At 66.7% G+C, this 55,709-nt stretch carries 50 protein-coding genes, 2 tRNA genes, 1 other RNA gene and 1 pseudogene (1 of these 54 running past the window's edge); 31 read left to right on the forward strand and 23 right to left on the reverse strand.

Annotated features, from left to right (window positions below; translation table 11 throughout):
• Positions 1 to 61: 61 nt before the first annotated feature.
• The 4 genes and pseudogenes from EJO71_RS20860 (at position 62) to EJO71_RS34785 (ending at position 3,366) form a co-directional block, all read left to right on the forward strand.
• A complete protein-coding gene (locus tag EJO71_RS20860; protein WP_125950594.1) occupies positions 62 to 496 on the forward strand; it encodes a hypothetical protein in 435 nt (144 codons plus the stop codon).
• A gap of 81 nt (positions 497 to 577) precedes the next feature.
• Entirely contained in the window at positions 578 to 2,128 is a 1,551-nt protein-coding gene (locus EJO71_RS20865) for a sensor domain-containing diguanylate cyclase (protein WP_240651468.1), read from the forward strand.
• 147 nt (positions 2,129 to 2,275) lie between these two features.
• Positions 2,276 to 2,890, forward strand: a pseudogene (locus EJO71_RS20870) (LLM class flavin-dependent oxidoreductase); the annotation flags it as partial.
• Positions 2,809 to 3,366 carry a carboxymuconolactone decarboxylase family protein gene (locus EJO71_RS34785; RefSeq protein ID WP_240651488.1) on the forward strand — a complete coding sequence of 186 codons (558 nt, stop codon included), beginning with the start codon at positions 2,809 to 2,811 and terminating at the stop codon, positions 3,364 to 3,366. The pseudogene EJO71_RS20870 and the gene EJO71_RS34785, both read left to right, overlap by 82 nt.
• On the opposite strand, the gene EJO71_RS20880 is transcribed toward EJO71_RS34785, so the two are convergent.
• From EJO71_RS20880 to EJO71_RS20910, 7 genes are all read right to left on the reverse strand, one after another.
• On the reverse strand, positions 3,287 to 3,631 hold the full coding sequence (locus tag EJO71_RS20880) for an RcnB family protein (protein WP_125950595.1): 345 nt from the start codon (positions 3,629 to 3,631) through the stop codon (positions 3,287 to 3,289). The two genes, EJO71_RS34785 and EJO71_RS20880, sit on opposite strands and share 80 nt — an antisense overlap.
• A gap of 124 nt (positions 3,632 to 3,755) precedes the next feature.
• Positions 3,756 to 4,262: a hypothetical protein gene (locus EJO71_RS20885; protein ID WP_125950596.1), complete on the reverse strand. Its 507-nt coding sequence runs from the start codon at positions 4,260 to 4,262 to the stop codon at positions 3,756 to 3,758.
• An 84-nt stretch (positions 4,263 to 4,346) separates the two neighbouring features.
• A tRNA-Arg gene (locus tag EJO71_RS20890) sits at positions 4,347 to 4,423 on the reverse strand.
• Between the two features lie 186 nt (positions 4,424 to 4,609).
• Positions 4,610 to 4,686 (reverse strand) — tRNA-Pro (locus EJO71_RS20895).
• A gap of 32 nt (positions 4,687 to 4,718) precedes the next feature.
• Positions 4,719 to 5,423, reverse strand: a complete 705-nt coding sequence (locus tag EJO71_RS20900; RefSeq protein WP_125950597.1) for a glutathione binding-like protein — start codon at positions 5,421 to 5,423, stop codon at positions 4,719 to 4,721.
• A 109-nt stretch (positions 5,424 to 5,532) separates the two neighbouring features.
• Positions 5,533 to 5,766: a UBP-type zinc finger domain-containing protein gene (locus tag EJO71_RS20905; RefSeq protein WP_206169044.1), complete on the reverse strand. Its 234-nt coding sequence runs from the start codon at positions 5,764 to 5,766 to the stop codon at positions 5,533 to 5,535.
• 96 nt (positions 5,767 to 5,862) lie between these two features.
• Positions 5,863 to 7,545, reverse strand: a complete 1,683-nt coding sequence (locus tag EJO71_RS20910; RefSeq protein WP_125950599.1) for an FAD-dependent oxidoreductase — start codon at positions 7,543 to 7,545, stop codon at positions 5,863 to 5,865.
• A 164-nt stretch (positions 7,546 to 7,709) separates the two neighbouring features.
• On the opposite strand from EJO71_RS20910, the gene EJO71_RS20915 reads away from it, so the two are divergent.
• The 3 genes from EJO71_RS20915 (at position 7,710) to EJO71_RS20925 (ending at position 11,390) form a co-directional block, all read left to right on the forward strand.
• Complete coding sequence (locus EJO71_RS20915; protein ID WP_125950600.1) at positions 7,710 to 8,591, forward strand: GNAT family N-acyltransferase; 882 nt, start codon at positions 7,710 to 7,712, stop codon at positions 8,589 to 8,591.
• 179 nt (positions 8,592 to 8,770) lie between these two features.
• Positions 8,771 to 10,909, forward strand: a complete 2,139-nt coding sequence (gene ppk1 / locus EJO71_RS20920) for a polyphosphate kinase 1 (protein WP_240651469.1) — start codon at positions 8,771 to 8,773, stop codon at positions 10,907 to 10,909.
• Positions 10,910 to 10,928: 19 nt separating this feature from the next.
• The gene (locus tag EJO71_RS20925) at positions 10,929 to 11,390 is read left to right on the forward strand and encodes a histidine phosphatase family protein (protein ID WP_171022539.1); all 462 of its coding nucleotides are present in this window, start codon (positions 10,929 to 10,931) and stop codon (positions 11,388 to 11,390) included.
• Between the two features lie 35 nt (positions 11,391 to 11,425).
• On the opposite strand, the gene EJO71_RS20930 is transcribed toward EJO71_RS20925, so the two are convergent.
• On the reverse strand, positions 11,426 to 12,946 hold the full coding sequence (locus EJO71_RS20930; protein ID WP_125950603.1) for a Ppx/GppA phosphatase family protein: 1,521 nt from the start codon (positions 12,944 to 12,946) through the stop codon (positions 11,426 to 11,428).
• A 263-nt stretch (positions 12,947 to 13,209) separates the two neighbouring features.
• On the opposite strand from EJO71_RS20930, the gene pstS reads away from it, so the two are divergent.
• Genes pstS through phoR form a run of 7 tightly spaced genes read left to right on the forward strand, consistent with a single transcriptional unit; the run spans position 13,210 to position 19,858 of the window.
• A complete protein-coding gene (pstS, locus tag EJO71_RS20935) occupies positions 13,210 to 14,244 on the forward strand; it encodes a phosphate ABC transporter substrate-binding protein PstS (protein ID WP_125950604.1) in 1,035 nt (344 codons plus the stop codon).
• 30 nt (positions 14,245 to 14,274) lie between these two features.
• The gene (gene pstC / locus EJO71_RS20940; RefSeq protein ID WP_125950605.1) at positions 14,275 to 15,357 is read left to right on the forward strand and encodes a phosphate ABC transporter permease subunit PstC; all 1,083 of its coding nucleotides are present in this window, start codon (positions 14,275 to 14,277) and stop codon (positions 15,355 to 15,357) included.
• Positions 15,354 to 16,238 carry a phosphate ABC transporter permease PstA gene (gene pstA / locus EJO71_RS20945; RefSeq protein WP_125950606.1) on the forward strand — a complete coding sequence of 295 codons (885 nt, stop codon included), beginning with the start codon at positions 15,354 to 15,356 and terminating at the stop codon, positions 16,236 to 16,238. Before pstC ends, pstA begins: the two co-directional genes overlap by 4 nt.
• Positions 16,239 to 16,255: 17 nt before the next feature.
• Positions 16,256 to 17,038, forward strand: coding sequence for a phosphate ABC transporter ATP-binding protein PstB (gene pstB / locus EJO71_RS20950; RefSeq protein ID WP_007836650.1), 783 nt, complete (start codon positions 16,256 to 16,258; stop codon positions 17,036 to 17,038).
• A gap of 16 nt (positions 17,039 to 17,054) precedes the next feature.
• A complete protein-coding gene (gene phoU, locus EJO71_RS20955) occupies positions 17,055 to 17,756 on the forward strand; it encodes a phosphate signaling complex protein PhoU (RefSeq protein WP_125950607.1) in 702 nt (233 codons plus the stop codon).
• A 27-nt stretch (positions 17,757 to 17,783) separates the two neighbouring features.
• Positions 17,784 to 18,476 (forward strand): phosphate regulon transcriptional regulator PhoB, encoded by a 693-nt coding sequence (gene phoB, locus EJO71_RS20960; protein WP_062473140.1) that lies wholly within the window; start codon positions 17,784 to 17,786, stop codon positions 18,474 to 18,476.
• A gap of 44 nt (positions 18,477 to 18,520) precedes the next feature.
• Positions 18,521 to 19,858, forward strand: a complete 1,338-nt coding sequence (phoR, locus tag EJO71_RS20965; protein ID WP_125950608.1) for a phosphate regulon sensor histidine kinase PhoR — start codon at positions 18,521 to 18,523, stop codon at positions 19,856 to 19,858.
• 22 nt (positions 19,859 to 19,880) lie between these two features.
• On the opposite strand, the gene EJO71_RS20970 is transcribed toward phoR, so the two are convergent.
• From EJO71_RS20970 to EJO71_RS20980, 3 genes are all read right to left on the reverse strand, one after another.
• A complete protein-coding gene (locus EJO71_RS20970; RefSeq protein ID WP_125950609.1) occupies positions 19,881 to 21,224 on the reverse strand; it encodes an MATE family efflux transporter in 1,344 nt (447 codons plus the stop codon).
• A complete protein-coding gene (locus tag EJO71_RS20975; RefSeq protein WP_125950610.1) occupies positions 21,221 to 22,957 on the reverse strand; it encodes a hypothetical protein in 1,737 nt (578 codons plus the stop codon). Before EJO71_RS20975 ends, EJO71_RS20970 begins: the two co-directional genes overlap by 4 nt.
• A 79-nt stretch (positions 22,958 to 23,036) precedes the next feature.
• On the reverse strand, positions 23,037 to 23,306 hold the full coding sequence (locus tag EJO71_RS20980) for a type B 50S ribosomal protein L31 (protein ID WP_019653042.1): 270 nt from the start codon (positions 23,304 to 23,306) through the stop codon (positions 23,037 to 23,039).
• 182 nt (positions 23,307 to 23,488) lie between these two features.
• On the opposite strand from EJO71_RS20980, the gene EJO71_RS20985 reads away from it, so the two are divergent.
• Positions 23,489 to 24,547, forward strand: coding sequence for an oxidoreductase (locus EJO71_RS20985; RefSeq protein WP_125950611.1), 1,059 nt, complete (start codon positions 23,489 to 23,491; stop codon positions 24,545 to 24,547).
• Positions 24,548 to 24,679: 132 nt separating this feature from the next.
• Here the strand turns inward: EJO71_RS20985 and rho are convergent, their stop codons facing one another.
• Entirely contained in the window at positions 24,680 to 25,945 is a 1,266-nt protein-coding gene (gene rho / locus EJO71_RS20990) for a transcription termination factor Rho (RefSeq protein ID WP_007836663.1), read from the reverse strand.
• 185 nt (positions 25,946 to 26,130) lie between these two features.
• Entirely contained in the window at positions 26,131 to 26,463 is a 333-nt protein-coding gene (trxA, locus tag EJO71_RS20995; RefSeq protein ID WP_042578306.1) for a thioredoxin TrxA, read from the reverse strand.
• A 157-nt stretch (positions 26,464 to 26,620) separates the two neighbouring features.
• On the opposite strand from trxA, the gene EJO71_RS21000 reads away from it, so the two are divergent.
• Genes EJO71_RS21000 through EJO71_RS21010 form a run of 3 tightly spaced genes read left to right on the forward strand, consistent with a single transcriptional unit; the run spans position 26,621 to position 33,722 of the window.
• Entirely contained in the window at positions 26,621 to 29,227 is a 2,607-nt protein-coding gene (locus EJO71_RS21000; protein WP_125950612.1) for a PD-(D/E)XK nuclease family protein, read from the forward strand.
• Complete coding sequence (locus EJO71_RS21005; RefSeq protein WP_125950613.1) at positions 29,224 to 32,487, forward strand: UvrD-helicase domain-containing protein; 3,264 nt, start codon at positions 29,224 to 29,226, stop codon at positions 32,485 to 32,487. The genes EJO71_RS21000 and EJO71_RS21005 overlap by 4 nt, the downstream gene beginning before the upstream one ends.
• Complete coding sequence (locus EJO71_RS21010; protein WP_125950614.1) at positions 32,484 to 33,722, forward strand: TIGR03862 family flavoprotein; 1,239 nt, start codon at positions 32,484 to 32,486, stop codon at positions 33,720 to 33,722. The genes EJO71_RS21005 and EJO71_RS21010 overlap by 4 nt, the downstream gene beginning before the upstream one ends.
• Before the next feature lie 88 nt (positions 33,723 to 33,810).
• On the opposite strand, the gene ffs is transcribed toward EJO71_RS21010, so the two are convergent.
• Positions 33,811 to 33,907, reverse strand: an RNA gene (gene ffs, locus EJO71_RS21015) — signal recognition particle sRNA small type.
• Between the two features lie 164 nt (positions 33,908 to 34,071).
• On the opposite strand from ffs, the gene dnaX reads away from it, so the two are divergent.
• The 8 genes from dnaX to EJO71_RS21055 all read left to right on the forward strand — a co-directional run bounded on the left by dnaX (position 34,072) and on the right by EJO71_RS21055 (position 41,557).
• Positions 34,072 to 35,937, forward strand: a complete 1,866-nt coding sequence (dnaX, locus tag EJO71_RS21020; protein ID WP_125950615.1) for a DNA polymerase III subunit gamma/tau — start codon at positions 34,072 to 34,074, stop codon at positions 35,935 to 35,937.
• A 53-nt stretch (positions 35,938 to 35,990) separates the two neighbouring features.
• Positions 35,991 to 36,323, forward strand: coding sequence for a YbaB/EbfC family nucleoid-associated protein (locus EJO71_RS21025; protein ID WP_012747441.1), 333 nt, complete (start codon positions 35,991 to 35,993; stop codon positions 36,321 to 36,323).
• Positions 36,324 to 36,438: 115 nt separating this feature from the next.
• On the forward strand, positions 36,439 to 37,029 hold the full coding sequence (recR, locus tag EJO71_RS21030; protein ID WP_125950616.1) for a recombination mediator RecR: 591 nt from the start codon (positions 36,439 to 36,441) through the stop codon (positions 37,027 to 37,029).
• Between the two features lie 4 nt (positions 37,030 to 37,033).
• Complete coding sequence (locus EJO71_RS21035) at positions 37,034 to 37,426, forward strand: MAPEG family protein (protein WP_125950617.1); 393 nt, start codon at positions 37,034 to 37,036, stop codon at positions 37,424 to 37,426.
• Between the two features lie 138 nt (positions 37,427 to 37,564).
• Entirely contained in the window at positions 37,565 to 38,605 is a 1,041-nt protein-coding gene (locus EJO71_RS21040; protein ID WP_125950618.1) for an ABC transporter substrate-binding protein, read from the forward strand.
• A gap of 44 nt (positions 38,606 to 38,649) precedes the next feature.
• On the forward strand, positions 38,650 to 39,465 hold the full coding sequence (locus EJO71_RS21045; RefSeq protein WP_125950619.1) for an ABC transporter ATP-binding protein: 816 nt from the start codon (positions 38,650 to 38,652) through the stop codon (positions 39,463 to 39,465).
• Positions 39,465 to 40,301, forward strand: coding sequence for an ABC transporter permease (locus EJO71_RS21050; RefSeq protein ID WP_125950620.1), 837 nt, complete (start codon positions 39,465 to 39,467; stop codon positions 40,299 to 40,301). Before EJO71_RS21045 ends, EJO71_RS21050 begins: the two co-directional genes overlap by 1 nt.
• A 68-nt stretch (positions 40,302 to 40,369) precedes the next feature.
• The gene (locus EJO71_RS21055) at positions 40,370 to 41,557 is read left to right on the forward strand and encodes a low temperature requirement protein A (RefSeq protein WP_125950621.1); all 1,188 of its coding nucleotides are present in this window, start codon (positions 40,370 to 40,372) and stop codon (positions 41,555 to 41,557) included.
• Positions 41,558 to 41,561: 4 nt separating this feature from the next.
• Here the strand turns inward: EJO71_RS21055 and EJO71_RS21060 are convergent, their stop codons facing one another.
• Entirely contained in the window at positions 41,562 to 43,184 is a 1,623-nt protein-coding gene (locus EJO71_RS21060; RefSeq protein ID WP_125950622.1) for a transglycosylase SLT domain-containing protein, read from the reverse strand.
• The gene (gloB, locus tag EJO71_RS21065) at positions 43,181 to 43,969 is read right to left on the reverse strand and encodes a hydroxyacylglutathione hydrolase (RefSeq protein ID WP_125950623.1); all 789 of its coding nucleotides are present in this window, start codon (positions 43,967 to 43,969) and stop codon (positions 43,181 to 43,183) included. Before gloB ends, EJO71_RS21060 begins: the two co-directional genes overlap by 4 nt.
• On the opposite strand from gloB, the gene EJO71_RS21070 reads away from it, so the two are divergent.
• On the forward strand, positions 43,968 to 44,741 hold the full coding sequence (locus EJO71_RS21070) for a class I SAM-dependent methyltransferase (protein WP_240651470.1): 774 nt from the start codon (positions 43,968 to 43,970) through the stop codon (positions 44,739 to 44,741). The two genes, gloB and EJO71_RS21070, sit on opposite strands and share 2 nt — an antisense overlap.
• A gap of 40 nt (positions 44,742 to 44,781) precedes the next feature.
• A complete protein-coding gene (rnhA, locus tag EJO71_RS21075; RefSeq protein ID WP_125950624.1) occupies positions 44,782 to 45,231 on the forward strand; it encodes a ribonuclease HI in 450 nt (149 codons plus the stop codon).
• A gap of 23 nt (positions 45,232 to 45,254) precedes the next feature.
• On the opposite strand, the gene glp is transcribed toward rnhA, so the two are convergent.
• The 5 genes from glp to EJO71_RS21100 form a co-directional block, all read right to left on the reverse strand.
• The gene (gene glp, locus EJO71_RS21080; RefSeq protein WP_125950625.1) at positions 45,255 to 46,565 is read right to left on the reverse strand and encodes a gephyrin-like molybdotransferase Glp; all 1,311 of its coding nucleotides are present in this window, start codon (positions 46,563 to 46,565) and stop codon (positions 45,255 to 45,257) included.
• The gene (mobA, locus tag EJO71_RS21085) at positions 46,562 to 47,197 is read right to left on the reverse strand and encodes a molybdenum cofactor guanylyltransferase MobA (protein ID WP_125950626.1); all 636 of its coding nucleotides are present in this window, start codon (positions 47,195 to 47,197) and stop codon (positions 46,562 to 46,564) included. Before mobA ends, glp begins: the two co-directional genes overlap by 4 nt.
• A gap of 14 nt (positions 47,198 to 47,211) precedes the next feature.
• Positions 47,212 to 48,360, reverse strand: a complete 1,149-nt coding sequence (moaA, locus tag EJO71_RS21090; RefSeq protein ID WP_125950627.1) for a GTP 3',8-cyclase MoaA — start codon at positions 48,358 to 48,360, stop codon at positions 47,212 to 47,214.
• 60 nt (positions 48,361 to 48,420) lie between these two features.
• Complete coding sequence (locus EJO71_RS21095) at positions 48,421 to 49,716, reverse strand: serine hydrolase domain-containing protein (protein ID WP_125950628.1); 1,296 nt, start codon at positions 49,714 to 49,716, stop codon at positions 48,421 to 48,423.
• An 87-nt stretch (positions 49,717 to 49,803) separates the two neighbouring features.
• Entirely contained in the window at positions 49,804 to 50,493 is a 690-nt protein-coding gene (locus tag EJO71_RS21100) for a hypothetical protein (RefSeq protein WP_125950629.1), read from the reverse strand.
• A 195-nt stretch (positions 50,494 to 50,688) separates the two neighbouring features.
• On the opposite strand from EJO71_RS21100, the gene EJO71_RS21105 reads away from it, so the two are divergent.
• Together EJO71_RS21105 and EJO71_RS21110 are read left to right on the forward strand one after the other, a co-directional pair.
• Positions 50,689 to 51,324, forward strand: coding sequence for a superoxide dismutase (locus EJO71_RS21105; RefSeq protein WP_125950630.1), 636 nt, complete (start codon positions 50,689 to 50,691; stop codon positions 51,322 to 51,324).
• An 11-nt stretch (positions 51,325 to 51,335) separates the two neighbouring features.
• Positions 51,336 to 52,256 (forward strand): ZIP family metal transporter, encoded by a 921-nt coding sequence (locus EJO71_RS21110; protein ID WP_125950631.1) that lies wholly within the window; start codon positions 51,336 to 51,338, stop codon positions 52,254 to 52,256.
• Positions 52,257 to 52,280: 24 nt separating this feature from the next.
• Here EJO71_RS21110 and EJO71_RS21115 read toward each other — a convergent pair whose 3' ends face one another.
• Together EJO71_RS21115 and EJO71_RS21120 are read right to left on the reverse strand one after the other, a co-directional pair.
• Positions 52,281 to 53,714 (reverse strand): aldehyde dehydrogenase family protein, encoded by a 1,434-nt coding sequence (locus EJO71_RS21115; RefSeq protein ID WP_125950632.1) that lies wholly within the window; start codon positions 53,712 to 53,714, stop codon positions 52,281 to 52,283.
• A 61-nt stretch (positions 53,715 to 53,775) separates the two neighbouring features.
• Positions 53,776 to 54,294, reverse strand: a complete 519-nt coding sequence (locus EJO71_RS21120) for a peroxiredoxin (protein ID WP_171022541.1) — start codon at positions 54,292 to 54,294, stop codon at positions 53,776 to 53,778.
• 186 nt (positions 54,295 to 54,480) lie between these two features.
• On the opposite strand from EJO71_RS21120, the gene EJO71_RS21125 reads away from it, so the two are divergent.
• Positions 54,481 to 55,709, forward strand: the 5' portion of a protein-coding gene (locus EJO71_RS21125) for a phospholipase D family protein (protein ID WP_125950634.1). Its footprint extends 349 nt past the window's final position; the window shows 1,229 of its 1,578 coding nt (coding positions 1-1,229); its start codon is at positions 54,481 to 54,483; its stop codon lies beyond the right edge, outside the window.

Here is a 55,709-nt window from a genome sequence, read left to right on the forward strand (position 1 = left end):
TATTCGTACAGTCTTTGGCCGCAAGCCCGGATCGGCGCCGCACGCGCCGGGGCGATGAACCATGAACCAATTTGAGCTTTTCTTCCCGCGAGTGGCGGTGGCAACGTTGCTGCCTCAGCAGGATCTGCCGGCGCCGCCGCCGGAGTCGTCATTTCCAGAGGCGGAGCGCGACGAACCGTTCCTGTTCGAAGACGTCGAAGTCGAAGCGCGCGTCTCCTACACCGTCCGGCTCGCGGACTATTCGCACCCAGCCGCCGACGCGGTGAAAGTCGCCGAGCAGCGCTTCCGGCGAGAGATCGACCGGCAACTGGGCGACGACGTCGTCGAGGCGTTGCGCGCATTCCAGAACGCGAGCGAGTCGAGCGAAAGCGATCTGTCGAAGGCGGAGATCGCAATGGCCAGGCGGTGGGCCAAGGCCTACGACGCGGCGCGCACCGCGGGTTTTCGCGACCTGGGTGAAACCGACGAGGCTTTCTTCGACGTGCGGCCTGTCTGAGCCGTGTAGCTGACGGCCGCGCCGGGTTGCTGCGAATCCGGCCTGAGATGTGTCAAAGTCCGCAAGGCACTCCAGACATCAATGCTCCGAAAGCAGACAGTGTTTCGTCGACCATCCATCACCTTCCGGACAACGGCCTTCGTCGCCGTCGTCTGCCTCGCCCTCGTGGCGCTCGACTTCCTGAACAGCTGGCATTCCCGCGGTGTCCAGCTCAAGCAGATGAGCGTTGCCACGTCGAATCTCGCGCGCGCGATGTCGCAGCAGGCGGACGACACGATCAAGCAGGCCGATACCGCGCTGATCGGCATCGTCGAGCGCATCCAGCACGACGGTACGGGGCCGGCGGCTCTTGGGCGGCTTCACAAGCTGATGGCGGTGCGGGTGGAGGAACTCCCCCAGCTTGACGCGCTTCACGTCTACGACAAGGACGGAAACTGGGTCGTCAACTCCCGGCAGGAACCACCGCAGAACCTGAACAACGCGCAGCGCGAGTACTTCGTCTTCCATCGCGAGCACACGGAGCGCGGCCCGCATATTGGCGTGCCGGTGAAGAGCCGGGTCAACGGCAAGCTGCTCATTCCCGTCTCGCGGCGCATCGACAACCCGGACGGCAGCTTCGCCGGGGTGGCGCTCGCGACGATCGACGTCGACTTCTTCGCCAAGTTCTACGACAGCCTCGACATAGGCGAAGCCGGTGCGGTGGCGCTGATCCTCGAGAACGGGACGATGATGACCCGCCGGCCCTTCAGCGTCGAGATGGTCGGGCGGAACATGCGCGAAACCGGGCTCTTCCGGGCATACACGGACCAGAGGCCGGTCGGCACGGCCGAGATCCTGTCGGCGCAGGACGGCGTCACGCGCCTGAACAGCTTCCAGCGCCTTGCCAACTATCCGTTGTTCGCAACGGCAGCTCTTTCCAAGGACGAGATCCTCTCCGCGTGGTGGCGCGAAACGCTCTGGCATACCGGGGGCGTGATTCTCCTGACTTCGATCGTCGCTTTTGTCGGCTGGCGGCTGGTCAGGCAGATGGAGCTGCAGAACAAGACGGAGGCCGAACTGCGGCGGGCGCGCGACGCGCTGGAAAAGCTCAACAAGACCCTGAACACCCTCGCCATGGAAGACGGCCTCACGGGGCTGGCGAACCGCCGGCAGTTCGACGTGACGCTCGACAGCGAATTCAGCCGCGCCATGCGGGACGCGAGCACGCTGGCGCTCATATTGATCGATGTCGACTGCTTCAAGCAGTACAACGACATCTACGGCCACGCGGCCGGGGACGAGTGCCTGCAGACGATCGGCCGCACGATCGCAGACCTCGCGGCCCGGCGTCCGGGCGACCTTGCCGCGCGGTATGGCGGGGAAGAGCTGGCCGTGCTGCTGCCGAATACCGACGTGGCTGCTGCCGCCGTCCTCGCGGAGAAGATCCGCAGCGCGGTTCGGAACCTGGAGATCGTGCATGCCGGCATGCCCGGCGGGTTCGTGACCCTGAGTGCCGGCGTGGATGCCTTCAGTCCGGCGGACACCCCAAGTCCTCCGAAGGAGCTGATCCTTTCAGCCGACAGGGCGCTCTACGCGGCCAAGATGGGAGGCCGCAATCGCGTCTGCACTGCGATGCGTTCGACGGAGACATGAGCGGGGGCCAGGTCGTTCCGGTGCCGGGCACAGGCGATACGCGCAAAGCGCATAAGCAAGCGCGATAAGCGGATTTCCCTCCGGACCGCATCACGGGCAAGACTCGAAGACTATTCACAGCACAGCCTTCTTCTCCGGGTGTCCGGCATGTCCAAATCTCCACGCCCGCTTCGCCTCGGATTCTTCAGCCGCCTGCTCGACGATGCTCCCGCCGCGGAGCGCTACCGCCTGGTCGCCGCGCAGATCGTCCATGCCGAGGCCCTCGGCTTCGATTCGGCCTGGGTGGCGCAGCATCACTTTCACGAGCATGGGGGCAGGCTGCCGTCGCCTTTCGTCTTCCTGGCCTACGTGGCTTCGCGCATCCGGCGCATCAGGCTGGGCACCGGCATCGTCACGCTGCCGCTGGAAAACGCCGTGCGCGTGGCCGAGGACGCGATCGTGCTGGACCTGCTCTCGGGTGGCCGGCTCGAAGTGGGTGTGGGAACGGGCGGCACGCCCGAGTCTTTCGCGGCCTTCGGGCTGGATGGCAACGATCGTTCGGCCATCTTCGCCAGGCAACTCGCTGTGGTGCGCTCGGCGTGGGCCGGACGGCAGCTGGCTGGCGGCGACACGCTGTATCCCTCGGGCTCGCAGTTGCCGGGCCGCATCTGGCAGGCCACGTTTTCCGTGAGCGGTGGCACGTGCGCAGGAGAGGCGGGCGATGGCCTCATGCTCTCGCGCACGCAGCCTCGCCCGGAGCACGCGCCGCATGCCTCGCCAAGTCTCCGTACTTCCGCCTGCTGGCACGCGACCCGGACACCCTGGGCGCCCGCACGCGCACCGACAAGGACATCTTCTACAACCCCGAAGCCGGCCTGCCACGTGCCGAGCGCGAGCTCTCGGCCGCCACGGCCTCGCGCTACAACGGCTGCATCTACTGCGTGTTGGTGCACGCGCGCTTCGCCTCGCATTTCTCGCAGCGCACGGACGATGTGCAACGGCTGCTCAAATCGGCTGATGCTGTCGCTGGGAGAGCCGCAGGCGCCGGCGAGGGGCTGACCTGCTTCACGACAGCAGGTTCAGCAGCCAGCCCAGGAAATGGCCGATGGCAACCAGTGCGGCCCAGAGGGCGCGAAGTGCGTCGAGCAAATCAAGCGTCCCGCGACGGCTCGGCCGAAGCTAGCGAGGGCCGAAACCCGGCCCCGGCCCGCCATGACCGCCGTGACCGAAGAATGCGCCCAGGAAAGCCGCGGCAATGATCCCGGTGGCCACGGCCACAAGAACATATTGCCCGTCGACATAGCGCCAAGCATAGCCCTGCGGGGGCTCGTAGAGACCTCTGGATTGCCAGTCGTTCACGCCGTAAGCCTCGCCCTGATACCCGGGCGGCAGCGGTGAACCAGGCACCAGCGTCACGTTGGCGGTGGCCGGCGGCGGTGCGACCACGCAGCCGCTGAGTGTGGTCGACATGGCAACGACGACAGTCGTGGCGACGGTGGTGAGTTTCCGGGTGATGTATCGCATCTGGGTTGAGCTCCTCTGGGCAAAAGGGAGGCTCAGCCTATGGCGCTACTTGGGTTGAAATTTGGAGGGCGTGGAGGGGTAGGGGATTGATACGGGCAGCTGTGCGTTCGGGGCGCGATCAGGTCTAGGGACTTTTCGCGCGAAACTTGCTCACTGCATCGAAAAACAGGCGCTTCGATTTTTCGCGGTCGGGGCCGCCGATCACCAGCAAGTTGACCAGCTTCCGTTGCGTCACATACCCGAGATACAGAAAGATGCGCTGAGCGTCGGCATCCACGGCATAGCTCATCTCGGCTCCAACCCCTCCGGAATGTGGCCGCGCCATTCGCCACAGGGTTTCCACGCGACCGGGATATGTCTGGCTGTAGAACTCGATCTGGGCATTCACGTTGCGTTCGGCCGCATCCAGATCACTTTCTTCCAGCGTTTCGAAAGTCCGCAGACTCAGGATGATCGAGGCGTCTTCCGCCTCCGATTGGAAATTTAAGGTGTCGGGATCGTCGTTACCGAGTGCCTTCCAGTGCAGGGGGAGGTCGATGTAGAACTCCTCATGAGCGTGCCGAACGGTAGCGGCCGCGTCGGTTCCGATGGGGGAGGACTGTTCTTGGGGCGGCTTTTCGTGCGAGGGCATGAACATTCCTTGTCGATGGCCCGAAAGCAGCGCGAAGGGCTGGGCGGCGAAGACGATGCCGCAGGGGCTTCGTGGGCACTGGATTGGCCTGCCCGGAGGGGATCGAACCCCCGACAACCTGCTTAGAAGGCAGGTGCTCTATCCAACTGAGCTACGGGCAGATTTGAGGCCGGAGAGAAGCCAGGAAAATCAACGACTTAGGCGTCTTTGCTTCCGGGCCGGCCGCCGCGGATTCTACCCAGTTCCGCACCTCGCCTTGCGCAGTGAGGCGCTTGGTCGACTCCGCTATGGAGCCAGAACGAAAAATGCACACAGCCCGCCATGTGACTGTGTGCATTTCGATTTTTTGGTCGGGGCGAAAGGATTCGAACCTTCGACCCTCTGGTCCCAAACCAGATGCGCTACCAGGCTGCGCTACACCCCGACAAGCCTTCTATTCTAGCCCGGATATGGGCCCTATCGCTTCTGGTACTGCGTCTTGCCGAAAAGAATCTCTCGCTCCTTGTCGCCGGTGATCGGCTGGCGCAGGTCGGCAAGCACTTTCACGCCTCGTTGCACGGCCGGCCGCGCGGCGATGCCGTCGAACCATTCCTTCAGGTAGGGGAAGTCGGTGAGGGTGATGCCCTGGTTTTCCCAGCTCCGCAGCCACGGGAAGATGGCGATGTCGGCAATCGAATAGCTCTTGCCTGCGATGAACTTGTTCTTCGACAGCTGCTTGTCGATCACGCCGTAGATGCGCTTGGCTTCGTTGCTGTAGCGGTCGATCGCATAGGCGATCTTCTCGGGCGCGTAGATGCGGAAGTGATGTGCCTGTCCGAGCATGGGGCCGACGCCGCCCATCTGGAACATCAGCCACTGCAGCACGTCGTAGCGCTCGCGGTCGCCGGTGGGGAGGAACTTGCCGGTCTTGCCTGCCAGGTAGACGAGGATGGCGCCCGATTCGAAGAGAGAAATCGGCTTGCCGTCCGGACCGTCGGGGTCGGTAATGGCGGGGATCTTGTTGTTGGGGCTGATCCGCAGGAAGTCGGGCGCGAACTGGTCGCCCTTGCCGATGTTCACGGGGTGCGCGCGATACGGCAGCTCGCACTCCTCCAGCATGATGTGAATCTTGTGGCCGTTCGGCGTGGGCCACGAATAGACCTCGATGGGCGATGCGGACATGTTGTCTGGCACTCCGGTGATGGGACGTGTGTGATGCGAGCCCGGCAGCATATACGTGCGATTTCAAACGCGCGCAGGCGCGGGAATTCGCAATCTGCTCAGCGGAATCTCAGCCGACCTGCTTTTCGTGCGCGTTGCACCACATCCAGCTCTCGCCGGGCTCGAGCGAGCGGATGACGGGGTGGCCTTCGGCATGCGAATGCCTTGTCGCATGACGGTTCTTCGACGAATCGCAGCAGCCGACGTGGCCGCAGTGCACGCACAGGCGAAGGTGGACCCAGGTGTCACCGGTCTTCAGGCAGTCTTCGCAACCGCGCTGCTGTTGCGCATGGGGCTGCGCGATCTCGGTGGGTACGTGGTCGCAGGGCTTGATTGGCAACTTCGGACTCCTTCTTTCTTCTTGGGTGGTCTCGGATTCGCGGATGAATGGATGCCTGCTTCAGGCCACGGCCGAGGATTGCGACAGATGCTGGTGGATCAGTGCAACCGCTGCCGCGCCTTCGCCGATTGCGCCGCCCACGCGTTTGACCGAACCTGAACGCACATCGCCGACGGCGAACACGCCCGGCACGCTCGATTCGAGCGCCGTCGATGGCCGGGCCGGAAAGCCGGGGCTGGCAGCAGCGCCGGTCAGTACGAAGCCATGCTTGTCGACCGTCACCCCGCAGCCTTCGAGCCACGAGGTTTCCGGTTCCGCGCCGACGAAGAGAAAGATGTTGCGCGCCGCGCAGTCATGCTCGTTGCCGGAGGTGTGACAGCGCCATGTTGCGCCGGTGAGCCCTTCGTCGGAGCCGCCGTGCAGGCGAACGAGTTCGGTGTGTGGCTGCAGCGAGATGTTCGGCGTGGCTTCGATGCGGTCGATCAGGTAGCGCGACATGCTGGCCGCGAGCGATGGCCCGCGCACCAGCACGTTGACCTTGGCTGCATGACGCGACAGGAATACCGCCGCCTGGCCGGCCGAATTGCCGCCACCGACCAGCGCCACCTCTTGCTGCGAGCAGATCTTCGCCTCGATCGCGGAAGCCCAGTACCAGACGCCGCGGCCCTCGAATTCGGCAAGACGCGGAACATCGGGGCGCCGGTAGCGCGCACCGCTGGCGATGACCACCGTGCGCGCGTGGATCGTGCGGCCATCGGCCAGTGCAATGGCCAGGCTCTCGAGCGGGTTGTCGCGAGAGCAGTCGAGCGAGACGACCTTGGCCGGGATCAGCATCTCGACGCCGAATTTCTGCGCCTGCACGAAGGCACGCCCCGCCAGTGCCTGTCCGGAGATGCCGGTCGGGAAACCCAGGTAGTTCTCGATGCGCGCGCTGGCGCCGGCCTGGCCGCCGAAAGCACGGCAATCGAGCACGATCACGCGCAATCCTTCGGAGGCCGCGTACACCGCGGTCGCCAGGCCAGCGGGACCGGCTCCGACGACCGCCACGTCGAAGAGCTCGTTGCGCTCGGCGGTGTCCACCATGCCGAGGCAGCGCGCCAATGCTTCGTCGCTCGGGTTGACCAGTACCGAGCCGTCGGGGCATACCGCCAGCAGCTTGCAGGCACCGTACTGCGTGAGCAGCGCGGCGGCATCCGGGTCTTCTGCTGCGTCGACCAGGTGATATGGATAGCCATTGCGGCGCAGGAAGTTCTCCAGCCGGGCCATGTCGGGCGACTGCGGCTGGCCGATCAGCACCGGGCCGCTGGCGCCGGATTCGATCAGCGCCACCCGCCGCAGAATCAGCGCGCGGGTGATGCGCTCGCCCAGGTCGGCTTCGGCCACCAGCAGCGCACGCAGTTGCGCGGGGGAGACGAGCAGTGCCTCGACATCTTCGTCGGCGTGGCCATCAACCAGGGCGGGGCGGCCGCTCAGCTGGCCGACCTCGGCCAGGAACTCGCCCGGCCCTTGCCGCACGATGGGCACCACGTGACCGAGGCCGTCGCGTTGCGTGACAGCGACAACGCCTTTCAGCAACACGAACATGCCCGGGCCGATTTCGCCGGCGGTGAACAACCTGGATCCGCGCGCGAACTGCTGCACGGTGCCGAAACGCGCGATGCGCGCAATCTCGGTGTCACTGAGGACAGGGAAAGTCTGGTGGAGACGGCTGTTGTCTGTGCCGTTGGCGTTGGTGGTGGCCATGGGGGAAGCTCCGTTTCGAGAATCCACCGCATTAAACGACGAAGCCGGCCCGGGCGGCTCAAAGGCGTTTGGCTGGGCTGTAACAGCGTCACGCACCTGCAATGTTCCTGACATGCCCGCTTCATCGCAGGTGCGGAGACTCCCTCGGCAGAAAGGGTTCCCCCATGAAAGAACTGCCCAACCCGACGTTTCCGCTTTCGCAGATCGGGCTGCGCGCGGCCTTGTGGCCCGCTCCCGCAACCGGTGCTTCCACCGTTGCCGCCCGCACGTCGGTGCCCCAGGCGCCCGCCGTCATCCTGCCGCAGGCCGTCGAGTCCAGGCAAGGCATCACCGTGGGCTGGGCCCGCCATCTCGACGACGTGCGTGCCGCCCAGCGCCTTCGCTACGACGTGTTCGTCGGCGAAATGGGTGCCCGGGTCTCCTCACCGCTGGCCGGCCACGACATCGACCTGTTCGACGACTTCTGCGAGCACCTTCTGGTGCGTGACGAACTGACCCAGCAGGTCATCGGCACCTACCGCGTGCTCACGCCGGCGCAGGCCCGCCGCGTTGGCAGCACCTACAGCGATACTGAATTCGACCTCACCCGCCTGCGCGACCTGCGCGAGCGCATGGTGGAACTGGGCCGCAGCTGCGTGCACCCCGATCACCGCCAGGGCGGCGTGATCCTCGCTCTCTGGGGCGCGCTGGCCGGTTTCATGCACCGCAACAAGCTGGACACGATGATCGGCTGCGCGAGCATCCCGATGTCACACAACGGTGTCACGAACGGCGACGCCGCGGCCAGCATCTGGCGCCAGGTCTCGGCCAAGCACATGGCTCCAATCCAATATCAGGTGCAACCGCGCCTGCCGCTGCCAGTCGAACGGCTCGACAGCACGCTCGACGTGGAGCCCCCAGCGCTCATCAAGGGCTACCTGCGCCTGGGCGCCAAAGTGCTCGGCGCGCCCGCATGGGACCCGGATTTCAACGCAGCCGACCTGCCGATGCTGATGCGCATCGACGATCTGCCGGCGCGTTACCGCAAGCACTTCCTGGGCGCATGAAGCCAGCGGCCGACCGGCTCGAAACCGGGCCGCTCGCTTCTTCATCTGGAGAGGGCCGCCAGCAATCAGCAGGCGCAACTGCGTCACAGAGTGGTCACAGAACTGTCACAAGAGGGGCTGACACTGTCATATTTCAGCCTACGTTTCCTCCTGTGTCGCCTGCTGCAGAATCAGTGTCCATGTCATCAGCCCCCGCAGAATCGTCCCTTGACGTAGCGGCGCCCGCGTTCACATTGTTGGACCGCGACCACAGCATTCTTTCGTTCAACGAGCGCGTGCTCGATTGGGCGCACCGTAAAGAGGTGCCTCTGATCGAGCGCTTGCGCTACCTGTGCATCGTTTCGTCGAACCTCGACGAGTTCTTCGAAGTTCGTGCCGCGCCCCATCTGATCGCGGGAAGCGCCGGCGACCATAAGGGCACCTACACGGTCGAGTCGTTCGAACGGCTTGCCGAGGCGGCCCACAAGCTGGTGGCGCGCCAGTACGCGCTGTACAACGACGAGCTGATGCCGACTTTCGCGACGCACGGCATCCGCATCGTTTCGCATGGCGAGCGCAATCCGGCGCAGCGCAAGTGGGTCAGCGAGTATTTCGAGCGTGAAGTGCGCCCCTTGCTGATTCCGGTCGGCCTCGATCCGGCGCATCCGTTTCCGCAAGTGGCGAACAAGTCGCTCAACTTCATCGTGAGGCTGGGTGGTAAGGACGCATTCGGGCGCGAAAACCCGATCCAGATTGTCAAGCTGCCGCGCGTGCTGCCGCGTCTGATCAAGATGCCGGCGAAGGTTTCGGAGGGCAAGACGCTTTTCGTGGCGCTGTCGAGCGTCGTGCGGGCGCACCTGAGCAGCATGTTCCCGGGGCGCGAGGTGGGCGATTTCTCGCAGTTCCGGGTTACCCGGCACTCCGACCTCGCGGTGGACGAGGAAGACGTCAAGAACCTGCGCACCGCGTTGCGCCAGGGGTTGCAGCACAGGCACTATGGCCAGGCGGTGCGGCTCGAGGTCTCGGCGAGTTGCGCAGAATCGCTCGCGAGCTTTCTGCTGGCGCAGTTCAACCTGCCGGCCGAGGCGCTGTATCGCGTGCATGGTCCTGTCAATCTGGCCCGCCTTACGCAGTTGGCCGACCTGCTCGACGAGCCGCAGCTGCGTTTTCCGCCGTATCGGGCGTCCTATCCCGTCACGCTGTCGTCGGGGCAGTCGTTCTTTGAGCAACTGCAGCGTGGTGACGTGCTCATTCACCAGCCCTTCGAGAGTTTCGAAGGCGTGCTGGCCTTCCTGCGCGAAGCGGTGCAAGACCCGCAGGTGCTGGCGATCAAGCAAACCATCTACCGCACGGGTGCCGATTCGGAAATGATGGATCTGCTGCGCGAAGCAGTCCGCCGAGGCAAGGAAGTCACGGTGGTCGTGGAGCTGAAGGCGCGTTTCGACGAAGAGGCCAACATCAACTGGGCCGAAATGCTCGAATCGATCGGCGCGCAGGTGGTGTACGGCGTGGTCGGCCTGAAGACCCACGCCAAGATGCTGTTGGTGACGCGTCGTGAGGGAAAGCAGTTGCGCCGCTACGGCCATCTTTCCACCGGCAACTACAACCCCCGCACCGCCAGACTCTATACCGACATCAGCCACCTCACGGCCGATCCGTTGCTGACGGCCGACATGGAGGTGGTGTTCGTGCATCTGGCCAGCCAGAGCCGCCTGCCGAAACTCAACCGCATGTGGCTGGCGCCGTTCGACCTGCACAAGAATATCGTGGCTCAGATCGATGCGCTGGGCCTGGCTGCCGCGGCGGGCCAGCCGACGCGCATCGTCGCCAAGATGAATGCGCTGACCGACGACGAGATCATTGCTTCGCTGGTCCGCGCCGGGCAGAAGGGCGTGAAGATCGACCTGATCGTGCGCGGCGCCTGTACGCTGCCCGCTCAGGTGCCGGGTGTCACCGACAACATCCGGGTGCGCTCGGTGATCGGCCGTTTCCTCGAGCATTCGCGGGTCTTCTATTTCCGCAACGGCGAGGACGAGTCGCTCTACCTGTCGAGCGCCGACTGGATGAACCGCAACATGATGCGGCGCGTCGAGCTCGCATGGCCCGTGACGGACCCCGGACTGCGCCAGCGGCTGATCGACGAATGCCTCGTGGCCTATCTGCACGACGGGCGCGACGCCTGGGATCTGGGTGCGGACGGCACCTATGCGCGCGTCGATCACGATACGCACTCGGGTGAGGCGGGCGCGTCGCCCGTCGTCGAGGCCCATGGTGCGCAGGCGGCGCTCATGAATCGATACGCATCGCGAGGGCATCTCAGAGATGCATCCAGCAACTGAAGATCGAAAGACGATGACCATGGACTTGATCTTCTGGCGTCACGCCGAAGCCGAGGACTGGACCGAGGGGTGCGACGACATGCAGCGCTCGCTCACCGCGCGCGGCGAAAAGCAGGCCAAGCGGATGGCCGCATGGCTGGATCGTCAACTGCCGGATGGCACGCGCATCATCTGCAGCCCCGCGCGGCGTTGCGAGCAGACTGCGCTGGCGCTGGGCCGCAAATACAAGCTCCGCTCGGAACTCGCCCCCGACACCACGGCCGAGGCGCTGCTAGGCGCGGCTGGCTGGCCCAATGGCAAGTCGGTGGTGCTGATGATCGGTCACCAGCCGTCGGTGGGGCAGGCGATCTCCTTGCTGCTGGGCCTGAAGCAGGACAGCTGCCCCGTACGCAAGGGCGCGTTGTGGTGGATCCGCACGCGCGAGCGCGATGGCGACGTGCAGACCGTCGTGGTGACGGTGCAGTCGCCCGAACTGCTCTAACTTGATAGATAGCGATACACGCAGGCGAAGCAGGCTCAGCAGCCGCTGAGTTCCACGCGCCAGTTGCTTGTCTTTTGCCAGGCCAGCACTTCCTCGCGCAGCAGGTGCGCCGATTGCGGATACGCATCGGCCCAGTCCGGCGCACAGGCGACGGCAAAAGCCCGTGCACCGAGCGCCGCGAGGTGCAGCGCCTGCGGATCAGGATCGCGCCTTGCGTGGCACAGGATTACCGCGAGCCGCAGCGACAGCAGCTGCATCACGAAAGTTTCGTCGTCCAGCGCTACCTCGAGCTTACGCAACTTGCCGCGCTGACCCAGCACCAGCTGGCCGAGCGCATGCAGTTCGTTGACCGCAAAGCCCGGGGCATCGGTGTTGTCGAGGATGTAGGCGCCATGCTTGTGATAGTCGCTGTGCGACACCAGCGTGCCGATCTCGTGCAGTTGCGCTGCCCACCCGAGCTTGCGCAGTGCACGGCCCGCACGGTTGGTGGTGCTGCCGCCGCGCGCGGCTGGCGAGAGCTGCACGAAGAGGGCTGCGGCGGTGTCGCCGACACGCCGGGCCTGCGCCGGATCGACCGCGAAGCGGTTGGCCAGCCGCGCCACGGTGGTGGTGCGCATGTCGGCAACGCTCTCGTCGCGTTCCAGCAATTCGTAGAGCACGCCGTGACGCAATGCGCCCTGGGCGACCTTCATTTCGTCGATGCCGAGCAGGTCGAACACCGCGCGCAGCACGCTCAGGCCGCCACCGATCACGGCCTTGCGGTCTTCGCGCATGCCGTCGACGCGCAGCTTGTCGGCGCTGCCGGCCTTGAGCAGGCGATCGAGCAGCCAGTCGAGGCCCTCGCGCGTGACCAGGCCCGGTTCGCCGCCCGCCGCGGCCAGCACATCGCCGACCGCACCGATGGTGCCGGAAGCGCCATAGGCCACGTCCCACTGGTCGCGCGTGTAGCTGGCCAGCGCGTCGTCGAGCACGGCCTTGGCCGCGACTTCGGCGGCACGGAAGGCGGTCTGGGTGAAAAGGCCCTCGCCGAAGTGCTTCATCGACCAGGCGACGCTTCCGACCCGGTACGACTCCATGCGGTCGGCTTCCAGGGCATGGCCGATGATCATTTCGGTGGAACGTCCCCCGATGTCGACCACCAGTCGGCGCTCGCGGTCGGAGGCGTCGTTGTGCGGCAGCATGTGTGCCACACCCTGATAGATAAGGCGGGCTTCTTCGCGCCCCGGGATCACGTCGATGCCGAAACCCAGAATGGTGCGTGCACGCAAAAGGAACTCTTCGCGGTTGCGTGCTTCGCGCAGGGTTTGCGTGGCCACGGCTCGCACTTGCGAGCGCTTGAAGCCGGCCAGGCGCTCGCCGAAACGCGCGAGCGCATCCCAGCCGCGCTGCATGGCCTCGGTGGTGAGGTTGCGCGCGCTGTCCAGGCCGTTGCCTTGGCGCACCGTCTCCTTGAGGTATTCGGTGCGGTGGATCTGGCCGTGGTCGACCTGTCCGATTTCGAGCCGGAAACTGTTCGAGCCCAGGTCGACTGCTGCGAGGCGGGTGCCGTTTTGCATGTGATTCTGAAGGGAGAAGGCGGGGAGTCTTTGTGTTTGATCGTAGCGCCGTGACAGGGCGCCCCGCCTTCTGGATCGCCCGATGGCGAGGTTCGAGAGGCTAGGCGCGTCGCATGACGTTTATGTGACAGCGTCACACGAATCACCGATGGAAGAAAGGCATTTTCCCTCGACAGAGGGGTGTCACACCGATGTCACAGAAGCTTTCTAGAGTCCGTCCCAAGCCCAAAAAGGGACTACTTCTTACTTCTAAAGGAAGCTTCATGAAAACGACGTTCAAATTTGCAACAGCCGGTCTCGTGGCCGCGGTGTTCTCCATTCCCGCCTTCGCACAAGACGTGACCGGCGCCGGCGCCAGCTTCCCGGCACCGCTGTACGCCAAGTGGGCTTCCGATTTCAACAAGGCCACCGGCGTCAAGATCAACTACCAGTCGGTCGGCTCGGGTGCCGGCATCAAGCAGATCGAAGCCAAGACCGTCGACTTCGGCGCTTCCGACGCCCCCCTGAAGGACGACGAACTGCAAGCCAAGGGCCTGCTGCAGTTCCCCACCGTCATCGGTGGCGTGATCCCCGTGGTCAACATCCAGGGCATCAAGCCCGGCGAGCTGAAGCTCAACGGCCAGGTTCTGGGCGACATCTACCTCGGCAAGATCACCAAGTGGAACGACCCCGCCATCAAGGCGCTGAACGGTTCGCTGAACCTGCCCGACGCCGCCATCGCCCCGGTTCGCCGCGCCGACGGTTCAGGCACCAGCTTCCTGTTTACCAACTACCTGAGCAAGGTCAATGCCGAGTGGAAGACGAAGGTCGGCGAAGGCACGGCCGTGAACTGGCCCACCGGCGCGGGTGGCAAGGGCAATGAAGGCGTCGCCGCCTTCGTGAATCGCCTGCCCAACTCGATCGGCTACGTCGAATACGCCTACGTCAAGCAAAACAAGATGACGTACGCCCAGATGCAGAACGCCGCCGGTACCTTCGTGTCGCCCGACGATTCGGCATTCAAGGCCGCAGCAGCCGGTGCCGAATGGAGCAAGAGCTTCTACCAGGTGCTGACCAACCAGGCCGGCAAGGATTCGTGGCCCATCACCGGCGCCACCTTCATCCTGATGCACAAGGTGCAGGACAAGCCTGCCAACGCGACCACCGTGCTCAAGTTCTTCGACTGGGCCTACAAGAGCGGCGACAAGACGGCCGACGAGCTCGACTACGTGCCGATGCCCGAAGCCGTGAAGACCGCCATCGCAAAGGCATGGGGTGAGGTGAAGGACTCGTCGGGCAAGGCCGTCGCGTTCAAGTAAACCTACCCATCAGTCCAGGACGGCGCGCCCATGAGCAACTCTTCGCTCGAGGACGCGCCGCTTTCGTCTTTGCCGGAGCGACCCGTGTCATCCACCTTTCCCGCCGCCACCACCTCCCTCGACCTCGCGGCCGAGCGCGGTCGTGCCACCGCACCTCCGCCGCCCGTGAAGGCTCCGCGTTCCGGCCCGTTGGCCGACAGGCTCTTCGGCTGGGCTGCCAAGGGCGCAGCCCTGCTGACGCTCGCGATGCTCATCGGCATCCTGCTGTCGCTGGTGGCCGGCGCCTGGCCCGCCATCTCGAAGTACGGCCTCGGCTTTCTCACGAGCAGCGTGTGGGATCCGGTCAAGGACGAGTACGGCGGCCTGGTCATGATCTACGGCACGCTGGCCACCTCGTTCATCGCGCTGGTGATCGCGGTGCCGGTGAGCTTCGGCATTGCGCTCTTCCTCACCGAACTCTCGCCCAGCTGGCTGAAGCGCCCGCTTGGTACGGCCATTGAATTGCTGGCGGCGGTGCCTTCCATCGTCTACGGCATGTGGGGCCTGCTTGTGTTCGGACCGATCCTGTCGACCTGGGTGCAGCAGCCGCTGCAGAAGCTGCTGACCGGTGTGCCGTACCTTGGAGCACTGGTGTCCGGTCCGCCGGTGGGCATCGGCATTCTGTCGGCCGGCATCATCCTCGCGATCATGATCATTCCGTTCATCGCCTCGGTGATGCGCGACGTGTTCGAAGTGACGCCGCCGTTGCTGAAGGAGTCGGCCTACGGCCTCGGCTCCACCACCTGGGAAGTCGTTTCCAAGGTGGTGCTGCCGTACACAAAGGCCGGCGTGATCGGCGGCATCATGCTCGGTCTCGGCCGTGCGCTGGGTGAAACGATGGCGGTCACATTCGTGATCGGCAACATGAACCAGCTCAACTCCCTTTCCGTGTTCGAGGCTGCCAACAGCATCACCTCGGCACTCGCCAACGAATTCGCCGAAGCCGGCGCGGGCCTGCACCAGGCTGCGCTGATGTATCTCGGCCTCGTGCTGTTCTTCATTACTTTCGTCGTGCTGTCGCTCTCCAAGATGCTGCTGGCCAAGATGAAGAAGAGCGAAGGAACCAAGTCGTGAGCACCGCTCAGAACCTTCTCGTGGCCAAGGCATTGGCCGAAACGCGCCAGGCGAAGTTTGCCGCGCGCAATCGTGTCAACAAGATCGCTCTCACGCTGTCGCTCGCCGCAATGGCCTTCGGCGTGTTCTGGCTGATCTGGATCCTTTGGGAAACGCTGCGCCAAGGCGTGGGTGGCCTTGCCATTGCCACGTTCACCCAGATGACGCCGCCTCCGAACGAAGTGGGCGGTATCGCGAATGCGATCTTCGGCTCGTTCGTGATGGTGATGCTGGCCACCTTCGTTGGCACTCCCATCGGCATCATGGCCGGCATCTACCTGGCCGAGTACAACCCCAAGGGCTGGCTGGCCTCGGTCACGCGCTTCGTCAACGACATCCTGCTGTCGGCGCCGTCGATCGTGATCGGCCTGTTCGTCTATGCCGTGGTGGTGGCCTACTTCAAGACCTTCTCGGGCCTTGCAGGCGCGCTCGCGCTCGCGCTGATCGTGATTCCGGTCGTGATCCGCACCACCGAGAACATGCTGCAACTGGTGCCGCCAGGTCTGCGCGAAGCTGCCTATGCACTCGGCACGCCGAAGTGGAAAGTCATCATCAGCATCACCCTGCGCGCAGCCCGCGCCGGCGTGGTCACCGGTGTGCTGCTGGCCGTGGCCCGCATCGCCGGTGAAACTGCACCGCTGCTCTTCACCGCGCTGAACAACCAGTTCTGGACCGCCGACGTGAGCCAGCCGATGGCCAGCCTGCCGGTCACGATCTTCAAGTTCGCGATGAGCCCGTACGAGAACTGGCAACAGCTGGCATGGGCTGGCGTGTTCCTGATCACGATTGCCGTGCTTGCCCTCAACATCCTTGCGCGGGTACTGACGCGCAACAAACACTGAACCCAGAAGAAGACAACATGCCAAACACCGTTGCACAACAACCGTCGCGCTCGAAGATCTCGGTCAAGGACCTGAACTTCTACTACGGCAAGTTCCACGCGCTCAAGGGCATCAATCTCGAGATCCCCGAGAACAAGGTCACCGCGTTCATCGGCCCTTCGGGCTGCGGCAAGTCGACGCTGCTGCGTACCTTCAACCGCATGTTCGAGCTCTATCCGGAGCAGCGCGCCGAAGGCACCATCGCACTCGACGGCGAGAACCTGCTCACGTCGAAGCAGGACGTGGCCCTGATCCGCGCCAAGGTCGGCATGGTGTTCCAGAAGCCCACGCCGTTCCCGATGTCGATCTACGACAACATCGCCTTCGGCGTGAAGCTGTTCGAGAACCTCTCGGCCAGCGAAATGGACGACCGCGTCGAGTGGGCGCTGAAGAAGGCAGCCCTGTGGACCGAAGTGCGCGACAAGCTGCAGCAAAGCGGCTCGGGCCTCTCCGGCGGCCAGCAGCAGCGCCTGTGCATCGCACGCGGCATTGCGATCAAGCCCGAAGTGCTGCTGCTCGACGAACCCTGCTCGGCACTCGACCCGATCTCGACCGCGAAGATCGAGGAACTGATCGCCGAGCTCAAGAACGAATACACGGTGGTCATCGTGACGCATAACATGCAGCAGGCCGCCCGCTGCAGCGACTACACCGCCTACATGTACCTCGGTGACCTGATCGAGTTCGGTGCCACCGAACAGATGTTCTTCAAGCCGCAGCGCAAGGAGACCGAGGACTACATCACCGGCCGTTTCGGTTGAAGCCAAAGGAGACAACATGACCGAGAAGCACCTCTCCAGCCAGTTCGACAGCGAACTCAACGGCGTTTCGTCGCGCGTGATGGAACTCGGCGGCATGGTCGAGTCGCAGATCAACCAGGCCGTGTATGCGCTGCTGCAGTTTGATCCCGAAGCGGCCAACCGCGTGATGGAAACCGAGCACCGCGTCAACGCGATGGAAATCGACATCGACCGCGAGCTGTCTTCGATCATCGCGCGCCGCCAGCCGACCGCACGCGACCTGCGCCTGCTGATCGCCATCAGCAAGACCACCGCCAACCTCGAGCGCGTGGGCGACGAGGCCAACAAGATCGCGCGCATGGTCAAGTCGATCATCGAGAGCGGGGCGTCCCGCCAACTGCCGACAACCGAGCTGCGCATTGCCGCCGACCTGGCGGCGGGCCTGCTTCGCAAGGCGCTCGACGCCTTCGCGCGGCTCGACACCGCCGCCGCGCTGTCGATCCTGAAGGACGACGACCTGATCGACAAGGAGTTCGACGGTTTCGTCCGCAAGCTGGTCACCTACATGATGGAAGACCCGCGCACGATCTCCGCCAGCCTGGATCTGCTGTTCCTGGCCAAGGCCATCGAACGTATCGGCGACCATGCCAAGAACATCGCCGAGTTCATCATCTACATCGTCAAGGGTGCCGATGTGCGGCACACTTCGATGCAGGAAATCGAGTCGGCGCTGCAGTAACAACGGCAGCAAGACTCCCAAGAAAGCATGAAGAAACCCCGAGTCCTGATCGTCGAAGACGAATCCTCGATCGCCGAGCTGATCGCCGTCAACCTGCGCCACAACGGCTTCGAGCCGATCTGGTCGGAAGATGGCGCAGCGGCCCAGCGCGAGATCGACGCCTTCCTGCCGGATCTGATCCTGCTCGACTGGATGCTGCCGGGCCAGAGCGGCCTGCAGCTCGCGCGCCAGTGGCGCAAGGACCCGCGCACCAAGGCCATCCCGATCCTGATGCTGACCGCGCGCGGCGACGAACCCGACAAGGTCGCCGGCCTCGACGCCGGTGCCGACGACTACATCACCAAACCTTTCTCCACCCAGGAAATGCTGGCCCGCATCCGTGCGGTGCTGCGTCGCCGGGCGCCGGAAGTGGTCACGGAGCGCGTCGAGATCGGCGAACTGGCGCTCGACACTTCCACGCACCGTGTGACCTGGCAGGGCGGTGCGCTGAAGGTTGGCCCGACCGAGTTCAAGCTGCTGGCCTACCTGATGCAGCACGCCGAGCGCGTGCACAGCCGGGCACAACTGCTCGACAAGGTGTGGGGCGACCACGTCTACATCGAAGAGCGCACGGTCGACGTGCACGTCAAGCGCCTGCGCGAATCGCTGGGCGTGGCGGCGCCCATGGTCGAAACCGTCCGCGGAGCGGGCTATCGCCTGACCGCCCAAGTCACGGTTTGACCGCCGTGGCTCCCGTTGGCCGCGGGCGCGGATAATCGCCCGCCATGCCTTTCCGAATCGCTACATTTTTAATAGCATCCCTCGTCGTAGGAGCGGGTGCTGTCGCCACTTTCGGCTGGAAGTTCGGGTGGCTGGGTGCATGGCTGGGCGCTGTACTCTGGCTGGGGCTGGATGCCTGGCGCGCCGAGCGGCTGATGCGAGTCTTGCGCAACGATGCCAATGGCCTGCCGTCGCGCGGTTCGGGTGTCTGGGGCGAATTGTCGGAGCGCATCCGCAAGCTGCTGCGCGACCGTGAACAGCAGACCCGACAGGCCGAAGATCGCCTCCAGGAATTCCTTGCGGCAATCCAGGCGTCTCCCAATGGCGTGGTGCTGCTCGACGAGCAGGGGCGCATCGAATGGTGCAACCAGACGGCGGCCAGCCAGTTCGGCATCGACGCCGAGCGCGACCTGGCGCAGCACCTGGCAAACCTCGTGCGCGATCCAGCCTTCGTGGCCTATCTGGCGTCCTGGAACTACAGCCGCGACGTGGTCATTGACGCCTCCGGGCTCGGCCACGGTCATCAGCGTGGCCATCCGGTGCGGCTGTCGGTGCAGGTGCATCCCTATGCGGGCAACCGCCGCATGCTGCTCACGCGTGACATCACAGCGCTGGAACAGGCCGAGGCGATGCGGCGCGATTTCGTGGCGAATGTGTCGCATGAGATCCGCACGCCGCTGACGGTGCTGGCGGGCTTCGTCGAGACCCTGCAGAACCTGCCGCTCGATGCGGACGAGCGCACGCGCTATCTCTCCCTGATGGGGCAGCAATCGCACCGCATGGAGACGCTGGTGAACGACCTGCTGACGCTGTCGCGGCTCGAGGGCAGTGCGCCGCCTTCGGGCAATCAGTGGATTCGCACCCGGGCGCTGCTTGCGCAATGCGAAGACGAAGGGCGAGGCCTGTCGGGCCGCCTGACACCGCAAGGCCATCGGCTGTCGTTCACCATCGATGCAGAGTCCGAGATATCGGGTGCGCCGACCGAGCTGCAAAGCGCGATGTCGAACCTGCTGAGCAATGCCATCCGCTACACGCCTGGCGGCGGAGAAGTGGCGGTGAGCTGGAAGGTGCTTCCTGACGGGCGTGGCGAGTACGCAGTGAAGGACACCGGCCCCGGCATTGCCGCCGAGCACATTCCGCGGCTGACCGAACGCTTCTATCGCATCGACCGCAGTCGCTCGCGCGAAACCGGCGGCACGGGTCTTGGGCTAGCGATCGTCAAGCACATCGCGCAGCGTCACGGCGCGGAATTGCGCATCGAAAGCACGGTGGGCAAGGGATCGCGCTTTGCGCTGGTTTTTCCGGCAGCACGCGTGCGCGAGGCGCGAGTGCTGGTCAAGTAGCGGCTCAGGCCGGGCGCGAGTCTTACCTTGCGCGCTGGCGCATCGTCCAGCGCAGCAGTACGCCGAACAGCAGGGCCGTCAGGGCCAGTGCGGCGGCACTCATGATCCAGAATGCCAGCGGTGACTGCATCGCCGCCCAGGGGCCAAGGCCACGGTATGCGAGCAGGTAGCTGCCACCGAGGCCGACTCCCCACAGCATCGCGCAGTAGATCACCAGCGGTGCCAGTGTGACCCGGTAGCACCGCAGCACGAATACGCAGAAGGTCTGGACCGCGTCCGCGAAGTGATACAGCGCCACCGCAAGCAACAGCGCGCCCGCCATCGCGATGACGGCCGGGTTGTCGGAGTACACGTTGGCGAGCTCGTGGCGCAGCATCGCCATGGCGGCGGCGTAGAACAGCGCGCACAGCGCCGTCAGCTCGAAGCCCAGCCGGCAAGCGTGCCGGGCCCGTACGGCATCGCCGGCGCCGAGCCAGAAGCTCACGCGAGCGCTGGTTGCAATGGCCAGAGACAGTGGCGTCATGTAGGCCACGGCCAGCAGGTTCGAGGCGATCTGGTGCGCTGCCGCCGCCGCTGTGCCGAGCCGGGCGATGAACAGGGCCATCAGCGTGAACGACGTCACTTCGACCAGCACGGCAAGGCCGCCGGGCACGCCGAGCCGCGCGAACCTGCGGATCTGGCGCCAGTCAGGGGCCTCGATGCGCTTCCAGAGCCCGTAGTCCCGATAGAACGGCCGGTTGCGCAGCAGCCAGATCGCGCAGCCGAGCATGGTCCAGTTCACGCACAGCGTGGCCCAGCCGCAGCCCACGAGGCCCATGGCCGGCAGGCCCGCGCCGCCGAAGGTGAACCAGATCGACAGCGGCAGCTTCACAACGAGCGATCCGAGTTGCAACCAGGTCACGAGCTGGGGCTTGCCCAGGCTTTGATTGAGCGTGCTGAACAGGCGAAAGAGCAGGGCGGGTGCCAGGGCAAAGGCCAGTACGGCCAGATAGGCCTCGACTTCGCCGCGCATTTGCGGAGGCACCTGGGTCCAACGAAGGACCGCGCCCGGCAACAGAAGGATCGCCATGCCGACCACGATGGCGATGGCCGCGAGATACAGCGATTGCCGCACCGAGCGGCCCACCTCGCCGCTGCGCCCGCCGCCGTGCAATTCGGCCCAGACCGGCAGCAGCGCCTGCAGCACGCCCATCAGAGACACGTACACGCTGACGAAGACTGCAGCGCCGACCGACAGGGCTGCCAGGGCCTGCTCGGAGTAGCGGCCCGCGATGATGGTGTCGGCCACGCCGAAGGCCATCACGGCCAGCTGGCCGACGAGCACCGTGCCCGCATGCCGCGCGATCAGAGCCCGTTCGCCCCTCACTGCGGCGTGATCTTCTGGTAGAGCAGGAGGTCGTCGGCCGCGCTGCTGGGGCGTCGCAGCGTACCGGCAAAGCGCCACTGGTCGAAGGGAATGATGGTGTGCAGGCGTTCGATCGTGTCGGGGCTGACCAGCAGCCATGGGCAGTCGGTGCCCAGAAGCAGCGGCTGCACGTTGAAGTTGCCGTGATGGCGCAGCGCGGCAATGTGCGCGCGGCTCAACGCCAGTTCGGCAATGCAGCGCGGCTGACCGACACGTTCCGCCACGGCGTGTATCTGCGGCATGTAGCTGCGCGCGTAGTCGATGGGCGGCAGCCACAGCGTCATCAGCAGCATCCAGCACAGGGCCGTGCCGCCGGCAGGCAGAACCAGCGTTTTCCAGAGCGCGGCGCGGTGGCGCCCCGTGCGCCAGCGCACCAGCCAGCACCAGGCGATGGTTGCGGCCACGGCGAGCGCCACGGCAATGGGCGAGAGCTCGGGCACGAAGCCGGGCACGAGCCGCGCGACGCTGGCGGCGGGCTTGGGCGGTGCGCCGGTCTGCATGGCGATCCAGTAGATCCAGCCCAGCACGGCGAGGCCGCTGAAGAACAGCACGTTGAACCAGTCGATCAACGCGGCGGCGCTGCGCCGGAAGGTGGGCAGGGCAAATGCTGCGAGCGTGGCGAAGGCGGGCAGAGCCAGCAGCAGCGAGCGGTCGGAGTAGTCGGTGGTCCAGGTGGCGGCCAGTGGCATCAGCGCGAACCAGAAAGGCAGCGCCACGTGGCGCGCAGTGAGCTGTCGTCGCCAGCGCCACAGCGTCCAGATCGCAAGAGGCCAGACCGGCCAGGTGAACCAGAGCAGCAGCTTGGCCTGGCCCCGCACATCACCCAGCAACGTGCCGCCGATGACGGTGATCTTCCATGTCGGCAGCTTCAGGCCGAACACGAGTACCGCCGCCAGCGCCGTGACGCCGATCATCGTGTACAGGGCACCTCGTGTGTAGCCGGGGCCGCTGTCTTCGTGGTCGATGTTCTCGCTTTCAGCCCGCGCGGCGAGCCGGCGTTCGTAAGCGACGTACAGCACGCTGCCGATGGCGAGTGCGAGTCCGACGGTTGGGGCACCGCTAAGTGTGATGCCGATGGTGCCCACGACCAGCGCGATCACGGGGCCGGTGCGGCGGTAGGGCAGCGCGGCCACGCCATAGAAAAGGTGCGAGGCGAAGAAGAGCTGGGCCAGCGCGGGAGTGGTCTCGTGGCCGAGCTGGGCGAGGCCGAGACAAGCGATCAGCGCCAGCAGGCCGCCGTCCGCAATGGCGCGTGCGTAGTCGGTTGGCCGTGCTTCACCGCCGAAGGCAAAAGCTACGGGCTGGGCGCGTGCAGTGCGGGCCAGGTAATAGACGGCGTACCAGGTGGCGGTGAAGGTGCCCCAGAGCAGGAACGCGAACGCGATGCGCACGGCCAGATCGGGGTTCAGCCACGAAGGAGCGATCTTGATGGCCAGGGCGCCGATCCAGTAGGGAATCAGGGCGGGCGTTTCCGGACGCAGGCCCAACAGCATGGGATCGAACCAGCGCGCGATGCCCTCGGTGCTGCGGGCCAGCTCGGCCATGTAGCCGAAGGCCGTGATGTCGGCGCTTTTCCAGGGGCCCCGGCCGACCAGGCCCGGCAGCAGGTAGGCCGCGCACAGCAGAAGCAGTGCAATGCGCGGCAGCCGACGCACGGCGCTCTGGGCAACGATCGCGGGGGTGGGCTGGTTCAAGTGGCGGGAAAGGGCAGGATTCGGAAAGAAAAAGGGCAGCGCGGTAAACCGGGCTGCCCTCGACGCAAAAGCGCGTACCTTACTTCGAGGCGGCGCCGGTGGTCTTGCCGAAGCGGTTGCGGAACTTCTCGACGCGGCCGCCCATGTTGTCGACCGACTTCTGCGTGCCGGTGTAGAACGGGTGCGATTCGCTGGTGGTATCGAGCTTGAACAGCGGCAGTTCACGACCGTCGTCGGTCTTGCCCATTTCCTTGGTGTTCGCGCACGAACGGGTCACGAACTTGAAGCCGTTCGACATGTCGACGAACAGGACTTCGCGGTAATTCGGGTGAATGCCTTCTTTTGCCATGGTGTTTCCTTCTGCGCTTTTGGAATCAATGCGCGGTCGATGCGAGAGCCACCAACGTGCCAGCAGTCTGGCACGCTGCCTCGGAAGAAGACCGAGGAGCCAGGCGACGGTGCCTGACCGCACTTTTCGCGGAGCCCACGATTATCGCATACTGCCCCATTTTCGAGCAAACAAGGCCCACCATGACTTCTGTCCCCCTGCGCGCAGGCCTCGTTGGCTACGGTTTTGCCGGTCAGACCTTCCACGCTCCCGTCCTTTCGGCTGTTCCGGGGCTGGAGCTGGCGGCGGTGGCCAGTTCGCAGCCGCACAAGGTGCACGCCGACTGGCCTGATGTCGCGGTTGTGCCCGATGTGGCCGCGCTCGTGGCCCGTTCCGATATCGACCTGGTCGTGGTGGCCACGCCCAATGCCCAGCACCATCCGGTCGCCAAGGCCGCGCTGGAGGCCGGAAAGCACGTGGTGGTGGACAAGCCCTTCACGCTCGACGTGGACGAGGCAAAGGAGCTTGAATTGTTGTCGAAACGCAACAATCGCATCCTGGCGGTCTATCAGAACCGGCGCTTTGACGCCGACTTCCTGGCCCTCAAGGACGTGCTGGCGTCCGGCGAGTTGGGCCGGCCGGTGTACCTGGAGTCACACTTCGACCGCTTCCGGCCCGAAGTGAAGGAGCGCTGGCGCGAGCAGGCCGTGCCGGGCTCGGGCCTCTGGGTGGACCTGGGCTCCCATCTGGTCGACCAGGCGGTGCAGCTTTTCGGTCGCCCCGACACGATTCAGCTCGACACTGCGGTCCTGCGGGATGGCGCCGTGGTGGAGGACTACTTCCATGCCGTGCTGCGATACGAGGAGGGGCCGCACGCACCTCTGCGTGTGGTGCTGCATTCGACGACGCTGGCGGCCCATGCCGCACCGCGCTACATCGTCCATGGCACGCTCGGCAGTTACGTCAAGCACGGCGTCGATACGCAGGAAGATGCGCTGCGTGCCGGGCGGCGGCCGCCCGCTGAAGGGTGGGGCGCCGATCCGCTGGACGGGGAGCTCACGCTCGCAGGTCCCGATGGGACGTTTGCCAAACGCAGTATTCCTACGCGCCCCGGCAACTACGTTGACTACTACGTCGCGGTGCGCGATGCCATCCTCGGCCACGGCCCGAACCCGGTACCACCGGAGCAGGCGGTTGCGCTGATGGAGCTGCTGGACCTCGGCCGCCAGAGCGCTCTCGAGGGGCGCGCCGTTCGCGCATGAAAAATGCCCGCGCAAGGCGGGCATTCATTCGTGGGGTGCCACTGATCCGGCTTTGCCGGTCGGCGGGCACCGCCCCCGTTAGGGGATTGGCGTAGCGACACGAAGTGCGCGTAGCCTGGTGGCGAGCAACAGTTACCCGCCGCGACGCATCATGTCGAAGAACTCGACATTCGTCTTCGTCGCCTTCATGTTCTTGAGCATCAGCTCCATCGACTCGATCTCGTCCATGTTGTACATGAGCTGGCGCAGGATGCGGGTCTTCTGCAGGATCTCGGGTGCCAGCAGCAGTTCTTCGCGACGCGTGCCGCTGCGATTGAGCTGGATCGACGGGAACACGCGCTTTTCGTACAGGCGGCGGTCGAGGTGGATTTCGGAGTTGCCGGTGCCCTTGAACTCTTCGAAGATCACTTCGTCCATGCGGCTGCCGGTGTCGATCAGCGCGGTGCCGATGATGGTCAGCGAGCCGCCTTCTTCCACGTTGCGCGCCGCGCCCAGGAAGCGCTTGGGACGCTGCAGCGCGTTGGAGTCGACACCACCGGTCAGCACCTTGCCCGAAGAGGGCACGACGTTGTTGTAGGCGCGGGCGAGGCGGGTGATCGAGTCGAGCAGGATCACCACGTCCTTCTTGAGCTCGACCAGGCGCTTGGCGCGCTCGATGACCATTTCGGCCACGTGCACGTGGCGTGCGGCGGGTTCGTCGAAGGTCGAGGCAATGACCTCGCCCTTCACCGTGCGCTGCATTTCGGTCACTTCTTCAGGGCGCTCGTCGACGAGCAGCACCATCATGTGGACGTCAGGGTAGTTGGCGCTGATCGCGTGGGCGATGTGCTGCATCATCACCGTCTTGCCGCTCTTGGGCGGTGCCACGAGCAGGGCGCGCTGGCCTTTGCCGATGGGGGCGATGATGTCGATGATGCGGCCGGTGATGTTCTCGTCGCCCTTGATGCCGTCGCGCTCGAGCTTCATCTGCTCCTTGGGGAACAGCGGCGTCAGGTTTTCGAACATCACCTTGTGCTTGTTCTGCTCCGGCGGACCGTCGTTGACCTTGTCGAGCTTGGTCAGCGCGAAGTAGCGCTCGCCGTCCTTGGGCGTGCGCACTTCGCCTTCGATCATGTCGCCGGTGTGCAGGTTGAAACGGCGCACCTGGCTGGGCGAGATGTAGATGTCGTCCGTGCTGGCCGTGAAGCTGGTGTCGGGGCTGCGCAGGAAGCCGAAGCCGTCGGGCAGTATTTCGAGCACGCCGTCGGCGAAGACCTGCTCGCCGGCCTTTGCGCGCTTCTTGATGATCGCGAACATCAGCTCCTGCTTGCGCATGCGGCCGACGTTTTCGATCTCAAGCGCTTCAGCCTGCTTGAGGACTTCAGACACGTGGAGTGCCTTGAGTTCGTTTAAGTGCATGGAATGACCCCTCGCGGGGTAATCGAACGGAAAACGGGGGGAGGTTGAACGTGAAGCGAGAACTGCCTCACCAACCGGGGAACTCGAACCGACTGCCTGAGTGAAAGGGCCGGTGATCTGTGGGAGATTATGACAGGAAAAACGCGCCGGCCAACGCATTGCGCGCTGGCCGGTTGAAATGTCGCTTAGGCGAGTTGCTGGTCGATGAAGGCCGTGAGCTGAGCCTTGCTCATCGCGCCGACCTTGGTTGCGGCCAGCTGGCCGTCCTTGAACAGCATCAGCGTGGGGATGCCGCGGATGCCGAACTTGGCGGGGATGTCGCGGTTTTCGTCGACGTTGAGCTTGGCGATCTGCAGCTTGCCTTCGTAGGTGGCAGACACTTCGTCCAGGATCGGGGCGATCATCTTGCAGGGGCCGCACCATTCGGCCCAGTAGTCGACCAGCACCGGCTGGCTGGACTTGAGCACGTCGGCCTCGAAGGAGGAGTCGGAGATGTGTTTGATGAGTTCGCTGGCCATGTGATGGATCCTTGTGCGCAGAGAGTTTCGGTGCAGCTAAAGTGCTGGTCATTGTGACAGAAACCAAGGGGTGACGTGCCGGGCGGGGACGCTATGGCGGCGATAGCCAAAGCCCTTGCGCGTCACGTCCACGCGCTCTCCAACCCCTCGATAGAACATGAACGAAGGCCACCCTGTGCAGGCCCTGTGGTGCGATCCCGCCGACGGCGTCGTCGCGCGGATCGTCCGCGTGCTCGCCGAGCGCCAGCTGCATGCCGCCCGCACCGTGGTGCTGGTGCCCTATGCGCAGCTTATGGGCGTTGCGCGCGCCATGTGGGCGCGCTGCGGCAGTCCCGGCTTCGTGCCGCGCTTCGAAACCACCCACAACTGGGCCCGCAGCGCGGGCGGCTTCGTGCCGACGGGCTACGACATCGCCCACGACATGGCGCGCGACCTGGTCACGGCGCAGGCGTTGCTGTCGCAGTCCGGCTTCCATGCCGAGCGCTTCGCCCTGGCTGGCCGCGTCGTCGAGCTGGCGTATCAGTTGGCGCCCCTCGCGGCCGCCGTGACGCCCGAAGAGCGTGGCGGTGAATGGGCACAACGTGCGGCAGGCGTGGCCGACGCAGGCAGCGAGTCCGAGTGGTTCCGTACCGAAAGCGCGCTGATCCGCATCGCCGTCGCGTGGACTTCCACCTCGGGCTACGCCACCGACGTGCTGCAGCGCGAGTCCACGCGTGCGCAGGTCGACGCGCTGATCGTGCTCGAAGGCTTCCAGTCCGACCCGCTCACCCAATCGCTCTGCAGGCTGTGGGGCGACCGCGCCCTTCATCTCTCGCTGGTCCCTTCCGGCGCCCCGACGCAGGTGTGCGCCTCGCACGTTGCCCTCGACCCCGAAGACGAAGCCGGGCTCGCTGCTGCCTGCGTGTTGCGGCACCTCGCGGAAGACCGCGCGCCGGTCGCGCTGGTCGCGACCGATCGCGCGCTCACCCGCCGCATCAGCGCCCAGTTGAGCGCGCAGGGTGTCGTCACGCACGACGAGACGGGCTGGAAGCTCTCGACCACGCGCGCCGCCGCCTCGCTGATGAGCGCGCTGCGCGCCTGCGCCCACGACGCCACCAGCGACCAGGTGCTCGAATGGCTCAAGAGCGGCGCCGACGGCGATTCGGCGCTCGTCCAGTCGCTCGAAGCCCGCCTGCGCCACGAGGGCATGCGCGACTGGTCGGCGTGGAGCGCCTTGATGACCCGCAGCGAGAAGTCGAAAGGCACCGCGCTGCAGGACTTCACCGAGGCCATCGAGGCGCGCCGCGCGCCCGTGGCCCGCTCACGCCCGCTCGCCGAATGGCTTCACGCGTTGCGTGAACTGCTCGAAGCCAGTGGCCAGTGGACCTTGCTCGAGGAGGACCTGGCCGGCGGCAAGGTGATCGGTGCGCTGTGGCTCGACGCCGGCGCTCACGGCGAGGATGAAGACGAATTCCCAGGCGGGCGCCACACCCTGGCCGAATTCACCGCCTGGGTGCGCGACGTACTGGAAGACGCGAGCTTCGTGCCCCCCGCGGGCGACCAGGCGCCGAGGGTCGTGGTGCTGCCGCTCTATCAACTGCTGGGCCGGGCCTTCGGCGCCGTCGTGGTCCCGGGCTGCGACGACCGCCGCCTGCCGGCATCGCCCGAGCCGCCTGGCAACTGGAGCGCAGCCCAGCGCCTCGACCTCGGCCTGCCGTCGCGCGAGGCGCTCGAGGCAGCCCAGCGCGCAGCCTGGGCCGCGGCGCTGCACAACCCGTCGTGCGAGCTGATCTGGCGCCACTCCGACGCCAGCGGCGAACCCGTGCGGCCGAGCCCGCTCGTGCAGGCGCTGCAGCTCGACCACGCCCTGCAGCCCTCGGCCGATCCGCGCCTGCCGCGCGATGTGGCCGTCCAGCCGACCGGGTACCCGACTCCCTCTGGTGCACTCCTGCCGCTGGAGAACATCTCCACCAGCGTCTACGAAGACCTGCGCCGCTGCCCCTATCGCTTCTTCGCACTGCGGCAACTGGGCCTGCGCAGTGCCGACGAGCTCGATGCCGAAGTCGACAAGCGCGACTTCGGCAACTGGCTGCATGCAGTGCTCGGCCATTTCCACGAAGCGCTGGCCGAAGCCCCGACGCAGGACGCGCAGGAGCGCGTCGCCCTCATCGAGGCCGCTGCCGTGCGCTCGACGCAGGAGCTCGGGCTGTCCGACGCCGAGTTCCTGCCTTTCGCCGCTGCGTGGCCGGCGGTGCGCGACGGCTATCTGGGCTGGCTGACCGGGCACGAGGCGGCCGGTGCCGTCTTCGCCGAGTCCGAGCCGTGGAAGGAGCAGTCGTTCGGCGGGCTGCGCCTGATCGGCCGGCTCGACCGCATCGACCGCATGCCCGACGGCCAGGCCTTCGTGATCGACTACAAGACCGAGTCCGCCACGGTCAGCAAGGAGCGCGTGAAAGACCCGACCGAGGACACCCAGCTGGCCTTCTACGCCGCGCTGGTGGCCGACGACACCCTGCGCGCCGCGTATGTGAACGTGGGGGAGAAATCCGCCGGCACGCAGACCGTCGAGCAGCCTGCCGTGGTCGAGGCGCGCGATGCGCTGGTGGCCGGCATCATCGACGACTTCCGGCGCATCGCGCAGGGCGCGGCGCTGCCGCCGTTGGGGGAGGGCGCCGTGTGCGACTACTGCGCGGCGCGCGGCCTGTGCCGCAAGGACTTCTGGGGCGACGAGTCCCCGCTGCCCGCCGTCGTGGGCGGCCCGACGACAGGAGGCGATGTGCAATGAACGGCGCCGCCTACGAACACAACGGCCGGCACGTCACGCGCGAGGCCTTCTACACCGTTGCCTGCGATCCGCGCCGCTCGGTCGCCGTCGAGGCCTGCGCCGGCGCTGGCAAGACCTGGATGCTGGTTTCGCGCATCCTGCGCGCGCTGCTCGAGGAGGGCGATACCGCCTGCGAGCCGCACGAGATCCTGGCCATCACCTTCACGAAGAAGGCGGCCGGCGAAATGCGCGAGCGGCTCGACCAATGGCTGGAAGATTTCGCGCAGCGCACACCGGAAGAGCTGGTCGCCCAGCTCGTGATGCGCGGCATGGAACCTGCGGCTGCATCGGCTGCCGTGCCGCGCCTGAAGGGCCTCTACCGGCGTTTGCTCGAAGGCGGCAGGCCGGTGCAGTTCCGCACTTTCCACGCCTGGTTCGCCGGCCTGCTGCGCAACGCGCCGCTCGCGGTGCTGCGCGAGTTGGGCCTGCCTTCGAACTACGAGCTGCTCGAGGACGACGCGGAGGCGCGCGGCTACACATGGCGGCCTTTCTTCGAGGCGGTCACTTCCAGCAAGGAGGCGCTGGCCGACTACTACGCCGTCGTCGCCACGCACGGCCGCTCGCAGACGGCCAAGGCGCTGAGCGAGGCGCTGTCGAAGCGCGTCGAGTTCTCGCTGGCCGACGCGGAAAACGCCGTGCGGCATTTCAGCGCGCTCTATCCGGCGCTCGAGGGGCTGGACGAGCCGATCGAGGCCTTGCGCGGCGAGCAGATCCGCCGCCGCTGGCTCGACCGGGCCGCCGCGCTGGGCCGCGAGAGCAACAAGACGCCGCAGAAAGCCGCCGAGGCCATCATCGACGTGTTCGGCACGGGCGAGCCGGCCGGCGATTCGCTCGCGGCCGCGTTGGCCCTGTTGCGCAAGAGCTTCTTCGTGGCGACCGAGGACCGCCTCAACAAGAACCTGCAGAAGTTTCCCGCCGCGCAGGAAGCCGAAGCCGAGCTGCAGGTGCTCTGCGCCGCCCAGGCCCAGCATGCCGCATGGCTCTACCAGCAGCGCATGACGCGCCTCACGCGCCTGCTGATCGCGGCCTTCGCGGACGTGAAGCGCGCCCATGGCTGGGTCGACATGAACGACGTCGAGCAGGCCGCCCAGCTGTTGCTCGGCCAGTCGGACCTGTCGGGCTGGGTGCAGGAGCGCCTCGACGCGCGCATCGCGCACCTGCTGATCGACGAGTTCCAGGACACCAATCCGCTGCAGTGGCAGGCGCTCTATGGCTGGCTCAGCTCGTACACGGGTGCGCAGGGCCGCGCGCCGCGCGTGTTCATCGTGGGCGACCCGAAGCAGAGCATCTATCGCTTCCGCCGCGCCGAGCCGCAGGTGTTCATCGCCGCGAAGAAGTTCGTGCGCGAAGGGCTCGACGGCGAGCTGCTGAACTGCGACCACACGCATCGCAACGCGCGCTCCGTGGTCGGGCTGGTCAACTCGGCCATGCTGGCCGCGCAGGAGGCCGGTGAGTTCGATGGCTACCGCGCCCACACCACCGAGCGCGGCGACGACGGCGAACTGCTCAGGCTGCCCGCCATCGATCGAGACGCGATCGGCGGCGCGGCCGAAGCGGCGCCGGCCGACGACGGCATGCTGCACTGGCGCGACAGCCTCGTCACGCCACGCGTGCTGCCTGAAGAGCAGCTGTTGCAGAAGGAGTGCGAGCAGGCCGCGCGATGGGTGGCGCAGCGCATCGCCGACGGCACGCAGCCGAGCCGCATCATGGTGCTGGCGCGCAGGCGCAGCCGGCTCTCGGCCATGCAGGACGCGCTGCGCCTGCGCCACATTCCCGTGCAGCAGCCCGAGAAGAACGACCTGCACGACGCCCCCGAGGTGCAGGACGTGGTCGCGCTGATCGACGCGCTGGTGTCGCCCGCGCACGACCTGTCGCTGGCGCGGGCGCTGAAGTCGCCGGTGTTCGGCGTCGACGACGAGGCGTTGGTGCAGCTCGCGCTGCGACAGCGCGAACGCGGCCCCGTGAGCTGGTTCTCGCTGATCCAGAAGGACGAGAGCCTGCCGCCTGTGCTGGTCGAGGCAGGCGTTCGGCTCAAGAGGTGGCAGCGCTGGTTGATGACGCTGCCGCCGCACGATGCGCTCGACGCGATCTTTCACGATGGCGACCTGCTCGCGAAATTCGGCGCAGCCGTGCCGGCCGCGATGCGCCAGAGCGCGCTGGCCAATCTGCGCGGCGTGCTCTCCGCGTCGCTCGACATCGACGGCGCGCGCTTCGCCACGCCGTACGCGCTGGTGCGCGCCCTGCGCGCGGGCGGCGTGCGTGCTCCGACCGTGGTCGCGCCCGATGCCGTGCAACTGCTGACCGTGCACGGCGCCAAGGGGCTGGAGGCCGACACCGTGCTCATGCTCGATTGCGACGCTGCACCGCCGCGCGCGCAGACCATGGGCGTGCTGGTCGAATGGAAGGGCAGCGACAGCGCGCCGACGCGTTTCATCTTTCTGGCGAGCGAGAGGACGCCGCCGGCCTGTGCGGCAACCCTTCTCGAGGAAGAGCAGCACGCGCGCCATCGCGAAGAACTCAACGGTCTCTACGTCGCCGTCACGCGGGCACGCGAGCGGCTGGTGTTGTCGTCTGTGCGGCCGGCGCGTGCCAACGAAGGCAGCTGGTGGGCTCGCCTGGAGCCCTTGTGCGAGCCTACGGAAACCGACGAGCCTCTGGTTACGTTGTCGGCTCAGGCTGGTGCGGCCAGCTTCCCGATGCAGCGCATGCCGGAGGCCCCCGAACCCGTGGAGCAGCAGCTTGCGACAAAGAAGGCCGCCAGCACCACGGTCGATGCACGCGCCGCCGCCTTCGGCCAGGCCATGCACCGGCTGCTCGAATGGGCGGTGCCGGGCGAGCCGCTGCCTGCTGCTCACGTACGCGCCGCGGCCCGTGAGTTCCTGCTCGATGCGCAGCAGGCGCGTGGCGCCGCCGCGATCGCCCAGCGAATCCGTTCGGGCGAGGGCGCCTGGGTGTGGGACGATCGCAGGGTCGACTGGCATGGCAACGAAGTCACGCTGGTACACGAAGGCGAAACCCTGCGCATCGACCGGCTGGTGCGCGAGCGCGACAGCGGCGCCTGGTGGGTGCTCGACTACAAATCCGCGGCGCGCCCCGAACGGGACGCCGCGCTGATCGCACAGATGCAGCGCTATCGCGCGGCGGTGCAACATGCCTATCCCGGTGCCACGGTGCGCGTCGCGTTCCTCACCGGGCAGGGCGAACTGGTAAATCTCGAATGAATGTTTCCCCTACCGTTGCCGTCATCGGCGGCGGACCTGCCGGCCTGATGGCGGCTGAAGTCCTGAGCGCTTCGGGCGCGCAAGTGCACGTCTACGACGCCATGCCCTCCGTGGGCCGCAAGTTCCTGCTGGCCGGTCGCGGCGGGCTGAACCTCACGCACTCCGAGCCTTTCGATGCGTTCGCGAGCCGTTTCGGCGAGCGCCGCGCGCAGCTGGAGCCGATGCTCGCGCAGTTCGGGCCGCAGCAAGTGCGCGAATGGGCAAGCGGCTTGGGCATCGAGACTTTCGTGGGTACCTCGGGGCGCGTTTTTCCGACCGACATGAAGGCAGCGCCACTGCTGCGCGCGTGGCTGCATCGGCTGCGTGCGGCGGGCGTGCAGTTCCATATGCGGCATCGGTGGGTGGGCGACGGGGCCTTCGATGCCGCTTCGCTGCGATTCGCGACGCCGGCCGGCGAAGTCACGACCAGGGCCGATGCAGTCGTGCTGGCGCTCGGCGGCGCCAGTTGGGCGCGCCTGGGCTCGGACGGCGCGTGGGCGCCTTGGCTACAGGCGAAGGGCATGGAGGTTGCGCCGTTGCTGCCGGCCAATTGCGGCTTCGACAGCACAGGCTGGAGCGAGCATTTCTCCAGCCGTTTCGCGGGGCAGCCCTTCAAGTCGGTCGCCATTTCATTCACGGACAGCCACGGTCGGCATTTCGCGCGGAAGGGCGAGTTCGTCGCGACCGCCAGCGGTATCGAAGGCAGCCTGATCTACGCGGCGTCGGCTTTGCTGCGCGACGAGATCGCCGCCAGGGGAAGCGCGACCCTGCTGCTGGACCTGCTGCCCGACCGCAGCGCCGAGCAGGTGCTGGCCGCGGTGAAGCATCCACGCGGCGCGCGGTCGCTCAGCAGCCATCTCAAGAGCCGGCTCGGCCTCGAAGGCATCAAGGCTGGCGTGTTGCACGAGGCATTGAGCCGCGAAGCGATGCACGACGAGGCGCAACTCGCGGCGACCATCAAGGCCGTGCCGCTGAAGCTCGTCGCGGCGCGGCCGATCGACGAAGCCATCAGCACGGCAGGCGGCGTGCGCTTCGAAGCGCTGGACGCGCAGCTCATGTCGCAGGCGCTGCCGGGTGTGTTCGTGGCGGGGGAGATGCTCGACTGGGAGGCGCCGACCGGCGGCTACCTGTTGACGGCATCGATGGCAAGTGGCGCCTCGGCGGCGCGCGGTGCGATCCGGCGGCTGGGCCTTTGAGGGCCTTGCGCCGGAGATTTTTCGCTGGAGATTTGTTTTTGCGGGTCCCGTTTCATTTCGCGTGGAATGAAACGAAACCGCTGAAGAAGTTGACGAGCCTTACCCCTGGCACTGACTACGCAGTTAGGGCTGCTTGGTTCCCCACCTGACCCGGTTGGCCACTTCACCATGCAGGGAGGCCCGTCAAACCGTATTGTAACCCCCCAGGCTGCGCGCACTTCGTGTCGCTTCGCCCGCCCCCTGCTGGGGGCGATACCTGAGGCCCGGCAAAGCCGGTTCCTCGGTGTCCCGCGAAAAGCCCCGCCCGAGTATCGGGATGAGTGGCTCTGCGCCTTTTAGAATGCCCGCAATGTCTTATCTCGTGCTCGCTCGCAAGTTCCGCCCGAAAACCTTCGGTGAGATGGTCGGTCAGGGGCATGTGGTTCAGGCGCTCGAGAACGCGCTGACCACGCAGCGCCTGCATCACGCCTACCTCTTCACCGGCACACGGGGCGTCGGCAAGACCACGGTCTCGCGCATTCTTGCGAAGTCGCTCAACTGCCAGGGGCCGGACGGGCAGGGCGGCATCACCGCCACCCCCTGCGGCGTGTGCCAGGCCTGCCGCGACATCGATTCGGGCCGCTTCGTCGACTACACCGAGCTCGACGCGGCCTCGAATCGCGGTGTCGACGAAGTGCAGTCGCTGCTCGAACAGGCGGTCTACAAGCCGGTGCAGGGGCGCTTCAAGGTCTTCATGATCGACGAAGTGCACATGCTCACGAACACCGCGTTCAACGCGATGCTGAAGACGCTCGAGGAGCCGCCCGAGTACCTCAAGTTCGTGCTGGCCACGACCGATCCGCAGAAGGTGCCGGTGACGGTGCTCTCGCGTTGCCTGCAGTTCAACCTGCGGCCGATGGCGCCCGAGACGGTGCTGGAGCACCTCACCTCCGTGCTGCAGACCGAGAACGTGCCGGCCGATCCGCAGGCGCTGCGCCTGCTGGCGCGTGCTGCGCGTGGCTCGATGCGCGATGCGCTGTCGCTCACCGACCAGGCCATCGCATTCGGCAACGGCGAACTGGTCGAGTCCGGCGTGCGGCAGATGCTCGGCAGCGTCGATCGCGGCCATGTGTTCCGGCTGATCGAGGCACTGGCCCAGGGCGACGGCAAGACGGTGGTCGAGACCTCCGAGGCGTTGCGCGTCGACGGCATGTCCGCCGCCTCCACGCTCGAGGAAATGACAGCCGTGCTGCAGGCCATGGCGGTGCTGCAGGCCGTGCCCTCGCGGGCGGAGTCGGCCGATGCTGCCACCGACCCAGATGCGGCCGATACGGCGCGCCTCGCCGCGCTGATGCCGGCCGACGAAACACAACTGCTCTACAGCCTGTGCCTGCACGGCCGCGGCGAACTGGGCCTGGCTCCCGACGAGTACGCAGCGCTGACCATGGTGCTGCTGCGGCTGCTGGCCTTCAAGCCCTCCAGCGCGGCCGCTTCGACGGTCTCCCCGGAAAAAAAAACTCTGAATGAGACTGCGGCCGCCGCGCCGCAGTCTCCTGCGCGTACGGTGCCGCCTGCTCCGGCTCCCGCGCCGGTAGCTCGTCCGCCGGTCGACGCGCCTGCAGCGGCTGTTCAGGCCCCGGTTCCGGCGCCTGCCGTCCAGGCTGCCGCTCCTGCTCCCGCCGGCCATCGCCTCGCCGTGGTCGACGAACCCCGGCAGGCCGATTTCCGTCCCGACGCAGCCGAGGCTCCCGCCAAGGTCGTCGGCGTGCCCATCCGTGTCCAGCCTCCGCCGAGTGCCCGCGACATCCCGCGCCCCGACGAACCGCGAAGCACCTTCACGCCCATCCCGACCAGCGAGGACGGCGATTTCTGGTACGCCACGGTCACTCAGTTGATCGCGGCCGAGGCCATCAGCGCCCTGACGCGCGAACTCGCGCTGCAGTCGCAGCTGGTGGGCCGCGACACCGACCAGTGGCTGCTGCGCATCGAGCGCGAGACACTGAGCCAGCCGTCCAGCCGCGAGAAGCTCACTGCCGCGCTGGGTGGCCTGGGCCACGACATCAAGCTCGCCATCGAGGTCGGCGCCGTGGTCGACAGCCCCGCTCGCCGCAACAAGCAGGCGGCCGACGAGCGCCAGCGCGTCGCCGAGGAGGCCATCATGAGCGACCCCGAAGTCCAGGCGCTGATGCGCGACTTCGACGCGAAGATCGTCCCCGGCACGCTCAAGCCGGCCTGAGCTCGCGTCTCCCGTATCCTTCACCCACTTTCCAACCAGACACAGGACCAACGATGTTCAACAAAGGACAACTGGCCGGCCTCATGAAGCAGGCGCAGGCAATGCAGGACAACCTCAAGAAGGCCCAGGAAGAGCTGGCGACCATCGAGGTCGAAGGCGAATCCGGCGCCGGCCTGGTCAAGGTCGTCATGACCTGCAAGCACGACGTCAAGCGCATCACCATCGACCCCAGCCTGCTGGCGGACGACAAGGACATGCTCGAAGACCTGGTGGCCGCCGCCTTCAACGCCGCCGTGCGCAAGGCCGAGGAAACCAGCGAGCAGAAGATGGGCAAGCTCACGGCCGGCATGCCCGGCCTGCCGCCCGGCATGAAGCTGCCGTTCTGAATGACTCTCCCCCAGGCTTGCCCACTTCGCGTGGCCGCCAACCCCCTCGCCGGAGGCAACACCAGCGGCCCGGCGAAGCCGGTTCCGCGGTGTTCCCGCGAAGGAGCCGCTTGACATGGCAGACGCCAGTTCGCTCGACGCATTGGTCGATGCGCTGCGCCGCCTGCCCGGCGTCGGTGTCAAGTCGGCTTCGCGCATGGCGTTCCATCTGCTGCAGCACGACCGCGAGGGCGCGCAACTGCTTGCGCGCGCGTTGCAGCAGGCGGCAGGGCAGGTGCGGCATTGCGAGCGCTGCAACACCTTCACCGAAGCGCCGATCTGCTACGTCTGCCTCGACACGCGGCGCGACGCCAGCAAGCTCTGCGTGGTCGAGACGCCGGCCGACCAGGCCGCGCTCGAGCGCACCGGCGCGTTCCGCGGCTACTACTTCGTGCTGATGGGTAAGCTCAGCCCGCTCGACGGCATCGGACCGAAGGACATCGGCCTGCAGAAGCTCTTCGACCGCGCGCGCGACGGCACGGTGAGCGAGGTCATCCTTGCCACCAACTTCACGGCCGAGGGCGAGGCCACGGCGCACGTGATCGGCGAAGCGCTGAAGCAGCACGGCCTCACCGTGACGAGACTCGCGCGCGGCGTGCCGGCCGGCAGCGAACTCGAATACGTCGATCTCGGCACCATCGCGCACGCCCTTGTGGACCGTAGATAGAACCATGACTCTCTCGCTGCTCACCATCGCCTACTGGTGCGTGCTCGTTGCCTGCGTACTGCCGTATCTGGCAGCATGGATCGCCAAGGCGGGCAGCTTCGGTCCGCGTGACAACCAGCATCCGCGCGAATGGGCCGCCAAGCAGAGCGGCTGGCGCGCACGCGCCAACAGCGCGCAGGCGAACAGCTTCGAGGGGCTGCCGTTCTTCATCGGCGCGGTGATCATCGCGCACCAACTCGGCGCGGCACAGGCGCGCCTCGACATGCTCGCAGTGGCTTATGTGGTGCTGCGCGCGATCTATCTTGCGCTTTACATCAAGGGTGTCGGCAGTGCGCGCAGCGCCGTCTGGACGCTCGCGTTCCTGGTCAATATCGCGATACTTTTTCTGGCTCGATGAAGCCTTGGCGAAGGCTTCTCGGCGAGGCCTTCATGCTTACGTGAAAACCCGCACGGGAACACCCCGATGCAGTCGCGTGTTGCGGCCCCTAAGCTCGATTCCGTTCTTACGAATCACAGAGCCAACGGGCAAGGTTTCATGCTTCATCGCCGCACTTTCGTTTCAGCTTCAGCCGCCATTGCCGCAGCAACCATTGCGTTGCCGCGTGTCTTTGCGCAGCAGGCGAAGCTGGAGAAGACCAAGGTCTCCATCGCGGTCGGTGGCAAGGCGGCTTTCTACTACCTGCCGCTCACCATCTCCGAGCAGCTCGGCTACTTCAAGGCCGAAGGTCTCGACGTGGAGATTTCCGATTTCGCCGGTGGCGCGCGCGCGTTGCAGGCGGTGGTCGGCGGGTCGGCCGACGTGTGCTCGGGCGCCTACGAGCACACCATCAACCTGCAGGCCAAGAACCAGTTCTTCCAGGCCTTCGTGCTGCAGGGCCGGGCGCCGCAGATCGCGGTGGGCGTGTCGACCAAGAACATGGCCGGCTACACCGGCATCCAGGATCTCAAGGGGAAGAAGATCGGCGTCTCCGCGCCGGGCTCGTCGACCAACATGGTGGCCAACCTCGTGCTGTCGCGCGGCGGGCTCAAGGCCAGCGACGTGAGCTACATCGGCGTGGGCGTGGCTGCCGGCGCTCTCACCGCGCTGCGCTCGGGCCAGATCGACGCCATCAGCAACACCGACCCGGTGATGACGATGCTGGAGCAGAAGGGCGACGTGAAGATCATCAGCGACACGCGCACGCTCAAGGGCACGCAGCAGGTGTTCGGCGGCACGATGCCGGCGGCATGCCTCTATGCGTCGAGCGAGTTCATCCAGAAGAATCCCAACACCTGCCAGGCGCTGGCGAATGCCATCGTGCACGGCCTGAAGTGGCTGCAGACGGCGGGGCCTGGCGACATCATCAAGACGGTGCCGGAGACCTACCTGCTCGGCGACCGCGCGCTGTATCTCGCGTCGTTCGACAAGGTGCGCGAATCGATCGCCACCGACGGCCTCGTGCCTACCGACGGTCCCAAGACCGCGCTGAACGCGATCGCGAGCTTCGACACCACCGTGAAGGCCGACAAGATCGACCTCGCCAAGACCTACACCAACGATTTTGCAAGGCGCGCGAAAGACAGGTTCAAAGCCTGATTCCGAACGTCCCGCGACCCGGCTCAGGCCGGGTTTTTTATGCCATGTCCGACCACGCACTCGAACTCCTCTCCATCAGCTGCACCTTTCTCTCGAAGGACGATCCGGGCCAGCGCTACACGGCGGTGGCCGACACCACGCTGCGGGTGAAGGAGGGCGAGTTCGTTTCCGTGGTCGGGCCCACCGGCTGCGGCAAGTCGACACTGCTGAACGTGGGCGCGGGCCTGCTGGAGCCTTCGTCGGGCACGGTGAAGGTGTTCGGGCAGACGCTCTCGGGCATCAATGCGCGCGCCGGCTACATGTTCCAGACCGAGGCGCTGATGCCCTGGCGCAGCGCCATCGACAACGTGATGGTCGGCCTGCAGTACCGTGGCGTGCCCGACGCCGAGGCGCGTGCCCAGGCCGAGGCATGGCTCTCGCGCGTGGGCCTCTCGGGCTTCGGCGACCGCTATCCGCACCAGCTCTCCGGCGGCATGCGCAAGCGCGTGGCGCTGGCGCAGACGCTGGTGCTCGACCCCGACATCATCCTCATGGACGAGCCCTTCAGCGCGCTCGACATCCAGACGCGCCAGCTGATGGAGAACGAGGTGCTTGAGCTCTGGAGCGCCAGGAAGAAGGCGGTACTGTTCATCACGCACGACCTCGACGAGGCAATCGCGATGAGCGACCGCGTGGTGGTGCTGTCGGCCGGGCCGGCCACGCATCCCATCGGCGAGTTCGCCATCGACCTTCCGCGCCCGCGCGACGTGGCCGAGGTGCGCACGCAGCCGCGCTTCGTCGAGCTGCACACCCAGATCTGGGAGGTGCTGCGCGACGAGGTGCTCAAAGGCTACGCGCAGCAACTCAGGAAGGCCGCGTGATGTCGCGCTTCGGCTTGAACGAACGCAACGCGCGCTTCTGGCAACTGGCGCTGCTGGCGGTGATCCTCGTGGCATGGCATCTGGCTTCACGCAACCAGCAGTTCGCCTTCTTCCTCGGCGAGCCGATCCAGGTGGCGGGGCGCATCTGGAGCTGGTTCCTGCCCTTCGAGATACCGGCGAACGCGCTCTTTCCCGAGGGGCTGAAGGGCAACGCCGACATCTACCAGCACCTGGGCACCACGCTGCTCGAGACGGTGCTGGCCTTCGGCATCGGCACCGTGATGGGGCTGGCCTGCGGGCTGTGGCTGGCGCTCGCGCCCACGGCGAGCCTGATCCTCGACCCCTACATCAAGGCGGCCAACTCGATGCCGCGCGTGATCCTCGCGCCCATCTTCGCGCTGTGGTTCGGCCTGGGCATCTGGAGCAAGGTGGCGCTGGCGGTCACGTTGGTGTTCTTCATCGTGTTCTTCAACGTCTACCAGGGCGTGCGCGAGGTGAGCCCGGTGGTGCTGGCCAACGCGAAGATGCTGGGCGCCAACCAGAGGCAGCTGCTGCGCACGGTATACCTGCCGAGCGCGACCAGCTGGGTGTTCTCCAGCCTGCACACATCGGTGGGGCTGGCCTTCGTGGGCGCGGTGGTGGGCGAGTACCTGGGTTCGGCGCGCGGCGTGGGCTACCTGATCCTGCAGGCAGAAGGCACCTTCGACGTCAACACGGTGTTCGCCGGCATCGTGGTGCTCACGGCCTTTGCGCTGGCGCTGGACGGGATCGTCGGGGTCATCGAGAGGCGCCTGATGAAGTGGCAGCCGAAGACCGGCGAGACCGAAAAGCTCTAGAAGCGCCCGTGCGATGATCCCGCGCGGCGCCGCAGAGCGCCGCAACGATTCATGGGGGTAACCGAACAATGAGCCACGACAACAACAGGCGGGCCACGACCCTGCGCTCGCGCAGCGAGGCGGCACGGGTCTCTAACGAAGAGCTGTTCTTCGACCTGGTCTACGCCTTCTCCGTCACGCAGCTTTCCCACTACCTGCTGGACCACCTCACGCTCCTCGGGGCGCTGCAGACGCTGGTCATGTGGTTCGCGGTCTGGCTGGGCTGGCAGTACACGGCCTGGACCACCAACTGGTTCAACCCCGGCACGCTGCGTATCCGCGGCGTGCTGTTCGCGATCATGCTGCTGGCGATGGTGATGGCCTCGGCGCTGCCCGGGGCGTTCGCCGAGCGCGGGCTGGTGTTCGCGCTGTGCTTCGTGGGCATCCAGGCGGGGCGCACGCTTTGCATGCTGATCGCCATCGGCCCGAACGATCCGCTCACACCGAATTTCCGCCGTCTGTTTGCGTGGAACTGCGTGGCCGGCGTGTTCTGGATCGCCGGCGGCCTTGCCGAAGGGCAGACGCGCCTCGCGCTGTGGTTCGGCGGCGTGCTGTGCGAGTACATCGCACCGATGATCGGCCTGCGCTTTCCGGGCCTGGGCCGCTCGCTGACCAGCGACTGGACCATCGACGGCGGCCATCTCGCGGAGCGCTGCCAGCTGTTCGTGATCGTCGCGCTGGGCGAGTCGGTGCTGGCCACCGGCATTGCCTTCGGGCACCACGCCGAATGGCACGGGATCGACCTGTTCGCGCTGCTCGTGGGCTTCGCGGGCAGCCTGGCGATGTGGTGGATGTACTTCGACACCAGCGCCAAGGAGGCGACCCATGTCATCGAGCATGCGGCGGACCCGGGCGGCGTCGGCGCCAGGTTCCACTACACGCACGTGATCCTGGTGGCGGGCATCATCGTCTGTGCCGTGGCGGACGAGCTGACGATCGGCGAGGGCTCGCACCATGCCGAGCTCAAGTACCTGGGGGCGCTGATCGGTGGCCCTGCGCTCTATCTGTTCGGCAATGCGCTGTTCAAGCGGGTGGTGCGAGGCTTCCTGCCGCAGTCGCATCTGTACGGACTGGGCCTGCTGGCGGTGCTCGCGTTCTTCGCGCCGCACATGACGGTGCTGGTGGTGGGAACGCTCACGACAGCCATCATGATCGCCGTGGCCGCGCTGGAGGCCGTGGTGCGCCGCAGGGTCCACCAGGCCGCGAAGGCTCACTGAGCCTTCAGCGCTTCTTCTTCACGGGCGTGCCGCCGCGCTTCTCGCGCACCACCTGCTGCTTGCTGCTGGCCGGCACCTTGACCACGCTGCCGGAGCCCCGCGGAGCCGCCGCCTTCGAGGGCACGCCGCCACGGCGCGCTGGAGCGGCCGCGACATGCGATGTCGACCGGATGCCGGTGCCCGCGCGGGCCGCCACCGTCGCGCGGACGGGCAGGTACACCACCACGCTGTAGCCGCGCTTGAACGCGTGGTTGGGCTTCACGTCGTTCCACTCGGCCACGTTGGCGGGCTTGAGGTTGTAGCGGTGCGCGATGCTCGCGACGCTGTCGGCGCGGCCGGCCTTGACGGTCGTGCGGCGCGTGACGATCTCAGGCTGGAAGCTCAGGTGGCCGCCATCGGCCACCACCGCCGCAACGTCTTCCTTCACGCGGGCGCCGCGCGGCACGATCAGCGTCGAGCCGGCCTTGATGAGCATGCGCGGCGGGATGTTGTTGATGGAGCGCAGGTCGCTTTCGCTCATGCCGGAGCGCTGGGCGGCATCGGCCACCGTCATGGTGCCTGGCACGACCCAGGCGGTCCAGCTGGCGTACTGGCCCTGCGAGTAGGCGTCGAAGTTGCGCTGGAACACGGCCGCGTTGTCCCAGGGCAGCAGGATCTGCGGCGTGCCGGCCGCGATGAGCACCGGCTTGTGGGCGGCCGGGTTCAGCGCGCGGAAGTCTTCGAGGCGCACGTCGGCCAGCTTGGCGGCCAGCTCCACGTCGAGGTCGCGCGTGAGCGTGACGGTCTGGAAGTACGGGTGGTTGGCGATCAGCGGCAGTTCGGTGTTGAAGGCCTGCGGATTGGCAACGATGTTCTTCACGGCCTGCAGCTTGGGCACATACATGCGCGTCTCGGCGGGCATCGTGAGGTCGCTGTAGGTGGTGGGCAGGCCCAGGCGCTGATTCTTGGCGATGGCGCGGCTCACGCTGCCTTCACCCCAGTTGTAGGCGGCCAGGGCCAGTTGCCAGTCGCCGAACATGCCGTAGAGCTTCTGCAGGTAGTCGAGCGCGGCGCGGGTGGAGGCCACCACGTCGCGGCGGTCGTCGCGGAAGATGTTCTGCTTGAGGTCGAAGTCGGTGCCGGTGGCCGGCATGAACTGCCACATGCCCGCGGCACGCGCGCTGGAGATGGCCTGCGGATTGAACGCGCTCTCGATGTAAGGCAGCAGCGCCAGTTCGGTCGGCATGTTGCGCCGCTCGAGTTCCTCGACGATGTGGAAGATGTACTTGTTCGAGCGCTCCGTCATGCGCTGGATGTAGTCGGGCCTGCTGGCGTACCACTGCTCGCGGTCGCGCACCAGGTCGCTCTCGAGGTTCGGCATCTTGAAGCCGCGGCGGATGCGGTCCCACATGTCGACCGGCGGTGCGAGCGTGACCACGCTCTGCGAACGGGCCTGGCCGCTGGTGAGTGGGGAGAGTGCGTCGCGCGGATAGATCGGTGTCGCGCTGCCGGCGACCTTGGAGCCGGTGCCGCCGGCCTGCGACGAGGAGGGGGGAGAAGAAGAGGGCGAAGAGCTGTTGTTGTTCGTGCCCGCGCAGCCCGCGAGCACCAGTGAACCTGCAATGCAGGTGGCAGCGATCAGTTTCATCGGAAGTCGTTTTTCCATTGGCGCAGTGCGGCGAATACGTCGGCCTCGGCTGCATCGGCAGCCAGCTCGGCGTGGGCTCGCACCGCTCGAAGGACAGTGGCTTCGCGGCTGCGAAGAAAGGGGTTGACCTGGCGTTCGATCGCCAGTTGGGACGGCAGCGTGGGCTGCCCCTGTGCGCGCAGGCTTTCGCAGCGTGCGTTGTAGTGAGTCAGCTCGGCGTTGGCCGGTTCCACGGCCTGGGCGAAACGCAGGTTAGAAAGTGTGTATTCGTGCGCGCAGCAGACGCGCGTATCGCCGGGCAAGGCGGCGAGCGCGTCGAGCGAGGCCAGCATCTGAGCGGGCGTGCCCTCAAAGAGGCGGCCGCAGCCGCCGGAGAACAGCGTGTCGCCGCAGAAGAGCAGCGGTGCGTCTTGAGGTGCGGTCTGCGCCGCCGGCAGGAAGTACGCGATGTGCCCGGCGGTATGGCCCGGCACGTCGATGACTTCGAAGCGCAGGCCAAGCACTTCCGCGACCTCGCCCTGCGCCAGCGGCGTGAAGGGCTCCGGAATGCGCTCGCGGGCGGGGCCCCATACTGGCGCGCCGGTGGCCGCATGCAGCGCAGCCACGCCACCCGTGTGATCGGGGTGATGGTGCGTGACTAGAATCGCGGCCAGTTGCAGCTTGTGGCGCGCCAGCGCGTCGAACACCGGTTGGGCATCGCCCGGATCCACCACGATGGCGTGGGACCCGTCGTGCAGCATCCAGATGTAGTTGTCAGCGAAGGCGGGCAGCGGAACAAGGGTCATGAGCGGTCAAATTATAGGTTTGCAGGATTGGTTCGCGACCCCCCCGGGGCGGTACCTGCTGGCTTGGGAGCAGGCCCAGTTCGATCAGGCGGTGGCCGATGTCTTCGGCTATCACGCGCTGCAGCTGGGCGCCGCCGAGGTCGACGGCCTGCGCGCCAACCGCATGCCGCACCGCTGGCTGGCGCTGGACGACCCCGCCCGCGGCGGCAAGGCGACGCTGCTGGCCGACTTCGCGGCGCTGCCGTTCGCGGCCAACAGCCTCGATCTGGTGGTGATGCCGCATGCGCTCGAACTGAGCCCCGATCCGCACGCCACGCTGCGCGAAGTCGAGCGGGTGCTGGTGCCCGACGGCCGCGTTGTGATCTGCGGGCTCAACCCGACCAGCCTCTGGGGCATGCGGCAGCGTCGTGCGCACATCTATCGCAGGCTCGGCATCGGCGATCTCTACCTGCCCGAAGGCGGGGAGTTCATCGGCTACTGGCGCATGCGCGACTGGCTGCGTCTGCTGAGCTTCGAGGTGGAGTCGGGCCGCTTCGGAATCTACCGGCCGGCGGTGCGCAGCGAGGCCTGGCTGGAGCGTTCGCGCTGGATGGACGCCGCCGGCGAGCGCTGGTGGCCCATCTTTGGCGCGGCCTACTTCCTGGTCGCGGTGAAGCGGGTGCGCGGCATGCGGATGCTCAGCGCCGACTGGCGGCGCGCCGGAGCGCGTGCCACGGCGCCCGTGCCGATTGCCGGCAAGGTGCATCGCAGCAGCGGGCCCGACAGAAATTGAAATTGAAATCGATCGAGATGAAGAAAAAGGAAAAGCTGGTTTGAATGAAGTCGTGATCTATACCGATGGCGCCTGCAAGGGCAATCCCGGCCCCGGCGGCTGGGGCGCCTGGCTCAAGTCGGGCGCCACCGAGAAGGACCTGTTCGGCGGTGAACTCAACACCACCAACAACCGCATGGAGCTGACCGCCGTCATCGAGGGCCTCGCCGCCCTCAAGCGGCCCTGCAAGGTGCTGCTCTACCTCGACAGCCAGTACGTGCGCAAGGGCATCACCGAATGGATCCGCGGCTGGAAGGCCAAGGGCTGGGTCACCGCGAGCAAGCAGCCCGTGAAGAACGTCGAGCTCTGGCAGCGGCTCGACAAGCTGGTGAGCGAGGGCGGCCACCAGATCGAATGGCGCTGGGTCAAGGGCCACTCGGGCGACCCTGGCAACGAGCGGGCCGACATGCTGGCCAACAAGGGCGTGGACAAGGCGCTCGGCCGCCTTTGAGCCGCTGAATCAGCTTCGACGGGTCAGATGACGCCGTCGAACATCATCACGTCGACCTCATCCCCTGCGGCGACGCTGCCTTGGTCATGGTGCAGCACAACAAGCCCATTGGCCTCCAGCATCGAACTCAGCACGCCCGAACCCTGGTTGGCGGCAACGCACACCTCGGGCAAGCCACCGGCCACGGTCTTCACGAAACCGCGTTGATATTCGGTGCGCCCCGGCTTCTTGCGGATCGGCCCTGCGCTGCGCGCGCGCAGCAGCGGCGGTGGCGCAGCCGCTGCTTCATGGCAGCCCATCATGCGCAGCAGCGCCGGCCTCACGAAGGCCAGGAAGGTGACCATCACGGCCACCGGATTGCCCGGCAGGCCGAACAGCACGGCCGGCTGCGGCGAGGCTTCGCGCGGGATCAGTCCGACGGCCAGTGGACGGCCCGGACGCATGGCCACGCGCCAGAACGCCATGTCGCCCAGCTGCTGCATCACGTCGCGCGTGTGGTCGGCCGCGCCGGCGCTCACGCCGCCGCTGGTGATGACGGCATCGGCCTCGCGCGCTGCGCGCTGAAGGGTGGCTGCAAGCGTGGCCGGGTCGTCGCGCACGAGGCCGAGGTCGATCACCTCGCAGCCAAGCCGCGCGAGCAGGCCGAACACCGTGTAGCGGTTGCTGTCGTACACGGCGCCTTCGCGCGGCGCCTCGCCCAGGCTCAGGATCTCGTCGCCGGTAGAAAAGCAGGCCACCCGCAGCCGCCGCAGCACCGGCACGCCGGAGAGACCGAGGCTCGCGATCATGCCGAGCGCGGCGGGCGACAGGCGCTCGCCCCTGCGCAGCGCGGGCTGGCCCTTCATGAGGTCCTCGCCGGCAAAGCGGCGGTTGTCCCCGCGGCGCAGCACCTTGGCGGGGAAGCACACGCGGTCGCCGTCGACCTTGCAGAACTCCTGCGGAATGACGGTGTCGAGGCCCGCCGGCATCATCGCGCCGGTCATGATGCGCACCGCGTCGCCCGGCCCGAGCGCGCCGCGCCAGGCGGCACCCGCCAGCGCCGTGCCCGCCACGCGCAGCTTGATGGAGGCGTCGATGGGCGCATCCTGCGGCAGCACCGCGCCGTCGAAGGCGTAGCCGTCCATGGCGGAGTTGTCGTGCGGCGGCACGCTGACCGGCGAGACGATGTCCTCGGACAGCACGCGGCTGAGGGCGTCGAACAGCGAAACGCTCTCGTGCCGGGTGACGACAGCCGAGGCCGTCAGTTGCGAAAGAAAGGCGTGGACGGCCTCGACGCTCAGGTCGGCGTCGTCATGGCCCGCGAGGGCGGAAGCGAGTTCTGCGATGCGGCTCATCTGTTCTCGAGTGCGTGCAGTTCGGTCAAGGTGTTGGCGTTGAAAAAGGCGTCGGGCGCGTCGCCGGGGCGGTCGAAGGGCACCTGCACCGTGCGGTGCTGCGAGATCCACGCGTGGACCTTGCGGCCGCCGGCCGTGGTGTAGGCGATCAGGCTGTCGCGCAGGCTGGCGCGCAACAGGCAGAAGACGGGCTGGGGGCGCAGCGCCGTGCCGTCCTCGACGGATTCGGGCGCGACGGCCATGGCGATGTCGGCTTGTCCGGTCACCGCGGCTTCGGCGAGCCGCGCGGCGAGGTCGGGCGGGAACAGGGGCGTGTCGCAGGGCACGGTCAGCAGCCAGGGCGTCGTGCAGTGCTCCAGTCCGGCCAGAAAGCCCGCCAGGGGCCCCGGATAGTCCGCGAGGCTGTCGGGCCACACCGGCACGCCGAAAGCCTCGTATTCCGCGAGATTGCGGTTGGCATTGACCATGAGCGGGCCGACCTGCGGCGCCAGCCGGCGTATCGCATGCAGCGCCAGCGGCTCTCCGTTGAAGGGCTGGAGCCCCTTGTCGACGCCGCCCATGCGCGAGCCCCGTCCGCCGGCCAGCAGCAGCCCCGTGATGTCGGCGGGTGCGATGAAGGCATGCGCGGGCATGGCGGCCGCCTGCCTCATCCGCCGATGTAGCTCATCTCGACGCGGCGCGGCGCCTTGTCGTGGTCGCTGCTGCCGCCGTCGGGGCCGTGCAGGGCGCGCAATTCGGAGTAGCGATCGGCGCGGCCCTGCCAGATGTGGCCGATGGCCGAGGAGATGTCTTCGTCGCTGGCGCTGCCGCGCAGCAGGGGCCGCAGGTCGTGGCCGGCGCTGGCGAAGAGGCACAGGTACAGCTTGCCCTCGGTCGAGAGCCGCGCGCGGCTGCAGTCGTGGCAGAAGGCCTGGGTGACGCTGCTGATGACGCCGATCTCGCCGCTGCCGTCCGCGTAGGCCCAGCGTCGGGCGGTCTCGCCGGGCGTGGTGGCTCCGAGCGGTACCAGAGGGAATTCGGAGTGGATGCGCGTGATGACGTCGGCCGAGGGCAGCACCTCGTCCATGCGCCAGCCGTTGGTGGCGCCCACGTCCATGTACTCGATGAAGCGCAGCACCACCTTGCCGCCGTGGTGCGTGCGGAAGTAGCGCGCCATCGGCAGTATTTCCTGCTCGTTGGTGCCGCGCTTGACCACCATGTTGACCTTGACGGGGCCGAGGCCCGCGGCCAGCGCCGCATCGATGCCGGCCAGCACGTCGGCCACCGGGAAGTCGACGTCGTTCATCTGCCGGAACACCGCGTCGTCGAGGCTGTCCAGGCTGACGGTCACGCGCTGCAGACCGGCGGCGCGCAGCTGGGCGGCCTTGCGCGCGAGCAGGGAGCCGTTGGTGGTCAGCGTGAGGGCCAGCGGCTCGCCGTCCGGCGTGCGGATCTCGGCAAGCTGTTCGATCAGCCCCTCGATGTTCTTGCGCAGCAGCGGCTCGCCGCCGGTCAGCCGGATCTTGCGCACGCCGTGCGCGGCGAAGAGGCGGGCCAGCCGCGTGATTTCCTCGAAGCTCAACAGCGCGCTGTGCGGCAGGTACTTGTAGTCCTTGTCGAACACGTCCTTGGGCATGCAGTAGCTGCAGCGGAAGTTGCAGCGGTCCGTCACGCTGATGCGCAGGTCGGTCATGGGCCGGCCCAGGCGGTCGAGCAGCATCCCCGTGGCGGGCACGGCGACCTCCGGCACGGCCACCGCGGGACGCGCGCGGCCGATGCTGGAGATCGGGATGACGGTGCTGCTGCTGTTCTTCATGGCTTCGTGGAGAGGGGCTCCGATTTTGCGCCAGGCCCCAAGGGCCCTGCGGAATGCAGGCTACTTGATCACGGCCGCATAAATCATGTCCCGGGTCAATGTTCTGTAATGTGTCCTGAATTTCGGCGACTGCATCATCAGCACCACGAACATCTCGTTCTTCGGGTCGACCCACATGTAGGTGCCGCCCGCGCCACCCCAGTTGTATTCGCCTCCGGCCGAGGGGTAGGGCGCCTCGCCGTCATTGCGGCGCACCGCGAAGCCCAGGCCGAAGCCGTAGCCCGGGCCCGGCAGGTAGAGCGGGCCGGGCACGATGCCGGCGCCCGCGTTGGAGTGGTCGGCGGTCATCAGCGCGATGGTGCGCGGGCCGAGGTAGCGCCTGCCGTCGAGCGAGCCGCCGTTGATCAGCATCTGCAGGAAGCGCGCGTAGTCGCTCGCGGTCGACACCAGCCCGCCGCCGCCCGACTCGTACCTGCGCACGATGCGCGGGTCGTTGAATTCGGCGCCCACCCCGAAGCTGCGGTCGTTGGGCAGCGGCTCGGCAATGCGCGGCTGGCGCGCCGGCTCGGGCACGTAGTAGGTGGTGTCCTTCATGCCCAGCGGGTCGAACAGGCGCGCCTTCTCGAACTGGTAGAGAGACTGGCCCGACGCCACCTCGATCACGCGGCCGAGGATGTCGGTCGACTGGCTGTAGTCCCAGGTCGTGCCGGGCTGGTAGGCCAGCGGCAGCTTGGCCAGGCGCTGGGAGAATTCGGCCAGCGTCGGGTCTCCGGCGTCCAGGCCGGCGGCGTTGTAGGCCTGCTTCACGAGGCCGGGGCCGAAGAAGCCATAGGTCAGGCCCGAGGTGTGGCGCATCAGGTCCTGCACGGTGATCGGGCGGCGTGCGGGCACGGTCTCGAGCACCGGCTTTCCGTCGGCGCCTGGCTTCTCGACGCCCACCGTCATGTTGGCGAACTCGGGCAGGTAGGTCGCGATGGGGTCGTCGAGCTTGAGGCGGCCGTCTTCGACCAGCATCATCGCGGCCACCGTGGTGATGGGCTTGTTCATCGAGTAGATGCGGAAGATGCCATCGCGCGGCATGGATGTGCCGGTTGCGCTGTCGAGCTTGCCGACCGGCTCGAACCACGCCACCTTGCCCTGTCGCGCCACCAGCAGCACCGCGCCGGGGATCTTGCCGGCGGCGACGTCGGCCTTGAGCACGTCGGTGAGCATCTGCAGTCGCTCGGTCGAGAGGCCGACCTGCTCGGGCTTCGCCGTGGGCAGTTGCTGCGCTGCCGCAAACTGGGGAAGAAACAGGGGAAGGGCCAGGCCCAGGCCGAGCACGGCCGCGCGCAGGCTGCGCTTCAGGAATCTCATGGTGTCGTCTCCGTCTTCTTGTAGTGGATGGAAAAACCGTCCGGCGGTCTTTGGTGCCGCCTGCATCGAATTCGACTCCCCTGGGAACTATCCACGGCAGAGCTTCAGGTTCGTGCGCGTGGCGCGGACCACCGGCAGGAAGATCTCGGCGTCGGCCGGCGGGTAGTTTTCCTTGATGCCGTCGTCGGTGCGCGCGGCATCCTCGGCCAGCGGCTGCAGCGTCTTGAGGCAGGCGGCGCGGTCGTTGAGCTTGTACTGGGTGAGCGCGAGGTCGTTGCGCAGCCAGCCCTTGGTGATCCAGTCGAGGGTCTTGTCGCAGTCCGACAGCACCGGTGCGAGGGTGGCCTGTGCCGTGGCGTAGTCCTTCGCGTCGTACTGGCGCTTGAAGCTCTTGCGCGAGCCGGCCACGGCCTTGTCGGTGCAGGCGGGGGCGGGGCGGATATAGGCGCCCTCGAAGCCGGCGCGCATGCCGCAGTAGCCGCGGCATTGGTCCGATCCGTTGGTCGTGACCTGCACCTTGTCGGCATTCACCGCGAAGTTCACCACGCATCCCGTGTCGTCGAGCTTGGCCTTGCCGCGCGCGATGGTGCCGTCGAGCGCGCAGGTGTGGGCGTTGGCGCCGATGGTGGTGATGTCGAAATGCCCGTTCGGCTTGACGCGCAGCGAGCCGCTACCGCCTTCGTAGATGTAGTCGCCGGCCGGTGGCGTGGAGGTCTCTGCGGAGGCGAGACCGGCGCAAAGGAGCAGTACGAAGGGAAGGATACGTGCGAGCTTCATCGTTTGATTTCTCCCGGAAACGTGCTGCAGGGCAGTGTATCGATCGTTGCCGGAAGCTTCCGGAGATGGCGGGTTTGCGTCATCCGGGTCTTGGATGTCTTGACATAGACAATGAGAATTCCTATCATTTGGGCGCCTGAGTACGCAGCACGTCGACGACGCAAAGGGCTCTTCCAACCAAGGAGCTTCCCGACCGTGCCGTACACCTTGCCAGCCTTGCCCTATGCCTTCGATGCGCTCGAACCCCACATCGACGCGCAGACGATGGAAATCCACCACGGCAAGCACCACCAGACCTATGTGAACAACCTCAATGCGGCGCTGAAAGACACGCCGCACGAGGGAATGCCGGTCGAAGAGCTGATCGTCGGTGTCGAGCAGCTGCCCGAGGCGTTGCGCGCGCCGGTGCGCAACAACGGCGGCGGCCATGCGAACCACACCCTGTTCTGGACCGTGATGGCGCCTGTCGGGCAGGGCGGCGGCGGTGCGCCCACGGGAGTGCTCGCCAAGGCGATCGATGCCGACCTGGGCGGCTTCGACGCCTTCAAGGAAGCTTTCACGAAGGCCGCCCTCACGCGCTTCGGCAGCGGCTGGGCGTGGCTGTCGGTCGCTCCCGGCGGCAAGCTCGCCGTGGAAAGCAGTGGCAACCAGGACAGCCCGCTGATGCGCGGCATCGGCTCGGGCAACACGCCGATCCTCGGGCTCGACGTGTGGGAGCACGCGTACTACCTCAAGTACCAGAACCGTCGCCCCGAATACATCGCGGCTTTCTACAACGTCGTGAACTGGGTCGAGGTGGCCCGGCGCCACGCTGCCGCCACGGGCGGCTGAGGAGCAATCCCATGAACGAGCCGCAGCAGGTCACGGTGGCCAGCCAGCAGCCCAGGCCCGCCCGCCCGATGCGCGAATGGATCGGCTTTGCCATCGTTGCGGCCGGCGTGCTGGTGGGCGCCCTGCAGTTCTGGCAGTTCGTGCGATCCGATCCGCTGGTGTGGAACGCCTTGCTCGGCGGTTCGGTCGCCGCGCTGGCGACCGCGCTCGGCACGCTGCCCGTGCTGTTCTCGCAGAAGCTTCCGGAGCGGCTGCAGGACACGCTGTTCGGCTTCGGCGCCGGCGTGATGCTGGCGGCCAGCGCCTTCTCGCTGATCATCCCGGGCCTGGAGGCGGCGAAGAATGCGGGCACCTTCGGCGGTGGCACCTGGGCGGCGGGCGGGGTGATCGGCTCGGCCATCCTGCTCGGCGGCATCGCCCTGATGCTGCTGGACCGCGTGCTGCCGCACGAGCACTTCATCAAGGGCCGCGAAGGCAACGTTGCCAAGCAACTGCGCCGCACCTGGCTCTTCGTGTTCGCGATCGCGCTGCACAACGTGCCCGAGGGCCTGGCCATCGGCGTGGGCTATGCGGCCAACAACGGGCTGCGCGCCGACGCACTGGCCACCGGCATCGCGATCCAGGACGTGCCCGAGGGCCTGGTGGTCGCGGTGGCGCTGCTGGCCGCCGGCTACAGCCGCGGGTTCGCGGTGCTGATCGGCATGCTCTCGGGGCTGGTGGAGCCGCTGGGCGCCGTGCTGGGCGCGGCGGTGGTCGGCCATTCGGCGATGCTGCTGCCCTGGGGGCTGGGCTTCGCGGCGGGCGCGATGCTCTTCGTGATCAGCCACGAGATCATTCCCGAATCGCACCGAAAGGGGCACGAAGCCTTCGCCACCAGCGGGCTGATGGTCGGCTTCGTGCTGATGATGCTGCTCGACACCGCGCTGGGCTGACGCTCCCCGCGCGGCGCATCGGCATCAGCCGTGCTTCACGGCGACGGTCTTGAGTGTTGTGAAGCCGTACAGCGCCTCGAAGCCCTTCTCGCGGCCGTAGCCGGAAGATTTCACGCCACCGAAGGGCAGCTCGACGCCGCCGCCGGCGCCGTAGTTGTTGATGAACACCTGGCCGCTCTTCACGCGCCTGGCCATGCGGAACTGGCGTGAACCATCGGTCGTCCACACGCCGGCCACGAGGCCGAACTGCGTTGCGTTGGCCAGCGCGACCGCCTCGTCCTCGTCGGCGAACTGCATCGCGGCCAGCACCGGGCCGAACACTTCTTCCTGCGCGAGCCGGTGGTTGACCGGCACGTCGCGCAGCAGCGTCGGCGCTTGATAGAAGCCGGTCTCGGGCGCTTCTTCGACCACGATGCCTTGCGCCACCATCGGGATGCCGGCGTGCTGCGCGTCACTCAGGAAGTCCCACACGCGCTGCTGCTGCGTCTGGCGGATCAGCGGGCCCACGTCGAGGTCCATGGCCGCAGGGCCCACGCGCAGCGCCTCGAAGGCATGGCCCAGGCGCTCGAGCAGCGGCTCGTAGATGTCGCGCTGGATCAGCACCCGCGAGCCGGCCGAGCAGGTCTGGCCGGCGTTCTGCACGATGGCGTTGATGACCACCGGAATGGCTGCGTCCAGGTCGGCATCGGCGAAGATGATCTGCGGGCTCTTGCCACCCAGCTCCAGCGTGACGGGGCAGTGCCGCTCGGCCGCCACCTGCTGGATCAGCGTGCCGATCTTCGGGCTGCCGGTGAAACTGATGTGGTCGATACCCTCGTGCCGCGCGAGCGCGTCGCCCACTTCATGGCCGTAGCCCGTCACGATGTTGAGCGCGCCGGCCGGAAAGCCGACCTCGGCCGCCAGCTGCGCCACGCGGATCAGCGAAAGGCAGGCGTCTTCCGCCGGCTTCACCACGCACACATTGCCCGCCGCCAGGGCGCCGCCCACGCTGCGCCCGAAGATCTGCATCGGGTAGTTCCAGGGAATGATGTGGCCGGTCACGCCGTGCGGCTCGCGCCAGGTGAAGACGCTGTAGCCGTCCTGGTAGGGGATGGTTTCGCCGTGCAGCTTGTCGCAGGCGCCGGCGTAGAACTCGAAGTAGCGCACCAGTGCCACCGCGTCGGCGCGGGCCTGTTTCACGGGCTTGCCGCAGTCGCGCTGTTCGATCAGCGCGAGCTCGTCGACGTGCTCGGCGATCTTCTGCGAGAGCTTGAAAAGCAGGCGGCCGCGATCGGCGGCACTGACCTTGTGCCACACGCCCTCGAAGCAGTCGCGCGCGGCGCGCACGGCGGAGTCGATGTCGGCGGCGTTGCTGCGCTGGATTTCGTCGAAAGGCTGGCCGTCGGAGGGGTCGATGACCGGCAGGGTGCGGCCGGAGGAGGACGGAACGTCCGCGTTGGCGATGTAGTTGAGCTGCATGGGGCAGGATTTTGCGCGATGCACGCTGAATCCGCGGCCGCCGCGCGGCGTAACCCCGCAGCTACTTGGCGGCGGTCTTCGGCAGCGCCTTCACCGCATTCAGCATGCGCTCCACATGCTTGTCCGGATTCAGGTTCTGGTAGTAGTAGGCGACCTTGCCGTCTGGCGCGATCACGTACGACAGGCGGTTGGCGAAGTCGGGCCGTGTCTGCATCAGCGCGTCGAAGCCCTGGATCACGGTCTTGCCCTCGTCGGACGCCACCGGAAAGCGGCTCTGGCATGACTTGACCGAGAACTTGGACAGGGTACCTATGTCGTCCGCCGAGACGCCGATCACGCTGGCGCCCAGTGCCGCGAACTGGTCGACGGCTTCGGCGAAGGCGTGGGCTTCTATGGAGCAGTCGTTGGAGTCGGCGGCCGGAAAGAAATACACCACCACCGGGCCTTTGGCGAGCGCATCGGCCAGCGAGTAGCGGAAGGTCTTGCCGCCGAGGGCGGCGTTGGCGGTGAACTTGGGAACGGGATCGCCGATGTCCAGGGCAGCCCAGGCAGGGTGTGCAAGAGCCGTAAAAAACGCCATCCAGGCGATGCGATGGAGATGCGAACGGGCCATGATGTAACTCCGCGGCGGTGTGAATCGAATTCTAGGCCGGAGCCTTCACAAGAAAAGCCCTGAAACCGGCGCTGGCCGCCCGGCGTACAGAACGAACGGACAAGACGGCAGCAAACGATGACAAGAAGAGAACTACGCAATGAAAGCACCATCATGAACGCCTGGCTCTCATCCTTTCTGCGCATCGCGCTCGCGGGCGCCCTGATGGCCTTGCTCGGTGCCTGCGGTTCGCTGCCGCCGGCGAGGGAGCGGCCCGCCGAGTTCGCGGCCTCCGCCGACCCCTCGACCACGCTGGCGAAGGTCGTTGCCGCCTCCACGCCGCCCGAGGAGCATTCGGGCTTCCGGCTGATGCCGCTGGGTGTGTATTCGCTGGACGCCCGCATCCAGCTGGCCCAGCGGGCCCAGCGCTCGCTGGTGGTGCAGTACTACCAGCTCGAGAACGATCCGGTCGGCCGCCTGCTGCTGCGCACCTTGCGCGAGGCTGCGGGCCGTGGCGTGAAGGTGCGGGTGCTGGTTGACGACCTTTACACAGTCAAGAGCCAGCAACTGCTGCTGGCGCTGTCGGAGACGCCCAATGTCGACGTGCGCCTCTTCAACCCGTTCTGCTGCGGGCGCAACGGTTTCCTGTCGCGCTTCGCGGCGTCGCCATGGGAGATTCCGCGGCTCAACCACCGCATGCACAACAAGCTCTTCATCGCCGACGGCGTGATGGCGGTGGTGGGCGGGCGCAACATCGCCGAGGAGTATTTCGTGCTGAGCGAAGCGCAGAACTTCATCGACATGGACGCGCTGGTGGTCGGCAAGGTGGTGCCGCAGCTCGAATCGATCTTCGACGCCTACTGGAACAGCGAGCAGGTCTGGCCCATCGCCGACATCGTGACGGGCGAGGGCGGCCGCAAGCCGAGCGGCGCCGACTTCGACAGCTGGGTGGGCATGGCCGCGCCGGCACCGAAGATCGTGCTGCCGCCGTCCGACATCCTCGGCTACGGCCCCATTGCCGAGGAACTCGACGGCGGGCGCATGGGCCTGCTGTGGGGAGAGGCGAGGGCCATCGCCGATCCGCCCACCAAGCCCGCGACCATGACGGCGGAGGAAGCCATCTCCACCAGCGTCACGATGAAGGTCTGGGCGCTGCTGCTCGACGCTAGGAGCGAGGTCGACCTGACTTCGCCCTACCTGGTGCCGGGCGAGCGCGGCATGGAGGCCTTCCAGGACCTGGCCAGGCGCAAGGTCAAGCTCACGCTGCTGACCAACTCGCTGGCCGCCAACGACGAGCCGCTGGTGCACACCGGCTATGCGCGCTATCGCGAGAGGCTGCTGCAAAGCGGCGCGGACGTGTACGAACTGAGCCCGCAGCGCACCACTGCGGGCGAGCGCTTCGG

The sequence above is a fragment of the Variovorax sp. 679 genome, assembly GCF_003952185.1.
Classification (GTDB): Bacteria; Pseudomonadota; Gammaproteobacteria; order Burkholderiales; family Burkholderiaceae_C; genus Variovorax.

What these genes read in the sequence shown, in the direction of transcription:
- EJO71_RS20860 (WP_125950594.1), top strand. Translation starts at nt 62, where the DNA reads ATGAACCAATTTGAGCTTTTCTTCCCGCGAGTGGCGGTGGCAACGTTG.
- EJO71_RS20865 (WP_240651468.1), top strand. Translation starts at nt 578, where the DNA reads ATGCTCCGAAAGCAGACAGTGTTTCGTCGACCATCCATCACCTTCCGG.
- EJO71_RS20880 (WP_125950595.1), bottom strand. Translation starts at nt 3,631, where the DNA reads ATGCGATACATCACCCGGAAACTCACCACCGTCGCCACGACTGTCGTC.
- EJO71_RS20885 (WP_125950596.1), bottom strand. Translation starts at nt 4,262, where the DNA reads ATGCCCTCGCACGAAAAGCCGCCCCAAGAACAGTCCTCCCCCATCGGA.
- EJO71_RS20900 (WP_125950597.1), bottom strand. Translation starts at nt 5,423, where the DNA reads ATGTCCGCATCGCCCATCGAGGTCTATTCGTGGCCCACGCCGAACGGC.
- EJO71_RS20910 (WP_125950599.1), bottom strand. Translation starts at nt 7,545, where the DNA reads ATGGCCACCACCAACGCCAACGGCACAGACAACAGCCGTCTCCACCAG.
- EJO71_RS20915 (WP_125950600.1), top strand. Translation starts at nt 7,710, where the DNA reads ATGAAAGAACTGCCCAACCCGACGTTTCCGCTTTCGCAGATCGGGCTG.
- ppk1 (WP_240651469.1), top strand. Translation starts at nt 8,771, where the DNA reads ATGTCATCAGCCCCCGCAGAATCGTCCCTTGACGTAGCGGCGCCCGCG.
- EJO71_RS20925 (WP_171022539.1), top strand. Translation starts at nt 10,929, where the DNA reads ATGGACTTGATCTTCTGGCGTCACGCCGAAGCCGAGGACTGGACCGAG.
- EJO71_RS20930 (WP_125950603.1), bottom strand. Translation starts at nt 12,946, where the DNA reads ATGCAAAACGGCACCCGCCTCGCAGCAGTCGACCTGGGCTCGAACAGT.
- pstS (WP_125950604.1), top strand. Translation starts at nt 13,210, where the DNA reads ATGAAAACGACGTTCAAATTTGCAACAGCCGGTCTCGTGGCCGCGGTG.
- pstC (WP_125950605.1), top strand. Translation starts at nt 14,275, where the DNA reads ATGAGCAACTCTTCGCTCGAGGACGCGCCGCTTTCGTCTTTGCCGGAG.
- pstB (WP_007836650.1), top strand. Translation starts at nt 16,256, where the DNA reads ATGCCAAACACCGTTGCACAACAACCGTCGCGCTCGAAGATCTCGGTC.
- phoU (WP_125950607.1), top strand. Translation starts at nt 17,055, where the DNA reads ATGACCGAGAAGCACCTCTCCAGCCAGTTCGACAGCGAACTCAACGGC.
- phoB (WP_062473140.1), top strand. Translation starts at nt 17,784, where the DNA reads ATGAAGAAACCCCGAGTCCTGATCGTCGAAGACGAATCCTCGATCGCC.
- phoR (WP_125950608.1), top strand. Translation starts at nt 18,521, where the DNA reads ATGCCTTTCCGAATCGCTACATTTTTAATAGCATCCCTCGTCGTAGGA.
- EJO71_RS20980 (WP_019653042.1), bottom strand. Translation starts at nt 23,306, where the DNA reads ATGGCAAAAGAAGGCATTCACCCGAATTACCGCGAAGTCCTGTTCGTC.
- EJO71_RS20985 (WP_125950611.1), top strand. Translation starts at nt 23,489, where the DNA reads ATGACTTCTGTCCCCCTGCGCGCAGGCCTCGTTGGCTACGGTTTTGCC.
- rho (WP_007836663.1), bottom strand. Translation starts at nt 25,945, where the DNA reads ATGCACTTAAACGAACTCAAGGCACTCCACGTGTCTGAAGTCCTCAAG.
- trxA (WP_042578306.1), bottom strand. Translation starts at nt 26,463, where the DNA reads ATGGCCAGCGAACTCATCAAACACATCTCCGACTCCTCCTTCGAGGCC.
- EJO71_RS21000 (WP_125950612.1), top strand. Translation starts at nt 26,621, where the DNA reads ATGAACGAAGGCCACCCTGTGCAGGCCCTGTGGTGCGATCCCGCCGAC.
- EJO71_RS21005 (WP_125950613.1), top strand. Translation starts at nt 29,224, where the DNA reads ATGAACGGCGCCGCCTACGAACACAACGGCCGGCACGTCACGCGCGAG.
- EJO71_RS21010 (WP_125950614.1), top strand. Translation starts at nt 32,484, where the DNA reads ATGAATGTTTCCCCTACCGTTGCCGTCATCGGCGGCGGACCTGCCGGC.
- dnaX (WP_125950615.1), top strand. Translation starts at nt 34,072, where the DNA reads ATGTCTTATCTCGTGCTCGCTCGCAAGTTCCGCCCGAAAACCTTCGGT.
- EJO71_RS21025 (WP_012747441.1), top strand. Translation starts at nt 35,991, where the DNA reads ATGTTCAACAAAGGACAACTGGCCGGCCTCATGAAGCAGGCGCAGGCA.
- recR (WP_125950616.1), top strand. Translation starts at nt 36,439, where the DNA reads ATGGCAGACGCCAGTTCGCTCGACGCATTGGTCGATGCGCTGCGCCGC.
- EJO71_RS21035 (WP_125950617.1), top strand. Translation starts at nt 37,034, where the DNA reads ATGACTCTCTCGCTGCTCACCATCGCCTACTGGTGCGTGCTCGTTGCC.
- EJO71_RS21040 (WP_125950618.1), top strand. Translation starts at nt 37,565, where the DNA reads ATGCTTCATCGCCGCACTTTCGTTTCAGCTTCAGCCGCCATTGCCGCA.
- EJO71_RS21045 (WP_125950619.1), top strand. Translation starts at nt 38,650, where the DNA reads ATGTCCGACCACGCACTCGAACTCCTCTCCATCAGCTGCACCTTTCTC.
- EJO71_RS21050 (WP_125950620.1), top strand. Translation starts at nt 39,465, where the DNA reads ATGTCGCGCTTCGGCTTGAACGAACGCAACGCGCGCTTCTGGCAACTG.
- EJO71_RS21055 (WP_125950621.1), top strand. Translation starts at nt 40,370, where the DNA reads ATGAGCCACGACAACAACAGGCGGGCCACGACCCTGCGCTCGCGCAGC.
- EJO71_RS21060 (WP_125950622.1), bottom strand. Translation starts at nt 43,184, where the DNA reads ATGAAACTGATCGCTGCCACCTGCATTGCAGGTTCACTGGTGCTCGCG.
- EJO71_RS21070 (WP_240651470.1), top strand. Translation starts at nt 43,968, where the DNA reads ATGAGCGGTCAAATTATAGGTTTGCAGGATTGGTTCGCGACCCCCCCG.
- gloB (WP_125950623.1), bottom strand. Translation starts at nt 43,969, where the DNA reads ATGACCCTTGTTCCGCTGCCCGCCTTCGCTGACAACTACATCTGGATG.
- glp (WP_125950625.1), bottom strand. Translation starts at nt 46,565, where the DNA reads ATGAGCCGCATCGCAGAACTCGCTTCCGCCCTCGCGGGCCATGACGAC.
- mobA (WP_125950626.1), bottom strand. Translation starts at nt 47,197, where the DNA reads ATGCCCGCGCATGCCTTCATCGCACCCGCCGACATCACGGGGCTGCTG.
- moaA (WP_125950627.1), bottom strand. Translation starts at nt 48,360, where the DNA reads ATGAAGAACAGCAGCAGCACCGTCATCCCGATCTCCAGCATCGGCCGC.
- EJO71_RS21095 (WP_125950628.1), bottom strand. Translation starts at nt 49,716, where the DNA reads ATGAGATTCCTGAAGCGCAGCCTGCGCGCGGCCGTGCTCGGCCTGGGC.
- EJO71_RS21100 (WP_125950629.1), bottom strand. Translation starts at nt 50,493, where the DNA reads ATGAAGCTCGCACGTATCCTTCCCTTCGTACTGCTCCTTTGCGCCGGT.
- EJO71_RS21110 (WP_125950631.1), top strand. Translation starts at nt 51,336, where the DNA reads ATGAACGAGCCGCAGCAGGTCACGGTGGCCAGCCAGCAGCCCAGGCCC.
- EJO71_RS21115 (WP_125950632.1), bottom strand. Translation starts at nt 53,714, where the DNA reads ATGCAGCTCAACTACATCGCCAACGCGGACGTTCCGTCCTCCTCCGGC.
- EJO71_RS21120 (WP_171022541.1), bottom strand. Translation starts at nt 54,294, where the DNA reads ATGGCGTTTTTTACGGCTCTTGCACACCCTGCCTGGGCTGCCCTGGAC.